The organism is Achromobacter sp. UMC71 (genome assembly GCF_014170305.1).
Lineage (GTDB): Bacteria > Pseudomonadota > Gammaproteobacteria > Burkholderiales > Burkholderiaceae_B > Achromobacter.
In genome coordinates this window covers 56,834-112,168 of sequence record NZ_LZZT01000034.1, presented here as the reverse complement: position 1 = coordinate 112,168, position 55,335 = coordinate 56,834, and the positions used below count along the sequence as shown (strand labels likewise).

At 66.0% G+C, this 55,335-nt stretch carries 54 protein-coding genes (1 of these 54 running past the window's edge); 23 read left to right on the top strand and 31 right to left on the bottom strand.

Going from position 1 to position 55,335, the window contains the following annotated elements; translation table 11 throughout:
- Positions 1-1,016: the 3' portion of a penicillin-binding protein 2 gene (gene mrdA / locus A9974_RS17055; protein WP_183005353.1), read on the top strand. It extends 913 nt beyond the left edge of the window; the window shows 1,016 of its 1,929 coding nt (coding positions 914-1,929); its start codon lies beyond the left edge, outside the window; it ends in the stop codon at positions 1,014-1,016.
- Positions 1,013-2,149, top strand: a complete 1,137-nt coding sequence (gene rodA, locus A9974_RS17050; protein WP_183005352.1) for a rod shape-determining protein RodA — start codon at positions 1,013-1,015, stop codon at positions 2,147-2,149. The genes mrdA and rodA overlap by 4 nt, the downstream gene beginning before the upstream one ends.
- A gap of 811 nt (positions 2,150-2,960) precedes the next feature.
- On the opposite strand, the gene A9974_RS17045 is transcribed toward rodA, so the two are convergent.
- From A9974_RS17045 to argB, 5 genes are all read right to left on the bottom strand, one after another.
- A complete protein-coding gene (locus A9974_RS17045; protein WP_183005351.1) occupies positions 2,961-4,010 on the bottom strand; it encodes an Ldh family oxidoreductase in 1,050 nt (349 codons plus the stop codon).
- 12 nt (positions 4,011-4,022) lie between these two features.
- Entirely contained in the window at positions 4,023-5,516 is a 1,494-nt protein-coding gene (locus A9974_RS17040; protein WP_183005350.1) for a DASS family sodium-coupled anion symporter, read from the bottom strand.
- 286 nt (positions 5,517-5,802) lie between these two features.
- Positions 5,803-6,378 (bottom strand): nucleoid occlusion factor SlmA, encoded by a 576-nt coding sequence (gene slmA / locus A9974_RS17035; protein ID WP_183005349.1) that lies wholly within the window; start codon positions 6,376-6,378, stop codon positions 5,803-5,805.
- A 42-nt stretch (positions 6,379-6,420) separates the two neighbouring features.
- The gene (locus A9974_RS17030; RefSeq protein WP_183005348.1) at positions 6,421-7,167 is read right to left on the bottom strand and encodes a pyrimidine 5'-nucleotidase; all 747 of its coding nucleotides are present in this window, start codon (positions 7,165-7,167) and stop codon (positions 6,421-6,423) included.
- Positions 7,167-8,069, bottom strand: coding sequence for an acetylglutamate kinase (gene argB, locus A9974_RS17025; RefSeq protein WP_006391819.1), 903 nt, complete (start codon positions 8,067-8,069; stop codon positions 7,167-7,169). Before argB ends, A9974_RS17030 begins: the two co-directional genes overlap by 1 nt.
- Positions 8,070-8,405: 336 nt before the next feature.
- On the opposite strand from argB, the gene A9974_RS17020 reads away from it, so the two are divergent.
- Positions 8,406-9,194 carry a MetQ/NlpA family ABC transporter substrate-binding protein gene (locus A9974_RS17020; protein ID WP_183005347.1) on the top strand — a complete coding sequence of 263 codons (789 nt, stop codon included), beginning with the start codon at positions 8,406-8,408 and terminating at the stop codon, positions 9,192-9,194.
- 169 nt (positions 9,195-9,363) lie between these two features.
- On the opposite strand, the gene A9974_RS17015 is transcribed toward A9974_RS17020, so the two are convergent.
- Genes A9974_RS17015 through A9974_RS17000 form a run of 4 tightly spaced genes read right to left on the bottom strand, consistent with a single transcriptional unit; the run spans position 9,364 to position 11,698 of the window.
- Positions 9,364-9,858, bottom strand: a complete 495-nt coding sequence (locus A9974_RS17015) for a peroxiredoxin (protein ID WP_183005346.1) — start codon at positions 9,856-9,858, stop codon at positions 9,364-9,366.
- The gene (locus A9974_RS17010) at positions 9,855-10,601 is read right to left on the bottom strand and encodes a BON domain-containing protein (protein WP_183005345.1); all 747 of its coding nucleotides are present in this window, start codon (positions 10,599-10,601) and stop codon (positions 9,855-9,857) included. Before A9974_RS17010 ends, A9974_RS17015 begins: the two co-directional genes overlap by 4 nt.
- Positions 10,598-11,191, bottom strand: a complete 594-nt coding sequence (locus A9974_RS17005; protein WP_183005344.1) for a phosphoheptose isomerase — start codon at positions 11,189-11,191, stop codon at positions 10,598-10,600. The genes A9974_RS17010 and A9974_RS17005 overlap by 4 nt, the downstream gene beginning before the upstream one ends.
- Before the next feature lie 30 nt (positions 11,192-11,221).
- The gene (locus A9974_RS17000) at positions 11,222-11,698 is read right to left on the bottom strand and encodes a YraN family protein (RefSeq protein ID WP_183005343.1); all 477 of its coding nucleotides are present in this window, start codon (positions 11,696-11,698) and stop codon (positions 11,222-11,224) included.
- 67 nt (positions 11,699-11,765) lie between these two features.
- Here A9974_RS17000 and rsmI point away from each other — a divergent pair, with 67 nt between their 5' ends.
- Together rsmI and A9974_RS16990 are read left to right on the top strand one after the other, a co-directional pair.
- Entirely contained in the window at positions 11,766-12,695 is a 930-nt protein-coding gene (gene rsmI / locus A9974_RS16995; protein ID WP_183005342.1) for a 16S rRNA (cytidine(1402)-2'-O)-methyltransferase, read from the top strand.
- A gap of 3 nt (positions 12,696-12,698) precedes the next feature.
- Positions 12,699-13,316, top strand: coding sequence for a methylated-DNA--[protein]-cysteine S-methyltransferase (locus A9974_RS16990; RefSeq protein WP_183005341.1), 618 nt, complete (start codon positions 12,699-12,701; stop codon positions 13,314-13,316).
- An 18-nt stretch (positions 13,317-13,334) separates the two neighbouring features.
- On the opposite strand, the gene A9974_RS16985 is transcribed toward A9974_RS16990, so the two are convergent.
- A complete protein-coding gene (locus A9974_RS16985; RefSeq protein WP_183005340.1) occupies positions 13,335-14,297 on the bottom strand; it encodes a septal ring lytic transglycosylase RlpA family protein in 963 nt (320 codons plus the stop codon).
- Positions 14,294-15,166 (bottom strand): RNase adapter RapZ, encoded by an 873-nt coding sequence (gene rapZ, locus A9974_RS16980; protein WP_183005383.1) that lies wholly within the window; start codon positions 15,164-15,166, stop codon positions 14,294-14,296. Before rapZ ends, A9974_RS16985 begins: the two co-directional genes overlap by 4 nt.
- A gap of 198 nt (positions 15,167-15,364) precedes the next feature.
- Here rapZ and A9974_RS16975 point away from each other — a divergent pair, with 198 nt between their 5' ends.
- Both A9974_RS16975 and A9974_RS16970 read left to right on the top strand, forming a co-directional pair.
- Positions 15,365-16,120 (top strand): c-type cytochrome, encoded by a 756-nt coding sequence (locus A9974_RS16975; RefSeq protein WP_183005339.1) that lies wholly within the window; start codon positions 15,365-15,367, stop codon positions 16,118-16,120.
- A gap of 12 nt (positions 16,121-16,132) precedes the next feature.
- Positions 16,133-17,416 (top strand): cytochrome c, encoded by a 1,284-nt coding sequence (locus A9974_RS16970; protein ID WP_183005338.1) that lies wholly within the window; start codon positions 16,133-16,135, stop codon positions 17,414-17,416.
- Here A9974_RS16970 and A9974_RS16965 read toward each other — a convergent pair whose 3' ends face one another.
- The 9 genes from A9974_RS16965 to A9974_RS16925 all read right to left on the bottom strand — a co-directional run bounded on the left by A9974_RS16965 (position 17,417) and on the right by A9974_RS16925 (position 24,970).
- On the bottom strand, positions 17,417-18,850 hold the full coding sequence (locus A9974_RS16965; RefSeq protein WP_183005337.1) for a PLP-dependent aminotransferase family protein: 1,434 nt from the start codon (positions 18,848-18,850) through the stop codon (positions 17,417-17,419). It lies immediately after the preceding gene.
- A 22-nt stretch (positions 18,851-18,872) separates the two neighbouring features.
- Entirely contained in the window at positions 18,873-19,799 is a 927-nt protein-coding gene (hprK, locus tag A9974_RS16960; RefSeq protein WP_006216298.1) for an HPr(Ser) kinase/phosphatase, read from the bottom strand.
- Positions 19,800-19,819: 20 nt separating this feature from the next.
- The gene (locus tag A9974_RS16955) at positions 19,820-20,275 is read right to left on the bottom strand and encodes a PTS sugar transporter subunit IIA (RefSeq protein ID WP_183005336.1); all 456 of its coding nucleotides are present in this window, start codon (positions 20,273-20,275) and stop codon (positions 19,820-19,822) included.
- A gap of 397 nt (positions 20,276-20,672) precedes the next feature.
- Positions 20,673-21,011: a ribosome hibernation-promoting factor, HPF/YfiA family gene (gene hpf, locus A9974_RS16950; protein ID WP_025141030.1), complete on the bottom strand. Its 339-nt coding sequence runs from the start codon at positions 21,009-21,011 to the stop codon at positions 20,673-20,675.
- A 232-nt stretch (positions 21,012-21,243) separates the two neighbouring features.
- Entirely contained in the window at positions 21,244-22,038 is a 795-nt protein-coding gene (gene lptB, locus A9974_RS16945) for an LPS export ABC transporter ATP-binding protein (protein ID WP_183005335.1), read from the bottom strand.
- Positions 22,039-22,071: 33 nt separating this feature from the next.
- On the bottom strand, positions 22,072-22,713 hold the full coding sequence (gene lptA / locus A9974_RS16940; RefSeq protein WP_183005334.1) for a lipopolysaccharide transport periplasmic protein LptA: 642 nt from the start codon (positions 22,711-22,713) through the stop codon (positions 22,072-22,074).
- Positions 22,710-23,342 (bottom strand): LPS export ABC transporter periplasmic protein LptC, encoded by a 633-nt coding sequence (gene lptC / locus A9974_RS16935; protein WP_183005333.1) that lies wholly within the window; start codon positions 23,340-23,342, stop codon positions 22,710-22,712. Before lptC ends, lptA begins: the two co-directional genes overlap by 4 nt.
- A 33-nt stretch (positions 23,343-23,375) precedes the next feature.
- Complete coding sequence (locus tag A9974_RS16930; protein ID WP_183005332.1) at positions 23,376-23,984, bottom strand: HAD family hydrolase; 609 nt, start codon at positions 23,982-23,984, stop codon at positions 23,376-23,378.
- Positions 23,981-24,970 carry an SIS domain-containing protein gene (locus tag A9974_RS16925; RefSeq protein WP_183005331.1) on the bottom strand — a complete coding sequence of 330 codons (990 nt, stop codon included), beginning with the start codon at positions 24,968-24,970 and terminating at the stop codon, positions 23,981-23,983. Before A9974_RS16925 ends, A9974_RS16930 begins: the two co-directional genes overlap by 4 nt.
- A gap of 105 nt (positions 24,971-25,075) precedes the next feature.
- Here A9974_RS16925 and purT point away from each other — a divergent pair, with 105 nt between their 5' ends.
- The 8 genes from purT (at position 25,076) to A9974_RS16885 (ending at position 34,195) form a co-directional block, all read left to right on the top strand.
- Positions 25,076-26,293, top strand: coding sequence for a formate-dependent phosphoribosylglycinamide formyltransferase (gene purT / locus A9974_RS16920; RefSeq protein WP_183005330.1), 1,218 nt, complete (start codon positions 25,076-25,078; stop codon positions 26,291-26,293).
- Between the two features lie 302 nt (positions 26,294-26,595).
- Positions 26,596-27,141, top strand: a complete 546-nt coding sequence (locus A9974_RS16915; protein ID WP_025141037.1) for a GbsR/MarR family transcriptional regulator — start codon at positions 26,596-26,598, stop codon at positions 27,139-27,141.
- 127 nt (positions 27,142-27,268) lie between these two features.
- Positions 27,269-28,843, top strand: coding sequence for a cytochrome ubiquinol oxidase subunit I (locus A9974_RS16910; protein ID WP_183005329.1), 1,575 nt, complete (start codon positions 27,269-27,271; stop codon positions 28,841-28,843).
- A 13-nt stretch (positions 28,844-28,856) separates the two neighbouring features.
- The gene (cydB, locus tag A9974_RS16905) at positions 28,857-30,011 is read left to right on the top strand and encodes a cytochrome d ubiquinol oxidase subunit II (protein WP_183005328.1); all 1,155 of its coding nucleotides are present in this window, start codon (positions 28,857-28,859) and stop codon (positions 30,009-30,011) included.
- 15 nt (positions 30,012-30,026) lie between these two features.
- Positions 30,027-30,152, top strand: coding sequence for a cytochrome bd-I oxidase subunit CydX (gene cydX / locus A9974_RS16900; RefSeq protein WP_183005327.1), 126 nt, complete (start codon positions 30,027-30,029; stop codon positions 30,150-30,152).
- A 77-nt stretch (positions 30,153-30,229) separates the two neighbouring features.
- Complete coding sequence (cydD, locus tag A9974_RS16895) at positions 30,230-31,894, top strand: thiol reductant ABC exporter subunit CydD (protein WP_255468207.1); 1,665 nt, start codon at positions 30,230-30,232, stop codon at positions 31,892-31,894.
- Positions 31,891-33,588 carry a thiol reductant ABC exporter subunit CydC gene (gene cydC, locus A9974_RS16890; protein ID WP_183005325.1) on the top strand — a complete coding sequence of 566 codons (1,698 nt, stop codon included), beginning with the start codon at positions 31,891-31,893 and terminating at the stop codon, positions 33,586-33,588. Before cydD ends, cydC begins: the two co-directional genes overlap by 4 nt.
- A gap of 55 nt (positions 33,589-33,643) precedes the next feature.
- Positions 33,644-34,195, top strand: a complete 552-nt coding sequence (locus A9974_RS16885) for an adenine phosphoribosyltransferase (RefSeq protein WP_025141043.1) — start codon at positions 33,644-33,646, stop codon at positions 34,193-34,195.
- 35 nt (positions 34,196-34,230) lie between these two features.
- Here the strand turns inward: A9974_RS16885 and A9974_RS16880 are convergent, their stop codons facing one another.
- Positions 34,231-35,121, bottom strand: a complete 891-nt coding sequence (locus A9974_RS16880) for a LysR family transcriptional regulator (protein WP_183005324.1) — start codon at positions 35,119-35,121, stop codon at positions 34,231-34,233.
- Between the two features lie 384 nt (positions 35,122-35,505).
- Between A9974_RS16880 and A9974_RS16875 the strand changes: the two genes are divergently transcribed.
- Positions 35,506-35,889 carry a DUF4148 domain-containing protein gene (locus A9974_RS16875; protein WP_183005323.1) on the top strand — a complete coding sequence of 128 codons (384 nt, stop codon included), beginning with the start codon at positions 35,506-35,508 and terminating at the stop codon, positions 35,887-35,889.
- 434 nt (positions 35,890-36,323) lie between these two features.
- Positions 36,324-37,436 (top strand): porin, encoded by a 1,113-nt coding sequence (locus tag A9974_RS16870; RefSeq protein ID WP_183005322.1) that lies wholly within the window; start codon positions 36,324-36,326, stop codon positions 37,434-37,436.
- Positions 37,437-37,598: 162 nt separating this feature from the next.
- Here the strand turns inward: A9974_RS16870 and ilvA are convergent, their stop codons facing one another.
- A complete protein-coding gene (ilvA, locus tag A9974_RS16865) occupies positions 37,599-39,107 on the bottom strand; it encodes a threonine ammonia-lyase, biosynthetic (RefSeq protein ID WP_183005321.1) in 1,509 nt (502 codons plus the stop codon).
- A gap of 167 nt (positions 39,108-39,274) precedes the next feature.
- On the opposite strand from ilvA, the gene A9974_RS16860 reads away from it, so the two are divergent.
- Both A9974_RS16860 and A9974_RS16855 read left to right on the top strand, forming a co-directional pair.
- Positions 39,275-39,835, top strand: a complete 561-nt coding sequence (locus A9974_RS16860; protein WP_183005320.1) for a YqaA family protein — start codon at positions 39,275-39,277, stop codon at positions 39,833-39,835.
- A 132-nt stretch (positions 39,836-39,967) separates the two neighbouring features.
- Complete coding sequence (locus A9974_RS16855) at positions 39,968-43,930, top strand: FAD/FMN-binding oxidoreductase (RefSeq protein ID WP_183005319.1); 3,963 nt, start codon at positions 39,968-39,970, stop codon at positions 43,928-43,930.
- 85 nt (positions 43,931-44,015) lie between these two features.
- Here A9974_RS16855 and A9974_RS16850 read toward each other — a convergent pair whose 3' ends face one another.
- Both A9974_RS16850 and A9974_RS16845 read right to left on the bottom strand, forming a co-directional pair.
- Positions 44,016-44,984, bottom strand: a complete 969-nt coding sequence (locus A9974_RS16850) for a tripartite tricarboxylate transporter substrate binding protein (protein WP_183005318.1) — start codon at positions 44,982-44,984, stop codon at positions 44,016-44,018.
- Positions 44,985-45,069: 85 nt separating this feature from the next.
- Positions 45,070-45,789 (bottom strand): YggS family pyridoxal phosphate-dependent enzyme, encoded by a 720-nt coding sequence (locus tag A9974_RS16845; RefSeq protein WP_183005317.1) that lies wholly within the window; start codon positions 45,787-45,789, stop codon positions 45,070-45,072.
- A gap of 211 nt (positions 45,790-46,000) precedes the next feature.
- Here A9974_RS16845 and A9974_RS16840 point away from each other — a divergent pair, with 211 nt between their 5' ends.
- Both A9974_RS16840 and A9974_RS16835 read left to right on the top strand, forming a co-directional pair.
- Positions 46,001-47,242 carry a PLP-dependent aminotransferase family protein gene (locus tag A9974_RS16840; RefSeq protein ID WP_183005316.1) on the top strand — a complete coding sequence of 414 codons (1,242 nt, stop codon included), beginning with the start codon at positions 46,001-46,003 and terminating at the stop codon, positions 47,240-47,242.
- A 101-nt stretch (positions 47,243-47,343) separates the two neighbouring features.
- Positions 47,344-48,360 (top strand): amino acid ABC transporter substrate-binding protein, encoded by a 1,017-nt coding sequence (locus tag A9974_RS16835; RefSeq protein WP_183005315.1) that lies wholly within the window; start codon positions 47,344-47,346, stop codon positions 48,358-48,360.
- Positions 48,361-48,450: 90 nt separating this feature from the next.
- On the opposite strand, the gene A9974_RS16830 is transcribed toward A9974_RS16835, so the two are convergent.
- From A9974_RS16830 to dprA, 3 genes are all read right to left on the bottom strand, one after another.
- Positions 48,451-48,912, bottom strand: a complete 462-nt coding sequence (locus A9974_RS16830; RefSeq protein ID WP_183005314.1) for a hypothetical protein — start codon at positions 48,910-48,912, stop codon at positions 48,451-48,453.
- Between the two features lie 16 nt (positions 48,913-48,928).
- Positions 48,929-49,837 (bottom strand): hydroxymethylglutaryl-CoA lyase, encoded by a 909-nt coding sequence (locus A9974_RS16825; protein ID WP_183005313.1) that lies wholly within the window; start codon positions 49,835-49,837, stop codon positions 48,929-48,931.
- 74 nt (positions 49,838-49,911) lie between these two features.
- Positions 49,912-51,027, bottom strand: coding sequence for a DNA-processing protein DprA (dprA, locus tag A9974_RS16820; RefSeq protein ID WP_183005312.1), 1,116 nt, complete (start codon positions 51,025-51,027; stop codon positions 49,912-49,914).
- A gap of 251 nt (positions 51,028-51,278) precedes the next feature.
- Here dprA and def point away from each other — a divergent pair, with 251 nt between their 5' ends.
- Positions 51,279-51,791: a peptide deformylase gene (gene def, locus A9974_RS16815; protein WP_183005311.1), complete on the top strand. Its 513-nt coding sequence runs from the start codon at positions 51,279-51,281 to the stop codon at positions 51,789-51,791.
- 31 nt (positions 51,792-51,822) lie between these two features.
- Entirely contained in the window at positions 51,823-52,764 is a 942-nt protein-coding gene (gene fmt, locus A9974_RS16810; RefSeq protein WP_183005310.1) for a methionyl-tRNA formyltransferase, read from the top strand.
- A 74-nt stretch (positions 52,765-52,838) separates the two neighbouring features.
- Here fmt and A9974_RS16805 read toward each other — a convergent pair whose 3' ends face one another.
- From A9974_RS16805 to A9974_RS16790, 4 genes are read right to left on the bottom strand one after another with little or no spacing between them, the layout of a single operon-like run.
- Positions 52,839-53,354 carry a class IV adenylate cyclase gene (locus A9974_RS16805; RefSeq protein WP_183005309.1) on the bottom strand — a complete coding sequence of 172 codons (516 nt, stop codon included), beginning with the start codon at positions 53,352-53,354 and terminating at the stop codon, positions 52,839-52,841.
- Between the two features lie 26 nt (positions 53,355-53,380).
- Positions 53,381-54,007 carry an HAD hydrolase-like protein gene (locus tag A9974_RS16800; RefSeq protein WP_183005308.1) on the bottom strand — a complete coding sequence of 209 codons (627 nt, stop codon included), beginning with the start codon at positions 54,005-54,007 and terminating at the stop codon, positions 53,381-53,383.
- 20 nt (positions 54,008-54,027) lie between these two features.
- On the bottom strand, positions 54,028-54,588 hold the full coding sequence (locus A9974_RS16795; protein WP_183005307.1) for a hypothetical protein: 561 nt from the start codon (positions 54,586-54,588) through the stop codon (positions 54,028-54,030).
- A 33-nt stretch (positions 54,589-54,621) separates the two neighbouring features.
- On the bottom strand, positions 54,622-55,212 hold the full coding sequence (locus tag A9974_RS16790; protein WP_183005306.1) for a TIGR00730 family Rossman fold protein: 591 nt from the start codon (positions 55,210-55,212) through the stop codon (positions 54,622-54,624).
- Between the last annotated feature and the right edge of the window lie 123 nt (positions 55,213-55,335).

Here is a 55,335-nt window from a genome sequence, read left to right as displayed (position 1 = left end):
GCATGCTGAACGAATCGCCCGACCATCCGCTGATCAACCGGCCGCTGTACGGTACCTATCCCATCGGCTCCACCTACAAGCCGTTCGTGGGCCTGGCCGCGCTGGAACTGGGCAAGCGCCGCGCCACCGACCGGATCTCCGATCCCGGCTACTACGAGTTCGGCGGCCAGAAGTTTCGCAACGCTGGCGGCGCCGCCTACGGCATGACCGACATGCACAAGGCGATCGTGGTGTCGTCGGATACCTATTTCTATTCGCTCGGCCCCGAGATCGGCGTGAACGCGCTGCACGACTTCACCAAGCAGTTCGGCTTCGGCCAGATCACCGGCATCGACCTCGAAGGCGAAAAGCGCGGCGTGCTGCCGTCCACCGACTGGAAGCGTTCCGCCTATAAGGAAAAGGACCGCCAGCGCTGGTACGCTGGTGAGACCATTTCGGTGGCGGTGGGCCAGGGCTACAACGCGTTCACGCTGCTGCAACTGGCGCAGGGGACGTCCACCCTGGCCAACAACGGTCTGTACCGCCGTCCGCACCTGGTGCACGCGGTCCGCGACCCGCGCACTGGCGTAGCCAAACCCACCGAGTCCGCGCCCGATTACCGCATTCCGCTCAAGCAGGCCAACGTCGACGTCATCAAGAACGCGATGGCCGACGTGGTCCGCGCCGGCACGGCCCGCCGCGCGTTCGCCAACGCCCCTTACCAGGCCGCCGGCAAGACTGGCACGGCCCAGGTGTTCAGCCTGCGCGGCGGCCATTACCGCGCCAGCGCCATTGACGAACGCCTGCGCGACCACGCGTTGTTCATGGGCTTCGCGCCGCTCGAACATCCGCGCATCGCCGTCTCGCTGATCGTCGAGAATGCCGGCTGGGGTGCCAGCGTGGCCGCCCCGGTGGCACGCAAGGTGTTCGACTACTGGCTGGCCAAGGATCGGCAGGACAAGATCGTGCGGCCAGACCGCAACCCGCCGCTGGCCACGGTTGAAACCATTACTTCCGACGTGGTGCGCCGGCAATGAAGCGTCTCGGCCTGATCCTGTTGCGCGTCTTCACGGCTTTCGATTGGCCGCTGTTGGCCATCCTGATGATGTTCGCCGCGCTTGGCCTGACCGTCATGCATTCGGCGGTGGGTGGCACGGACTGGCGCTTCGCCGAGCAATCGCGCAATTTCATCATCGCGTTCTTCGCCATGTGGGTCATGGCCCTGATCCCGCCCAAATGGCTGATGAAACTGGCGCTGCCGTTCTATGTCACGGGCGTGGTGCTGCTGCTGGGCGTCGAGTTTTTCGGTGAAACCAGCAAGGGTGCGACCCGCTGGCTGAACCTGGGCGTCACCCGCATCCAGCCGTCTGAAATGATGAAGATCGGCGTGCCCATGATGCTGGCCTGGTACTTCCAGCGCCACGAGGGCGCCGTGCGCATCCGCGACTTCCTGGCCGCCGCTGCCATGCTGGCCGCGCCGTTCGGCCTGATCGTGCTGCAACCCGACCTGGGCACCGCGCTGCTGGTGTTCGGCGCCGGCTTTTTCGTCATCTATTTCGCCGGCCTGTCGTTCAAGCTGCTGGTCCCGGTCATGCTGGCCGGCATCATTGGCATCGGCACGCTGGTCTACTACGAAGACCAGCTCTGCGAACCCGACGTCAACTGGGTGGTGCTGCACGACTACCAGAAGCACCGCGTCTGCACGCTGCTCAACCCCAGCTCCGACCCTCTGGGCAAGGGCTTCCACACGATCCAATCGATGATCGCGGTGGGCTCGGGCGGCGTCTACGGCAAGGGCTACATGAAGGGCACCCAGACGCACCTGGACTTCATCCCCGAACGCACGACCGACTTCATCTTCGCCGTCTACGCCGAGGAATTCGGCCTGTACGGCGGCATCGCGATCCTGGTCCTGTACGGCCTGATGATGGCCCGCGGCCTGACGATCGCTTCCCGCGCCTCCTCCCAATTCGGCCGATTGCTATCCGGCGCGCTGACGATGATGCTGTTCATCTACGTCTTCGTGAACGTCGGCATGGTGACAGGCATCCTGCCGGTGGTCGGCGTCCCGCTTCCCTTCATGAGCTACGGCGGCACAGCCCTGTTCACCATGGGCATCGCATTCGGGATCATGATGAGTATCAGTCGGCATAGGTCGGTTAAGACTTAAGGACTTTGGGTTCTTTTGTCGTTTTGATCTTCGTAGGCCGCCGAGGGCGAGGGGCTTCGTGGTGGCGGGCGCCCACGATTGCGGTCCGGAGCCTTCGCTCCGGACTGCCCCCTCGTCATCTTCGTCCAGGCCTTCGGCCTTCCCTTCAGATTCCCTCGGGCGCATCGAGGTTGCCCGCCACCACGAAGCCCCTCGCCCTCGGCTACGAGTGTGCAGAAATGGCATGCCGCTAGAGCGGGGTGGGGCGGTGGGGTTTGCGTCGCTCGCCCCAGGCCGGCCGCGCGGGCGGCCTTTTGGGGCTTTCGCACTGTGGGACGTCGTGAAGTTTGCGCTGCGCGCTTGCGGAGGGACTGTACTTTCAGCGTTACCGACGGGGCACGACCCACATCAGCAAATCACAGAGATACCACCATCGGCGCGCAGCGTCATTGGAGGCCGCAAGACACCGTGTAAGCCCCAAAAGGCCGCCCGCGCGGCCGGCCTGGGGCGAGCCCCGCAAGATCTCTCTCTTCCCCCCGCCGCTGGCAAAAACGCCAAGCACACCACCCGTCCCAGCACCCGGCAGGATTCAAATCCTGTGAGCCTGTTGCGTTGGTGGGCGGTGAGGGCGGGGCGTGTAGATGCGCCCGACGGAATCCGTAGGGAGCCGAAGGCGGACGAGGATGAGGAAGGGGGGGCCGCCGAGGCGAGTCCGGAGCGAAGGCTCCGGACCGCAATCGTAGCCCCGCCCTCACCGCCCACCAACGCAACAGGCGGCTCAAGAACCCCTGAGCCGCCTGTACACAACAACCATAAAACCAAAACCAAAACCCTACGGCAACGCATCCCCCACACCCAGATCCGACGCCAGCGTCTTCAACCCGTCCCAGATGCGGGAGTCGAATTCCAGGGAGTCTGCGTTCAGCGCACGGTTGCGTGCTTCGTATTCGCCTGGATATTGGACGCCGTCCACGCCTGGTTGCGGCGGGCAGGCGTGCAGGTAGTCGATGAACGCGCCCACTTCCATCGAGCGCCAGTCCGTATTGAAATCCACCTGCGGGTCCAGCAGCAGCGCGAACATATTGTTCGTCGCCACGCCATTGCGCGGATGTTCCGGCTGGATCGTGCCGCCGCCCGACAGCACGCCGGCCAGCAGTTCGGCCACCAACCCCATTGCATAACCCTTGTGGCCGCCGAACGGCAGCAGCGCGCCCGGCGGGTCCGTGAACAGCGCGCCCGGGTCCGTGGTCGGATTGCCCTGCGCGTCGATCAGCGAGCCCGGCGGTGCCTGCTCACCTTTGGCGGCGAGCACCCGCGCCTTGTTCACCGCGATCGAGCTTGTTGCCATATCGACGATGAACGGCGGGCGGCCGCCCGGCAGCGGGCCGGCGAAGCACAGCGGGTTGGTCGTCAGGCAAGCGCGTGCGCCGCCGAACGGGGCTACCGTTGGCGCGCGGTTGATCACATTGGTGAATGCCAGCAGGATCAGGCCCTTGGCCGCCACCATTTCGCCGTAATGACCCATGCGCCCCAGATGGTGGCTGTGGCGTAGCGTCAGAATGCACTGGCCGTGTTCCTGCGTGCGCTCGATGGCCTTCTCGATCACTACCTTGCCCACATACTGGCCCAGTCCATGGTGGCCGTCGTACGCCAGCATGGCGCCGCGGTCATTGAGCAATTCCGGGCGGCCGTCGGCTTGCGCCAGGCCTTCGCTCAGCACGCGCCGGTAGTTCGTCAGGATCGACAGGCCATGGCTGGTGTAGCCGACCCGGTCGGACTCCACCAGATGCTCGGCCACGGCGAGTGCGATATCGTCGGGCACGCCTTGCGCCACCAGCGCGCGGCGTCCGAATTCAGTGGCTTGGGCGATAGAAATTTTCATGATGCGGCCTCCTTACAGCCAGCCCAGCCAGCGCCAGTACGTCATGCCCATCACGATCATCAGCGCATAGCCGATGATGGTGACCAGGATGCCGACCTTGGCGAACTGCTTGGCATTGAAGGTTTCGGTGCCCAGGCACACCATGTTCTGCGGCGCATTGATCGGCAGGATGAAGCCGTAGCTCACCACGAAGCCCAGCAGCATGGTCATGCCCAGGCGGCTGAAGTCGCCCGGCAGCGTGGCCAGCACCGAGATCAGGATTGGCAGCATCGCCGACGTCAGCGCGGTGGCGCTGGCGAAACCCAGGTGGATGATGATCAGGAACGCGGCCAGGATCGCGAAGATCGCCAGCGGCCCCAGGTGGTCCAGGCCCGTGTGCTGCACGACCTGGTTGCCCAGCCATTGGCCGGCCTGCGTGGTCAGCAACGCGGTGCCCAGGCTGATGCCCACGCCGAACACGATCACCGTGCCCCATGGAATGCGCGATTGCACGTCTTTCCAGGTCATCACGCCAAAGCGCGGCAGCATCAGCAGCACCAGGCCGAAGTAGGTGGTCGAGGTTGTATCGAAACTGTGCAGCTTGCCTTCGGTGGACCAGAACAGCAGCAGCATCACCGACACCGCCATCAAGCGCTTTTGCGCGCCCGTCATGGGGCCCAGTTCAAGCAGCGATTTTTCGACCGCTTCCTTGCCTCCCGCGATGCTGTCGCTTTCCGGCGGCAGCAGCTTGAGCACGATGATGATCAGCACGGCCGACATGATCAGCGACCAGGGGGCGCCAGCGATCAGCCAGTCCGACCAGGCCACGCGCTGGCCCAGCATCTTTTCCATGAAGCCGACCGTCAGCAGGTTCTGCGCCGCGGCGGTCTGGATGCCGACGTTCCAGATGCTGGTGGCCTGCGCCACGATGATCATGATGCCGGCGGCGATGTTCGAGCGCTTGTCCACGCCGAAGGCCGCGATGACGCCCATCATGATGGGCACCACGGCCGCGCTGCGGGCGGTGGCGCTGGGCACCACCAGGCTCAGCACGATCGTCACCGCGATACATCCGATCAGGATGCGGCGGGTGCTGGTGCCGACCTTGGACAGGGTCACCAGCGCGATGCGCCGGTCCAGCCCGGTGAATGTCATGGCCGCCGCGATGAACAGCGCGCCCGTCACCAGGGCCAGCGCCGAGTTGGCGAAGCCGGTCAGCGCCATGCTGATGGCGGCCGAGGTGCCGTACAGCACCCCCGGGTCCTTGATTGTCGGAGCCGTGCCCAGCAGGAAGGCCATCAGCGTCGTGATCATGATCGCGCTGGCTTCGTAGGACACGGCTTCGGTAATCCAGACCACCACCGCGAACGCGAGAATGGCGAGCATCCGGTGGCCGGCGACCGGCAGATCGGCCGGCAATGGCAACATCAGCACGCCGATCATTACGATGAAGCCGGCGATGAGTCCGATGGGAATTTTTGCTTTCTTTGGGGCTTGCGAGGCAGGGACAGCGGCTGGCGCAGTCATATCCATCTCCGGTTGAGGTCAAACTGACGGCACATCGCAACCAGGCCCGGGGCATGATCAAAGCGAAGTGCCGACGCTACAGAATGATCGTGACGGCATTGAGGAAAACCCGTATTGATATGGGTCAAGCCAGTGGAGATTGGCGCTTGTAAAAAACCCATCCCGGGCATTATGCTCGTCGCCCCATATCGGTCGCAACTTTAGATTGTTGCGTAGACGCAAACAAATAGCCCATGACCGAGCGGTCATAAGCGGCTAATTCGTACGTGTTATGGCGCGAATGCGGTCAGCCCAAGGCCAGGCGCAGTTGCTCGTCCAGGTGCAGCGTGGGCGCCACGCGCCAGCCGCTCTGGGCATAGCGCAGCCAGCGGCCCAGCACCAGATGCGTCAGCAGGCTGGCATGGGCGGCCACGTTGGCTTCGGGGGGCAGGCCGCCGTCGGTGACGGCGATGCGCAGCGATTGTTTCAGCGACGCTTCGATGCGGTCGTTGATGTGGTTGATGCGTTCCTGCAGGCGGTTGTCTTCGGTGACCAATGCATCGCCGGTCAGAACCCGGGTCATGCCTTTGTTGCGTTCCGAGAAGGTCAGCAGCATCGACACGGTCTTGTGGGCTTGCGACAGGCCGTAGGGTTCCGCCAGGGCGATCTGGTTCACCAGCGTGAAGATGCTGGTCTCGATGAATTCGATCAGGCCCTCGAACATCTGCGCCTTGCTGGCGAAATGCCGGTACAGCGCGGCTTCCGAGACGGCCAGGCGAGCCGCCAGCGCGGCGGTGGTGATGCGCGCGGCGTGCGGTTGCTCCAGCATCTCGGCCAGGGTCTGCAGGATCTGGGTCTTGCGCTCGCCGGGTTTGCTCGCCATGGACGGGTCTGCTGACGGTGGATGAGAAGAAGGCGCCGGCCGTTATCCCCGCAAGGGACGCCGGCGCAACAGCAAATCACTGACGGAGTTTACCCGCAAGTCGACGTAGGCCGGCCGTTGCGAACGGCCGCGCGAGAACGGGGTGCCAGGGTGGAATACGTGCACCGTGCGCAACCCCGCCTGGCGGGCGCCGCGCAGGTTGGCCAGCGTGTCTTCCACCAGCACGGCCCGGCGCGCCGGCACGCCTTCGCGGGCCAGCACATAGCGCAGCAGGGCGGGCGACGGCTTGGGGCGGAATTCGCCGTGCAGCCGCATGTGCTCGATGGCCCACAGGCTGTCGAACTGGCGCAGGATGCCCAGGCGTTGCAGCACCGCGCGCGCATAGTGCAGCGGCGCGTTGGTCAGCAGCACCTTGCGGCCGGGCAGCTGGCGCAACTTGTAGGCCAGCCCCTTTTCGGCGCGCACCAGCGGATTGACGTCGAAGTCGTGGCTGCGGTGCAGGAAGGCGTGGGGATCCACGCCATGGTTGCGCACCATGCCGATCATGGTGGCCCCGTAGCGTTTCCAGTATTGCTTGCGCACCTGGTTGGCCGTGTCGACATCGACGCCCAGCGCCTCGACCACCGCCATGGTCATGCCATGGTCGATGCGCGGAAAGATGGCGTGGGAGGTGTCGTGGAGCGTGTTGTCCAGATCGAACAACCACAGGCGCCCGGAGGCGCCTGTGGCCATGCGGCGCGAGCGGCGCTGGCGCACCGCCGGCCGCAGCAGGGTGCGCTGCGCCCGCATCAATGCGAGCTGATCATCGTGCCAACGCCTTGGTCGGTCAGGATTTCCAGCAGCAGGCAGTGCGGCACGCGGCCGTCGACGATGTGCACCGAGTTGACGCCGTTCTTGGCGGCGTCCAGGGCGGACGAGATCTTGGGCAGCATGCCGCCCGAGATCGTGCCGTCGGCGAACAACTCGTCGATGGTCTGGGCCGACAGGCTGCGCAAGAGCTTGCCCGCCTTGTCCAGCACGCCCGGGGTGTTGGTCAGCATCAGCAGTTTTTCGGCGCCCAGCACTTCGGCCATCTTGCCGGCGACGACGTCGGCATTGATGTTGTAGGCCGTGCCGTCTTCGCCATAGCCGATGGGCGAGATGACGGGGATGAACTGGTCGTCCTGCAAGGCCTTGACCACCGCCGGTTCGACCAGGGTGATGTCGCCCACGAAGCCGATGTCGATCGGTTCGGCGGGGTTTTCCTTGTTGGCCATCAGTTTCTTCTGGGCCTGGATCAGTCCGCCGTCCTTGCCGGTCAGGCCCACGGCCTTGCCGCCGACCTCGTTGATCATCATGACGATGTCTTGCTGGACCTGGCCGCCCAGCACCCATTCGACCACTTCCATGGTTTCGGCGTCGGTGACCCGCATGCCCTGGATGAAGGTGCCTTGCTTGCCGATGCGGCGCAGCGCGTCATCGATCTGCGGACCACCGCCGTGGACCACCACCGGATTCAGACCCACCAGCTTGAGCAGCACCACGTCGTGCGCGAAGCTGCGCTGCAAGCGTTCTTCCGTCATGGCGTTGCCGCCGTACTTGACCACGATGGTTTTGCCGTGGAATCGTCGGATATAAGGCAGCGCTTCGGAGAGCACGGCGGCTTTGACAGCGGGAGACGAGACGGCAGCAGGGTCGGGGGTGTCGGTCATGGCAGCGATGTGGGCAATGAGTAGAGTATGAAAGTTAGAGGTTGGAAGCCTGCGCGCCAATGATGACGCGATGGCGTTGCCCCCCGTGGGGGCATAGGGGTCCCGCAGTAAAAAATGCCTGCACAGGAACGCGTTGGCAACGCGGTAGCGCAAGCATACGACGGATTGTAGACCGCACAGGTTCCTTATGCTTTAAACCCATGTTCATATGGCCGACAAATAACCGGCATTGGGGTAAATTGGGGGCGTTTTCGCAACGGAGCACCCCTCATGAGGGGGCAGTTCCACACCGGCTGGGCATATGCCCCCAATTTCTACCAATAAAAGAGGCAACTCATGCGTTTGAATTTCGTCCGCTCTGCCCTGGTGGCGTCGGCTCTCCTGGTGTCGGCCACGGCCGCGCACGCTGAAAAGATCGTGGTGGGTGCCACCCAGGTTCCGCACGCCGAGATCCTGGAAGTGGTCAAGCCCCAGCTGGCCAAGGAAGGTGTGGAGCTCGACATCAAGGTCTTCAACGACTACGTGCAGCCCAACCTGCAACTGGTGGACAAGCAGCTGGACGCCAACTTCTTCCAGCACAAGCCCTACCTGGACAGCTTCAACAAGGACCGCAAGGCCACGCTGGTGCCGGTCGCCCTGGTGCACGTGGAGCCCTTCGGCGGCTACTCGAAGAAGATCAAGAGCCTGTCCGAGCTGAAGGACGGCGCCCTGGTCGCCATCCCGAACGATCCGTCCAACGGCGGCCGCGCGCTGGTGCTGCTGCAAAAGCAGGGCGTCATCAAGCTGAAGGATCCGTCCAACATCCTGGCGACCGCCGCCGATGTGGTCGAGAACCCCAAGAAGCTGAAATTCCGCGAACTCGAGGCCGCCATGCTGCCGCGCTCGCTGGACGACGTCGACCTGGCCCTGATCAACACCAACTACGCGCTGGAAGCCGGCCTGGTGCCGACCAAGGACGCGCTGTTCATCGAAGGCGCCGATTCTCCCTACGCCAACATCCTGGTGACGCGCACCGACAACAAGGACGCGCCGGGCATCAAGAAGCTGGTCAACGCGCTGCATTCGCCCGAGGTGAAGAAGTTCATCCTCGACAAGTACAAGGGTGCCGTGGTCCCGGCGTTCTGATACGACGCAGGGCACACCCTGTTGCTGAAACCGCCCGCTTGCCGGGCGGTTTTCTTTTGATCCGAGGCCGGGCGCAAGCGCCCCGCGCTACGCCGGTGAATCGGTGTAGCCGCCCGAAAAGAAAACCGCCCGGCGAGCGGGCGGCGTTCGGTAGCGGGCAGGGCCGGGGTCAGCCGGCGGCCAGTGCCTTTTCGACGGTGGCGTGGAACTCGGCCACGTCGTATTCCCCCAGGTATCGCTTGATAATGCGCCCCTTTTTGTCGATCAGGAACGCGGTCGGCGTCAGGCGGATGTCGCCGAAGGCGCGCGCGATGTCGCCCTTGGAGTCCAGCGCCACGGGGAAGGGCAGCTTGCGGCTGTCGGCGAAATTCAGCACGAAATTCGGTGGGTCGTAGTTCATGGCGACCGCGATGGCCTCGTAGCCCTTGCCAGCGTATTCGTTATAGGCCGAGATGGTCTCCGGCATCTGCTTGACGCAGGTGACGCAGCTGGTGGCCCAGAATTTCACCAGCACCACCTTGCCGCGCAGATCCTGCATCGAGAAGGTCTTGCCTTCCAGCGTGGTGAAGGTGACGTCGGGCGCGGTCTGCGCCGGCCGCATGACGAACCAGGCGCCGATGCCGACCGCCACCAGGACGGCCAGGGCTACGATGGCTTTTTTCATTTGATGGGCATGGCTTCTACGGCGCTGCCACCGCTGGGTGCGTTGCTGTCGCCGCTGTTGCTGGCTGCGCCTGCGCCGCTTTCGATGGGGGCCTTGGTTTCAGAAGAACTCGACTTGTTGCTGTTCGACAGGCGAATGGCTTCTTCGCGGCTGATGGTTTCGAACAGTTTTACCACCTTTGCCACGCCGCCGACATCGGCCGTCGCATTGGCGGCGTAGTCGCCTTCGGCCTGTGTCACCTTGCCCATCAGGTACACGACGCTGTGGTCGGTGGTCAGGGCGATGGTGCCGGACGGCACGTACTTGGTGTTGATCAGCGTGGTCTTGACCTTGGAGGTCAGCCAGGTGTCGTTGGAGCGCACGCCGAACGAGGCGATCGGGCCGACATTGAGCTGGTTGATCACCTGCTTGACGTTTTCGACGCCCTGCGCGATGGCGGTGGCCTGGGACTTGGCTTCCTCGGTGGGAACGTCGCCCGTCAGCAGCAAGTGGCCGCCGTAGGCCATGGCGTTGACGCGCGCCGTGTCACCCAGCTTTTGCGAGATCTGGCTCTGGGCCTTGAACGCCATGTTCTGGTCTTCGAGCTGGATGCCCGAGGTACGCCGGTCGGTCACGACCACCGCGGTGGTGGCGGCCGCGCCGCCCACGATCAGGGGGGCGCAGGCGGACAGCGACAGCGTGGCAGCGGACAGGGCCGCGGCAAGCAGCAGGGGGCGGGCGGCGGTTCTGGCGTCAGGAATCATTCGGTGTCTCCAAGCAGAAGAGCGTCAATGCCGTCGCAAAGCGCGTGCAGCAGCAGTATATGGACTTCCTGGATGCGCATCGTGCGATCACTGGGAACACATAGATGGACGTCCATCGGCGTGATGAGTTCCCCCATGACGCCGCCGCCCTTGCCTGTCAGGGCCAGCACATGCATTTCGCGGCTGGCCGCGGCTTCCATGGCGCGGACCACGTTGGGCGAGTTGCCGCTGGTGGAAATGGCCACCAGCACGTCGCCTGCCTGGCCAAAGGCGTTCACCTGGCGTTCGTAGACTTCGTCAAAGCCGTAGTCGTTGCCCACCGCGGTCAGGATGGAGGTGTCGGTATTGAGGGCGATGCCGGCCAGGGGCAGGCGTTCGCGTTCGAAGCGGCCCACCAGTTCGGCGATGAAATGCTGCGCGTCGGCGGCCGAGCCGCCGTTGCCGCACGCCAGAATCTTGCCGTTATTGGCCAGCGAGCCGAATAGCACGTCCACCGCCACTGCCAGCGGTTCGGCCAGGACGTTCATACTTTGTTCGCATGCAGCCATGGCGTCGCGAAAATGCGACGTCATACGAGAGGTCATATCCATGGGCGCGATTATCTCACGCGCCGAGGGAAATCAATCCAGCGCGAACGCGGCGCGCAGCCATTGGACCCGGCCGCCGTCGAAGACCACGGCGTCGAAGCGGGCCGCGGGCGCGGCGCCCCGCCAATGGCGCCGCGCCAGTTCCGGCAGCCAATGGGCCGCGGCGCGCGCCAGGCGGGACTGCTTGGCGCGGTCGATGCTGGCGGCGGCGCCGCCGTAGGCGTCGGCCTGGCGCGACCGGACCTCGACGAACACCAGGATGTCGCCGTCGCGCATGGCCAGGTCGATTTCGCCGGCGCGGCAGTGCAGGTTGCGGGCCAGCAGTACCAGGCCGTTGGCCTGCAGCAGCCGCAGCGCGGTGTCCTCGTGGCCGTCGCCGGTGCGTTGGCGGGGCGAGCGCCGCGGGGGCGGACGGTCCGGTGGCGGGCGCCGGGCCGCGCGGCGGCGGCGCTTGTCGGCGCGGCGGCGCGCGGCCAGGGCCAGTTCAAAGGCAAGGATGTCATCCGTCATGCGGGCTCCGGAAGCGGGCGGGCGATGGCGGCTACACTGGCATGGTTTTCCGCGTAAGTAGGCCGTAATGAATCAAAATGTCTCATCCCCGGTGGCCGGCGACGCCTGGACCCGCGTTGCAGAACGCGTGGCCGGCCAGCACTGGCCCGCGCAGGCGCTGTATGTGGTGGCCACACCGATCGGCAATCTGGGCGACCTGGGGCTGCGCGCCTGGCACGCCTTGCAGGGCGCCGACGTGATCGCGGCCGAAGACACCCGCGCCAGCCGCACGCTGCTGGACGCCTGGGGCGTGACGACACCGCTCATGGCGGCTCACCGCCACAATGAAGCCGCCGCCGCCCAGGCCATCTGTGAACGCCTGGCCCAGGGTCAGCGCGTGGCGCTGGTGTCCGATGCCGGCGCGCCCGCGGTCAGCGACCCCGGCGCGCGCGTGGTGCGGGCCGTGCGCGAGGCCGGCTTCGCGGTCGTGCCGATTCCTGGTCCCAGCGCCGTGATTACCGCCCTGATGGGCAGCGGCGTCACGACCGACGAGAACCCCGCCTATGCCTTCGCCGGCTTTCCGCCGTCCAAGGCCGTGGCGCGCCAACGCTGGCTGCGCAGCTGGTGCGCGCTGCCCGCGCCGGTCGTGATGTTCGAATCGCCGCACCGCCTGGCCGCCACGATGGCCGACCTGCTCGAGGTCTGCGGGCCCGATCGCCTATTGACCGTGGCGCGCGAGCTGACCAAGCGCTTCGAGGAAATCGCCACTTTCCCGCTGGGCGAGGCCGCCGCGTGGCTGGCGGCGGACGCGCATCGCGAACAAGGCGAATTCGTGCTGATCGCGCATGCCCGGCCCGGCCAGGAGGCCGACGACGAAGCCGATCCGCGCACTGACGCGCTGCTGGACGCCTTGCTTGAAACGCTGTCCCTGCGCGATGCTTCCAAGGTGGCGGCCAAGGTCACCGGGCTGCCGCGTGATGTGTTGTACAACCGGGCGCTGGCCCGCAAGAATTCGTAAGACATGGTTTACACAGCAGTCGCTCCCAAGCGTCCCGGCGAGCCCGAGGCACGCATTGTCTACCGTGACATTCCCACCCCGCTGGGCGAGATGCGCCTGGTGGCCAGCGCCAAGGGCCTGCGTGGCGCCTGGTTCACCGACCAGACGCTGTTGCCGTCGGCCGAGGGCTGGACGCGCCAGGACGCCGATCCCATCCTGGAACAGGCGCGGCGCGAACTGAACGAATGGTTCGCCGGCCAGCGCCGTGATTTCGAGGTGGCGCTGGACCCGGTGGGCACGCCCTTCCAGCACGAGGTCTGGCGCGCCCTGTGCGACCTGGACTTCGGCAAGCTCGCCAGCTACGGCGAGCTGGCGCGCACGGTGGGCCGCCCCAAGGGCGCCCAGGCCATCGGCGGGGCGGTGGGGCGCAATCCCATCATCATCATCATTCCGTGCCACCGCGTGATCGGCGCCGATACGTCATTGACGGGCTTTGGCGGCGGCTTGCCGCGCAAGCAGGCGTTGCTGGAGCACGAAGGCAGCCGCTACCTGAGCCGCAATCCACGCGCGCGCCGGGTCTGCGACGGCCAGGTCGAACTGCCGTTCGAGCCGCCGTCCTTCGACTGGCCGCCGGCCAGGTAGGCCAGGGCCGCGGTCTTCTTATTGGGCGGCGATGCTGGGCGTGATGCCGATGCGGTCGGCCACGCGCTGCACGGCGTTCATGGCGCTCTGGCGGTCGGGGTAGGGGCCGATCTTGACCCGGTACAGGTTGTTGGATTGCTCCACGCTGGCGGGCGGCGCGCCCTCGGCGCCCAATTGCGTATTGATGCGGCTGACCAGCGACTGCGCGTTGGCGGGTTGGCTGAACGCGCCCACCTGCAGGTAGACGCTGCCCGCGCCGCCGGCCACAGGTTGGCGCACCGGCGCGCTGCCCGGTGCCGGCGCGGGTTGCTGCGCCAGCGGTTGGGCGTCCAGCGCCACCGGCACGGCGGCCACGGGCGCCACCACCGGCGTGGAACCGATGGCCGATGCGGGTTCGGGGGCCGGAGCGCCCGACGACGCCCAGCGCCGGATCTCGTCCTGCTGGATGCTTTCCACCACCACCTGGCCGCTGCCTGGTCCGATGATGCCCAGCTTGTAGGCGGCCACGTAGGACAAGTCCATGATGCGGTCGCTATGGAACGGGCCGCGGTCGTTGACGCGCACGATGACGGTCTTGCCATTGACCAGGCTGGTGACCCGGGCGTAGCTGGGGATCGGCAGCGTGGTGTGCGCGGCCGTCATGGCATACATGTCGTAGGGCTCGCCGATGGACGTCGAGTTGCCATGGAATTTCTTGCCGTACCAGGACGCGATGCCCTGCCGCTTGTAGGGCTGGCCGGTGGTGTCGGGCACATAGCGCTGGCCAAACACCACATACGGGCGGTTGGCGCCGCTGGCGTAGGGCTCGATGCGCGGCACCGCGTCCGGCACCTGGTCCAGGTTGGACGGCGGATTGGCATCCGGGCCGTCGTCCTTGTAGTACCCGCCGCCCTTTTTGCGTCCTCCGGTGGAAGAGCAGCCGGCCACGGCAATGGCCAGCAACAGCATCATCAGGATTTGGAGCGGGCGGGACAGGGTCATGCGGATTCGTCGGGCAGTTGGGTGCGATGGCGCACCAGTAGCGGATCGTGGTCGGCAAAGCGCTTGGCGAGCTGTTCGACCACATAGACCGAACGGTGTTGCCCGCCGGTGCAGCCGATGGCCACCGTCAGGTAATTGCGGGTGTCTTGCGTGTACTGCGGCAGCCAGCGGTTCAGGAAGCCGGTGATGTCGTCGATCATCAGGCCCACCTGTTCGTAACCGGCAAGCCAGGCGGCGACGGGCTCGTCGCGGCCGGTCAGCGGGCGCAGGTTGCGGTCGTAATAGGGGTTGGGCAGGCAGCGCACGTCGAACACCAGGTCGGCGTCGCGCGGCACGCCGCGCTTGTAGGCGAACGATTCGAAGGTCAGTACCAGCGGCGCACGGTCGGCCTGGATCAGGTCGCGGATCCAGGCGCGCAATTGGCCGGGCGTGAGCTCGGAGGTATCGATGACGTGCTCTTGCTCGCGCAGCGGCGCCAGCAGTTCGCGTTCCAGGGCGATGCAATCGGTCAGCGACGGCGTGGCGCCGCCGCGTTGCAGCCGGTCGGTCAGCGGGTGGCGCCGGCGCGATTCGGAGTAGCGCTGCACCAGGGTGTCGGTGCTGGCGTCCAGGAAGACCACCCGCAGGCTGGTGCCCATGGCGCGCAACGCGGTGACCACGTCGGGCAGTTCGGCCAGCTCGCCGGGCGAGCGCACGTCGATGGCGACCGCCACGCGTTCCATGCCGTCGTCGCGGGCGTTGGCGATGAATTCGGTCAAGAACCGCACGGGCAGGTTGTCGACGCAGGTATAGCTGGCATCCTCGAGCATGCGCAGGGCAACGGACTTGCCGGAGCCTGAGATGCCGGTTACGAGGACGACTTTCAACATGGACATGATTGTGGCACGCTTTTCCAGGACGATGCCGGCGGGTTGGCATCTGATATGGCCGTAAACTGCGAATCTGCGCCTGTACCGGTCAGTATCCCCTCGCGTAAGCTTGGGTACCCGCACACGATAGATTCACCTACGCGCCCCGCCGTCATGCGTTTGGGGGTTGGAATTCGACTTAGTGTTAACTGGCCCTAGATGTTAGCCCTCATTTCCTTTCGTAGTGTTTCACTGCCGCGGTTTTGGGCCAAATCCTGCCTGCTGGCCGCCGCTTTTGTCGCCTTTTCGGCAGCCCCCGCGTTCGCGCAGGAGGCGCCGCAAACCTTGCAGCCGGGCACCATGGCGGCCCGCGTGGCGGCCTGTACGGCCTGTCACGGCGAGCAGGGCCGCGCCGGCGCCGACGGTTACTATCCGCGCCTGGCGGGCAAGCCCCAGGAATACCTCTATCACCAGTTGCTGAATTTCCGCGACGACCGGCGCCAGTACCGGCCCATGTCGCATCTGCTGGCGGGCTTGCCGGACGCCTATCTGCACGAGATGGCGGCCTACTTCTCGGCGCAGCACGCGCCGTATCCGCCCCCGGCGCGCGCCGACGTGTCCAGCGCCACGCTGGAGGCCGGGCGCAAGCTGGCCCTGTCCGGCGACGCCGCGCGCGGCCTGCCGGCCTGTGCGTCCTGTCATGGCGCGTCGCTGGGCGGGCTGCTGCCCGCCATCCCCGGCCTGCTGGGCCTGCCGCGCGACTACATCGGCTCGCAGATCGGCAGCTGGAAGAACCACCTGCGCCGTGCCGCCGCGCCCGACTGCATGGGCGACATCGCCAACAAGCTCACCCCCGAAGACATCGGCGCCCTGGCCGCCTGGCTGTCGTCTCAACCGGTTGCCGACAACTATGGGCCCGAGCCCGCCGGTTCCTTGCGCCTGCCCGCTGAATGCGGCAGCCAGGCACAACGGTAACGGGGGCGGACGATGAAGCTGATGAAGAAAATCCTGGGATGCCTGCTGGTGCTGATCGTGGCGGTGGCGGGCGGCACGTATTGGCTGGGCACGCGCGACGACGCCAGCACCGGGCCGGCCGCGGCGCCCGCGGACCCGCAGCAGCGGATCGAGCGCGGCCGCTACCTGGCGCTGGCCGGCAATTGCATGGCATGCCATACCGCGCGAGGCGGCCAGGCCTATGCGGGCGGCACGCCCATTCCGACGCCGTTCGGCACGCTCTACGGGCCCAACATCACGCCCGACGAAAAGACCGGCATCGGCACCTGGAGCGCCGATGATTTCTGGCAGGCCCTGCACAACGGCAAGTCGCGCGACGGCACCCTGCTGTATCCCGCCTTTCCGTACACCGAGTACACACGCGTGAGCCGCGCGGATGCCGATGCGCTGTTCGCCTATCTGCGCACCATGACACCGGTCAGCCAGCCCAGCCGGCCGCCCGAGCTCGATTTTCCGTACGACGAGCGCGTGCTGCTGGCGGCCTGGCGCGCCTTATATTTCAAGCCGGGCGTGCAGGAACCCGACCCCGGCCAATCGGCCCAATGGAACCGCGGACGCTATTTGGTCGAAGGCCTGGGCCACTGCGCCGCCTGCCACGCGCCGCGCAACAGCCTGGGCGCCACCCGCCCGGCCGATGGCCTGACGGGCGGCATCATTCCGGGGCTGGACTGGTATGCGCCCCCCCTGACCAACGATCCGCGCACGGGGCTGGGACGCTGGTCGGCGCAGGATATTGCCGACCTGTTGCAGACCGGCATTGCAGCGCATTCCAGCGCCAGCGGCCCGATGGCCGAAGTGGTGCTGGGCAGCACCCAGCACCTGACCGGCGAAGACGCGCTGGCAATGGGCGTGTATCTCAAGTCGTTGCCGGATACGCCGGCTTCGACCCGGCGTCCGGCGGCCGCGGTGTCGCCCGCGGCGATGGACCTGGGCGGCAAGATCTACCGCCAGCAGTGCGTGCAATGCCACCAGGCGGCGGGCGAGGGCAGCCCGGGCGCATGGCCCGCGCTGGCCGGCAATCCGACCGTGACCGCGCCGTCACCGGTCAATGCCATCCGCATGGTGCTGGACGGCGGCTTCGCGCCGGCTACCGCGGCCAATCCGCGGCCTCACGGCATGCCGCCCTTTGGCCAGCTGCTCAACGACAACGACGTCGCGATGCTGGTGTCCTACATCCGCAATAGCTGGGGCAACGAGGCCGGGGGCGTGACGGCGCTGGAGGTCAAGCGCGCGCGCGCTGCCTCGACGCGCAACTGATCAGCGCTGCTGCGCGGCCTGGTTGCAGGCCGCGCGCGCCATCTCGCCCAATGCGCGGATGGCGTCGGCCTGCGCCGCGTCCCACGGATGGCCGTAGTTCAGGCGCAGCGCATTGCCGAATTGGCCGCTGGCCGAGAAGATCGGGCCCGGCGCCACACTGATGCCGCGCGCCAGCGCCTGCTTGTGCAAGGCCAGCGCATCCACTGCCGCAGGCATTTCAATCCACAGGAAGAAGCCGCCCTGAGGGCGCGTGACGCGCGTCCCGGCGGGGAACGCGCGGGCGATCGCATTGGCCATCAGGTCCTGCTGCGCCTGCAGCGTTTCGCGCAGGCGGCGCAGGTGGCGGTCGTAGCCGCCTTGCTCCAGGTATTCGGCGATGGCGCCCTGCGCCGGACTGGATGCCGACAGCGTGGACGACAGCTTCAGGCGCTGCACGCGCTGCGTGTAGCGGCCGGCGGTGGCCCAGCCGATGCGGTAGCCCGGCGCCAGGCATTTTGAAAACGACGCGCAATGCAGCACCAGACCCTGCTGATCGAAGGCCTTGGCAGGCACGGGCCGGACGGCGCCGAAGTACAGCTCGCCGTAGACGTCGTCCTCGATCAGCGGAATCCCGTGGCGCGCCAGCAGTTCGACCAGCTGGCGCTTTTTTTCCTCGGGCATCAGGCTGCCCAGCGGATTCTGGAATTGCGTCATCAGCCAGCAGGCCTTGGGCGCATGGCGCTTGATTGCGGCCTCCATGGCGCCCAGATCCACGCCGGTGCGCGGGTGGGTGGGCACTTCCAGCGCTTTCAGGCCCTGCCGTTCCAGCGCCTGCAGGGCGCCGTAGAACGTGGGTGCTTCGACGATGACCGTATCGCCCGGCTGGGCCACGGCCTGCAGGCACAGGTTCAGCGCTTCCAGTGCGCCATTGGTGATGACGATGTCGCTGGCGGGCACGTTGATGCCCGCGATCAGGTAGCGCAGCGCGATCTGCCGGCGCAGGCCCGGATTGCCGGGCGACAGGTCTTCCATCGTGGCCAGCGGATCCTGGCGCTTCAGGTGCGCCGACATGGCCTGTGCCAGCCGCGGCAGGGGAAACAGCAGCGGCGACGGAAAGGCGGAACCCAGCGGCGTGACGTCGCGGTTGCGGACCGAATCCAGGATGTCGAAGATGCGCTCGCTGATCGCCAGTTCCGTCGACTCGCCGTCGGGACAGGACGTGTCCGGTTCAGGCGGCAGGCTTTCGCTGCGGGTGTTGACGTAGTAGCCGGAGCGGGGACGGGCGCGGATCAAGCCGCGCGCTTCAAGCAGGTAGTAGGCCTGGAACACCGTCGATGGGCTCACGCCGCGGCTAGCGCAGGCGTCGCGCACCGACGGCAGCTTGTCGCCCACGCGCAGCACGCCGTCGCGGATCGACTTGGCGATCTCGTTGGCGAGTTTTTCGTACAGGCTCACGGTGTCGCGGGGCGACGCGCGTTCACTTGCTGCTTTGCAGGATCGCCATGGCCTGGCGTTCCATGAACTCGCCCAGGGTGTCGATGCCGCGCAACTTCAGAATGGTGTTGCGCACGGCGGCTTCGACCAGCACGGCCAGGTTGCGGCCGGCGGCCACTTGCAGCATGACCTTGCGCACGGGCAGGCCCAGCATGTCCTGGGTGATGTCTTGCAGCGGCAGGCGTTCGAACTTGTCCTGCGCGGTGGCGCGCACCAGGTGAACGATCAGTTTCAGGCGCATCTTGCGGCGCACCGAGGTCTCGCCGAAGATGGTACGGATATCGAGCAGGCCCAGGCCGCGCACTTCCAGCAGGTTCTGCAGCAGCTGCGGGCAATGGCCTTCGATCATGTTGGGCGCGGTGCGCGAGAATTCCACGGCGTCGTCGGCCACCAGGCCGTGGCCGCGGGAAATCAGTTCCAGCGCCAGTTCGCTCTTGCCCAGGCCGGATTCGCCGGTGATCAGCACGCCCAGGCCCAGCACGTCGAGAAACACGCCGTGCACCGTGGTGGTGGGCGCGAGCTTCTTGCCCAGGTAGATGCGCAGCAGGTCGATCAGTTGCGCGGCTGCCACCGGGGTGGAAAGCAGCGGCACCTGGTGCTGGTCGCATTGGTCGACGAGGTCTTGCGGCGGCGTCAGGCCGTCGGCCAGCAAAATGGCCGGCACGCCGCCGATCAGCAACTCGTCCATGTGGTGCATGCGGCGGCGCAGGTCGAAGCGGGTGTAGTACGCCAGCTCTTCCTGGCCGAACACCTGGATGCGCGACGGGTGGATCAGGTTCAAGTGACCGACCAGGTCCGCGGCGGCCATGCCGTCATCGGGAATCGCGCGGTCTGCGGCGCCTTGGCCCGAAATCCAGTTGAAGGGGATTTTGTCGGCGTTGTCGTCGACGAGTTCCTGCACCGTGAGCATGGCAGCGTTTCCGCGAGGGGTCAGAGTTGGCCGGTGGTCAGCATCTTGTGGACGACGGCCGGATCGGCCTCCGTGGCCAGGGCTTCGCGCAATGCCTTGTTCGACATGAGTTGCGCCAATTCGGCCAGGATATCCAGATGTTGTTGCGTGGCGGTTTCCGGCACCAGCAGACACAGCAGCATCGAGACGGGCTGGCCGTCCGGTGCGTCGAACGTGATGGGTTGCGCCAGGCGGATGAAGGCGGCCAGCGCCTGCTCCAGGCCCTTCACGCGTCCGTGCGGCACTGCCACGCCCTGGCCCAGAGCGGTCGAGCCCAGGCGTTCGCGAGCGAAAAGGCTGTCGAACACGAGCGCGCGCGCCAAACCGTGGTTGTTTTCAAAAAGAAGGCCAGCCTGTTCGAACGCGCGCTTCTTGCTCGTAGCGAGCATATCGAGGACGACGTTGCCGGCGGGAAGGATGCGCGACAAATGATTCATCGGACCATTATAGGGTTATATGACGCACTGCAAAAAACTCCGGTCGGAGGCGCGCGCCCGGCGGGCTTCGCGCATCCGGACCAGGCCCTTGGCTGGACGCTGGCCCCCGGTGCGAGAGCGACAGCATAGACCGATCGTGGCGCGTTGTGGGCATTCTCGTGCGCGGATGGCGTTCCCGGGCAACGATGTCTGGGCATTTCCAGGACCGGGCAACGGGCAATGCGAATTCACCGGCAAGTGGCCGGCAATCGGGGACAAAGAGGGGGAGGGGTACTGCGGGAGGGGAGTTTGCCGATGCCCCAGCTGGACGATACGTCTAGCGGGACACCGGGACTTAGGCAGGATTCAAGAATCGCTGTTTAGCTTGGCTCGCACGGCGAGCGGGTCATGAAGCGCGTTACTGCTGGGGTGGCGAGAGGCTCGCCGCTTGCCGCTTCACGGACTCTGCCGTGTGACTTCGTACCTTGTCCTTGTGCTTGATGACCTGACGGTCGACTTTGTCAGCAAGAAGGTCTATGGCTGCGTACAGATTTTCATCGGTTGCTTCACAATGAATGTCCTTACCGCTAAGACGCATGGTGATTTCGGCTCTGTGCCGCAGGGGCTCTACTGAGAGCATGACCTGGGTATCGATGACGTGATCGAAATGCCGCAGCACTCGCGCCAGTTTGTTCATGACATATTCCCGGATTGCCGGGGTGACGTCGAGGTGACGACCGCAGATGCTCAGGTTCATAGTGTGCTCTCCTTCTAAAAGAGGAAAAATTGGTGCGCAAAATGCGCGGTGGGGTCGTTAGGCGTTCTCCTTGTTTGAGGGGTTCGTTTAGTACTAGTGTATAGACTCGGGCCGATAAAACAAGCTGACCTAGCGCAAGTTCATGGCATTTTTATGGCGGATTCCCAGAGGGGGCTCCCAGGGGCCGCCGAAGGCCCTAGGGGCTTTCCCCAGGGGCCTTACCGGCGCCTTGTTACATGCGGAAGTGCTCGCCCAGATAGACGCGGCGCACGGCCGGATCGCCGACGATTTCGTCGGGGTGGCCGTCGGTCAGGACCTTGCCTTCGCTGATGATGTAGGCGCGGTCGCAAATACCCAGCGTTTCGCGCACGTTGTGGTCGGTGATCAGCACGCCGATGCCACGGCCCTTCAGGAAGCGCACGATGCGCTGAATTTCGATAACCGCGATGGGATCCACGCCGGCGAAGGGTTCATCCAGAAGGATGAAGCGCGGACTGGTGGCCAGCGCGCGGGCGATTTCCACCCGGCGGCGTTCACCGCCCGACAGCGAAATGGCGGCATTGCTGCGGATATGGCCGATCTGCAGCTCTTCCAGCAGCAGTTCCATCTGCTCGTTGATCTTGGGCGTGGTCAGCGGACGGCCGTCAGGCCCCAATTGCAGTTCCAGCACCGCGCGGATGTTCTGCTCGACCGTCAGGCGCCGGAACACCGAGGCGTCCTGGGGCAGGTACGACAGCCCCATGCGGGCGCGCTTGTGGATCGGCATCGAGGTGATGATCGAGCCGTCGATCTCGATGCGGCCAGCATCGGCCGGCACCAGGCCCACGATCATGTAGAAGCTGGTGGTCTTGCCGGCCCCGTTGGGGCCGAGCAGGCCGACGACTTCGCCGCTGACGACGGACAGGGACACGTCCTGCACCACGGTGCGGCCGTTGTAGGTCTTGCGCAAGCCAGTTGCGCGCAGGCTGCCCTGCTTGACGCCCGAAGGGGCGGAGGTCACGGGAGTCTGCACAGAGGGTTGGTTCATCGTGGCTGCGTATGGTGTTGCGGGAGGCGCGCTTTAACGCGCTTTCTTTGATTCTTGCTGCTTGCGGCATTCAGCCACCGCGGCATCCGACTTGGCGCGCGGTTCGGCCACCGAACGGACTCGTCCGCCCGCCGCGGCGGAATTCGGGCCGCCTTGGGCTTCGTAGGTGCCGCTCTTTTCGTTGTAGCGTACCCGGTCTCCGCGGATCGTGTCGAAAGGCTTGCCACAGACGTAGCGGATGACCACGGCCTGGCCGATCAGGTCGAACGTGCTCTTGGTGCCGTCGTATTCGGCGCGCAGGCCCTTGCCTTCGATCAGTTCGTAGGTCTCGGGACGTTCCTGGCGGATGGTCACGACCTTGCCTTTGCTGGCCGTGGCGGTGCCGTACTGGTTGCCTGCGGCGTCTTCGCGCATTTCCAGCACGTCGGACGTCAGCGTCATCAGGCCGCGCGTCATGTTGACGTTGCCGGTGAAGACGCTTTGCTTCTTGACGTCGTCGTAGTGCAGGGTGTCCGACAGGATCGTGGTGGTGGGTTCCTCGGCGGGCGCGGTCTTGGCCGCCCCGGCGGCCGGCTTGGGGTCGGCCGCGAGCGCCGGCGCAACCGCCGATGCCATCAGCAGCACCGCGCCCAGCAGGCGCGTGGTGGGGGCAATGCGAATCCGAAGGTCGGTCATGGTGTCTTCTGGTCAGAGGTGTTGGCAGGGGTCTCGGCCGGGCGGCGTGATTTGTTTTCTCCGCCGGCGATTTCCACGTCGGTGGAGGCCGATACCTGCAGTTGGCGTGTCTTGTTGTTGTAGTGCATGCCCTTGCCGTTCATGCGCGAGCGTCCCTTGATGACTTCCGCCGGCAGATCGGTAAAGACCACGTCATCGTCGGGCAGCAGAATCAACTGCTGGCTGCGTACGTCCAGGACATCATTGTTGGCGTCGGGCTGGCGATGCACGTGCGCGTCGCCATTCATGACGATGCGCTTGCCGCCCTGTTCCATGATGGCGGTCTTGGACACGCCCACGGTGATCGGATTGGCCTCGCGCTGGCCGATGGCTCGCGGCGCGGTGATGTGGTACGAGTCGTCGTCCGGGAAGTGCTCGGCGTACTCGCCTTCCAGGCGGTTGATCGGCCGGCCGGTGGGGTCGGTGCGCAGCATCACGAAATTGCGCGACCAGGCGTCCATTTCGTGCGTGACGCGACGCGGCGGATCCGACTGGATGGCGCGCTGCGCGTAGTCGGCGGCCCAATACGTGCTGGCGACAAGCACCAGCAGCAGGAACAGCGCGATCAGGGAAGGAAAACGGTCTTTCATCGGGTCTGCCGGTCAGGGCGTGGTTAGGGGCGCTTACTGGATGGCGCCCGGGCCGAGCAGGCCCGGCGCCGCCAGGAATCCGCCCAGGCGGCCCTGGGAGGCCAGCAGCAGGTCGCAGCATTCGCGCACCGCGCCGCCGCCGCCGGGCTGTGTGGCGATCCAGTGGGCCGCTTGGCTGACATAGCCGGGCGCGTTCGGCACGCTGGCCGCGAAGCCGGCGCGTTGCATGGCCGGCAGGTCAATGATGTCATCGCCCATGTAGCCGGTCTGGTTCAGTTGGACCGCGCTGCGCTGCGCAAGTTCGGCCAGCGCCGAGCCTTTGTCCCGCACGCCCTGCATGACCTCGGAAATGCCCAGCTCGGCGGCGCGGCGCGCCACGATGGGGCCGGAGCGGCCGGTCATCAGCGCGACCTTCAGGCCGCCTTCCATCAAGAGGCGCAGCCCATGGCCGTCGAGCGCGTGGAAACGCTTGAGCGCTTCGCCGGTTTCGCTGTAATAGAGGCTGCCGTCGGTCAGGACGCCGTCCACGTCGAACACCATCAGGCGCACCGCGGCGGCGCGTTCGCGCACGGCGGGGGCAATGCGGGCCAGGACCAGCGCTTCGGCCGGGTGGGTGATCGAAGTAGGAAGAGTCATAGTCATACCACTTTTGCAGCCATCAGGTCGTGCATGTGCAGGGCGCCGAGCAGGGCGCCGTCGGCGTCCAGCACCAGCATGTGATTGAGTCGTTGGTCATCCATCTGGCGCGCGGCTTCGACGGCCAGCGCGTCCGGATTGACGCTGCGCGGCGAGCGGGTCATGCCCTCGTCGACCGTCAGGCTGCGGATGTCGCCGTAGCGCGCGATCAGGCGGCGCAGGTCGCCGTCGGTGAAGATGCCCAGGGGGCGGTGTTGCGGGTCGGTGACCACCGTCATGCCCATGCCCTTGGCGGACATGACTTCGAGCGCTTGCGACACCGGCGTGCCGGCCGCCACGATGGGCAGGGCGTCGCCCTGGCGCATGACGTCGCGCACGTGGGTCAGCAGACGGCGGCCCAGCGCGCCGCCGGGATGCGAGCGCGCGAAATCCTGAGGGCCGAAGCCGCGGGCTTCCAGGCAGGCCACGGCCAGGGCATCGCCCAGGGCCAGGGCCGCGGTAGTGCTGGCGGTGGGCGCCAGGTTCAGCGGGCAGGCTTCCTGGGCCACGCTGGCGTCCAGGTGGACGTCGGCCAGGCTGGCCAGTTCGGATTGCGGGTTGCCGGTGATGGCGACCAGGCCGGCGCCCATGCGGCGGGCCACCGGCAGGATGGTCAGCAATTCCTGGCCGGAGCCCGAATAGGAAATGGCGATCAGCACGTCGTCGCGGGTGATCATGCCCAGGTCGCCGTGCACGGCTTCGGCGGCGTGCACGAAGAAGGCGGGCGTGCCGGTGGATGCCAGGGTCGCGGCGATCTTGCGGGCGACGTGGCCGGTCTTGCCGATGCCGCTGACGACCACGCGGCCACGGCATGCCAGCAGCATGGCGACAACCTGCGTGAAACTGTCGTCCAGGCGGGCGGACAGGTCCAAGATGCCCTGGCTTTCGATTTGCAGCGTCCGGCGGGCAGATGCCAGCGCGGTGTCGGACGATGTGGTGGGATGGTCGGTCATCAGGGGATTTTAATATCAGGTTGCGGGTTTGCCCCGGGCAGGGGGGTATGGCATCCTGGCGGCTCTTTTATCCGGCTATCAATCTTTCCTTTCCAGGCCCGCTCCATGTCCAGCATTCCCAGCCCCGTCCTTGGCACGCCCCTGTCCCCCCTGGCCACCCGAGTCATGCTGCTCGGATCGGGCGAATTGGGCAAAGAGGTCATCATCGCCCTGCAAAGGCTGGGCGTGGAAGTCATTGCGGTGGATCGGTATGCCGACGCGCCGGGCCATCAGGTGGCGCACCGCGCGCATGTGGTGTCGATGACGGACCCGGAAGCCCTGAAACGGGTCATCCAGCAAGAGCAGCCGCACGTTATTGTCCCCGAAATCGAGGCCATTGCCACCAGTTTGCTGGTAGAACTGGAATCGGCGGGCGTGGCGCGGGTCACCCCGACCGCCCGGGCGGCCCAGTTGACCATGAACCGGGAGGGCATCCGCCGCCTGGCCGCCGAGACCCTGGGCCTGCCCACCTCGCCCTACCGTTTTGTCGACACCGAAGACGAATTGCGCCAGGCCATCGATGGCGGCATCGGTTATCCCTGCGTCATCAAGCCGGTCATGTCCTCCTCGGGCAAAGGCCAGTCCGTGATCAAGAGCGCCGACGACGTGGCGTCCGCCTGGCGTTACGCCCAGGAAGGCGGCCGGGTGGGCGGCGGCCGCGCCATCGTCGAGGGCTTTATCCGTTTCGACTACGAAATCACCCTGCTGACCGTCCGGGCGCGCGGCGCCGACGGCCAGGTCGAGACCCGCTACTGCGAGCCGATCGGCCACAAGCAGGTCGACGGCGACTACGTCGAAAGCTGGCAGCCGCATCCCATGTCGCCGGCCGCCCTGCAGCGCTCGCGCGATATCGCGCTGGCGGTCACGTCCGAATTGGGCGGCCTGGGGATCTTCGGCGTCGAGCTGTTCGTGGCCGGCGACCAGGTCTGGTTCTCGGAAGTCAGTCCGCGTCCGCATGACACCGGCATGGTCACCATGATCACGCAGGCCCAGAACGAATTCGAGCTGCACGCCCGCGCCCTGCTGGGCCTGCCGGTGGACACCTCGCTGCGCCAGCCCGGCGCCAGCAGCGTCATCTACGGCGGCGTCGATGCACAGGCCGTGTCGTTCCATAACGTGGCGCAGGCCCTGGCTGAACCCGGCACCGATATCCGCCTGTTCGGCAAGCCCGAATCCTTCGTCCGCCGCCGCATGGGCGTGGGCCTGGCCGTGGCCGAGGATGTCGCCGCCGCGCGCGCCAAGGCCAAGCGCGTGTCCGCCGCCGTGACCGTCAAGGCCGGCTGACCCCGCCTTCGGGCGTTGCCGCCAGCGCCTAGACCGCCCGGTCTTCCTCGGGCCTGTGCCACCCAGCCTTGCTGGCCGGTGGCTTTTTTTCGTCGTTCGCCTGCAACAAAAGCGGCTTGTTTCCAGGGGCCGGGCCCCATACCGCCTCGCGCTTGCGGGGATACCCCTTCCAGTAGTGTGGTTTGCGCTTTCGCACAGTTTATTCGATAATTTCAGGAATTACTGAAATCGGCGTAACCATTTATATCCGACCATTCAGGTCGGGAAATGCCGCCGTTGTTGCCGACTGGCCTGGATTGCTCATGGTGCTTACTCCTCAAAACGAACGTTTCGTCCTGCACTTCGGCGAAATGGGCAGCCGTTGGGGCGTGAACCGCACCGTCGGCCAGATCTACGCCTTGCTGTTCCTGTCGCCCGAGCCCCTGCACGCCGACGACATCGCCGAAACGCTGGGTTTTTCCCGTTCCAACGTCAGCCTGGGGCTCAAAGAGCTGCAGTCCTGGCGCCTGGTCAAGCTGGTGCACCAGGTCGGCGACCGCCGCGACTACTTCGAAACGCCCAAGGACGTGTGGGAGATCTTCCGCATCCTCATGGAAGAGAAGCGCAAGCGCGAAATCGATCCCACCCTGACCCTGTTGCGCGACACGCTGCTCGAGCCGCCCTCCGGCCCGAACGAGGCCTATGCGCAGCAGCGCATGACCGAAATGCTGGAGCTCATCGAACTATCCACCGGGTGGTTCGATGAGGTTCAACGCCTGCCGCCCGAGACGCTGCAGAACCTGATGAAGCTGGGTTCAAAAGTGCAGAAGGTGCTTGGATTCGCCGGCAAATTGCGGGGCAAGAGCTGATTTCGATCTGCCCCGATTTTTCAGGAAACCTCTATGAAGTTGTATACATCGCCCGTATCATGGCGCGAGAGACGGCCTGGGAACCATGCCGGTTGCTGTGGCTACTCACCTGCATGGGAGCGCCCCAATGATTGATCTCGACGTCGTGAACCTGTCGCGATTCCAGTTTGCCGCGACCGCGCTTTACCACTTCCTTTTCGTCCCCCTCACGCTCGGCCTGTCGTTCATCCTGGCCATCATGGAAAGCGTGTACGTCATGACCGGCCGCCCCATCTGGAAGCGGATGACCATGTTCTGGGGCACCTTGTTCGGCATCAACTTCGCGCTGGGCGTGGCCACGGGCGTGGTCATGGAGTTCCAGTTCGGTATGAACTGGTCCTACTACAGTCACTACGTCGGCGACATCTTCGGCGCGCCGCTGGCGCTCGAAGGGCTGATGGCTTTCTTCCTGGAAGCCACCTTCGTCGGCCTGTTCTTCTTCGGCTGGAACCGCATGTCCAAGGTCAGTCACCTGGTGGTGACCTGGCTGGTGGCGTTCGGCACCAACTTCTCGGCGCTGTGGATCCTGATCGCCAACGGCTGGATGCAGAACCCGGTCGGTTCCGTGTTCAATCCGGACACGATGCGCATGGAAATGACCGACTTCGCCGCGGTGATCTTCAACCCGGTGGCCCAGGCCAAGTTCGTGCACACGGTCAGCGCGGGCTACGTGGCCGGCGCCATGTTCGTGATGTCGATCAGCGCCTGGTACCTGCTCAAGGGCCGTCACACCGACCTGGCCAAGCGCTCGATGGCGGTAGCCGCCAGCTTTGGCCTGGCATCCGCCTTGTCGGTGGTCGTGCTGGGCGACGAAAGCGGCTATCTCACCACTGAACACCAGAAGATGAAGATCGCGGCCATGGAGTCCATGTGGCACACCGAGCCGGCGCCCGCGTCCTTCAACCTGATCGCGATTCCCAACCAGGCCGAGCGCAAGAACGACTTCGCCATCGAGATCCCGTACGTCATGGGCATCATCGGCACGCGTTCATTGACCACGCCGCTGCTGGGCATCGACGACCTGATCCTGCGCGCCGAAAACCGCATCCGCGATGGCATGGTGGCGTATGACGCCTTGCAGAAGATCCGCGCCAATCCCAAGGATACCGACGCGCGCATGGTGTTCGACCGCACCTGGCCGGACCTGGGCTACGCGCTGTTGGTCAAGCGGCACCAGCCCGACATGAGCAAGGTCACCGAAGACGACATCAAGAAGGCGGCCGTGGACACCGTGCCGAACGTGGCGCCGCTGTTCTGGGCGTTCCGCGTCATGGTGGCCGTGGGCATGTACCTGATCCTGTTCTTCGGCGTGGCGTTCTGGCTGGCCTCGCGTGGCCGTCTGGACAGCCGGCGCGGCCTGCTTAAGGTGGCGCTGTGGAGCCTGCCGTTGCCGTGGGTCGCCATTGAAAGCGGATGGTTCGTGGCCGAATACGGCCGCCAGCCGTGGGTGATCGAAGGTGTGCTGCCGACCTACTACGCGGCATCCGGCCTGACCATCGCCGACCTGGCCATCAGCCTGGCGATCTTCCTGGTGCTGTACACGGTGCTGCTCATCATCGGCGTGAAGGTGATGCTGCATGCCATCAAGGCCGGACCGAAATCCGACGCGCCCGCGCCTGCTGGCGCCGCCGCCGATCCTGTCCGCGCCGCCGTGCGCGCTTAAGGGGAGAGAAGCCATGGATACCCTTATTCCTTTTGACTACGCCACCCTGCGAGTGGTCTGGTGGGCGCTGCTGGGCGCGCTGCTGATCGGTTTTGCCGTCATGGACGGCTTCGACCTGGGCGTGGCCGCGCTGTTGCCCGTCGTGGCCAAGACGGACGCCGAGCGGCGCGTGGTGATCAACGTGGTCGGCCCCGTGTGGGAAGGCAACCAGGTGTGGCTGATCACCGCGGGCGGCGCCATCTTCGCCGCCTGGCCGCTGCTCTACGCGGCCTCGTTCTCGGGCTTCTACCTGGCGATGATGCTGGCGTTGATCGCGCTGATCCTGCGTCCCGTGGGGTTCAAGTACCGCAGCAAGATGGAAGGCACCCGCTGGCGCAACACCTGGGACGGCGTGCTGTGCTTCTCGGGCGTGGTGGCCTCGCTGGTATTCGGTGTGGCGGTGGGCAACATCATCCTGGGCGTGCCGTTCACGTTCGACGGCAATGCGCTGCGCATGATCTACGAAGGCCATTTCTACCAGCTGTTCACGCCCTTCGCGCTGCTGTGCGGTGTGTTGAGCGTGGTGATGCTGGCCATGCACGGCGCCGTGCTGCTGGCGTGGCGCACCGAAGACCCGATCTCGTCGCGGGCCCGCAATTGGGGGCGCCTGGGCGCGTTGCTGACGCTGGCGCTGTTCATCGCGGGCGGTTTTTGGGTGGCCGGCGGCATTGGCGGCCATACCATCACCAGCGCGGTCGACATGCAGGGGCCGTCGGATCCGATGCTCAAGACGGTGGCGGTCCAGACAGGCGCCTGGATGACCAACTATGCTACCTGGCCGCTGATGTGGATCGCGCCCGCGCTGGGCGTGGCCGGCGCCGTGCTGGTGCTGCTGTTCCTGACGCTGCGCGCCAACGTGCTGTCGTTCCTGGCGTCGGCGGTGTCGATCGCCGGCGTGATCCTGACGGTCGGCTTTTCGCTGTTCCCGTTCCTGATGCCGTCGTCGACCAACCCCAAGGCCGGCCTGACGGTCTGGGACGCGTCGTCCAGCCACATGACGCTGTGGATCATGGTGATCGCCGTTGTCATCTTCCTGCCCATCGTGACGATCTACACCGCCTGGGTGTACCGCGTCATGCGCGGCAAGGTGACCCACGAATCCGTGGGCGACACGCCCAATTCATACTGACAAGGAGCCTGCCCCATGTGGTATTTCTCGTGGATACTCGGCCTGGGATTGGCGTGTGCGTTCGCCATCCTCAACGCCATGTGGTTCGAGCTGCGCGAAGGTCACTCGCATGACCCGCGCGCCAGCCGTGCAGACGAGTGAGCGGCGGCGCTAGCAGCCTCGAGCACGACCCGTCGGCAAGCCTGCGCAAACCGCCGCGCGAACAGTCGCGCTGGTTGATGTCGCTGGCGAAAGCGGCCCGGTTCCCGCTGATGCTGGCGGGCGCCGCGCCGCTGGTGTCGGGCGGCCTGCTGGTGGTGCAGGCCTGGCTGCTGGCCAATGTGCTGGATGCCGCAATCGTCAAGCAGGCGCCGCGCCAGGAATTGCTGGGCGGCATCCTGACCATCGCGGCGCTGATGGCACTGCGCGCCTGTATCACCTGGGCCGGCGAACGCGCGGGGGCGGACGCTTCCGAGCGCATCAAGCGCCATGTGCGCCAGGCGCTGTTCGTGCGCCTCTTGCACAAAGGCCCCGACTGGAGCCGCAAGCGGGCCTCGGGCGAAATCGCCAGTGCGCTGGTGGACCAGGTCGAGGCGCTTGATGGCTTTTTTGCCAAGTACCTGCCAGCCATGGCCGCCGCGGCGCTGCTGCCGGTGGCGTTTGCTGTCGTGCTGTTGCCCGTGGATGTGGTGGCGGGCTTGGTGCTCCTGATCACCGCGCCGCTGATACCGCTGTTCATGGCGCTGGTGGGGTGGGGCGCGCAGGGCGCCAGCCGGCGCCATTTGCGGGCCTTTGCCCGCCTGTCGGGCTTTTTCGCCGACCGGCTGCGAGGCCTGTCCACCCTGAAGCTCTATGGCCGCGCCGAGGCCGAGGCGGCCTCGGTCGTCGCGGCCAGCGATGCGCTGCGCCAACGCACCATGTCGGTGTTGCGCATCGCCTTCCTGTCCTCGGCGGTGCTGGAATTCTTCGCGGCCCTGGGCGTGGCCGGCGTGGCCGTGTATATCGGCTTGACCTATCTGGGTTTTCTGGATGTGCGCTGGTCGCCGCTGACGCTGCAGGCCGGGCTGTTCTGCCTGCTGATGGCGCCCGAGGTCTATGCGCCGCTGCGCCAGTTCGCGGCGCACTATCACGACCGCGCCGCGGCGCTGGCCGCGGTGACGCAGATATCCACCTTGTTCGACGGCTTGCCGCAAGACGAGTCGGCGGCGGCCGAGTCCGCGGTGCCCGTGGCATTCGCGCCGGGCGGCGCGGCCCTGGCGGTTGCGGGCTTGACCATGGCCGCTACCGGGCGCCCGCAGCCCGTGTTGTCCGAGGCCGCGTTGTCGTTGGCGCCGGGCGAACATGCGGCGCTGATGGGGCCCAGCGGTATCGGTAAATCAACGCTGATCGAAGCCATCGCGCGGCTGCGGCCCAGCGTGGGTGACGTCAGTATCGACGCCACGCCGCTAAGCCAGTGGTGTGAAGCCGACCTGCGCGCGCGCGTGGCCTTGATCGGCCAGCAGCCGCAATTGCTGGCGGGGTCCATCGCCGACAACATCCGCCTGGGCCGGCCAGCCGCGTCCGATGCCGACGTGCTCGAAGCCGCGCGCCGCGCCTGCGTGCTGGAATTTGCATCCAGCCTGCCGCAAGGGCTGGATACGCCGCTAGGCAGTCGCGGGCATGGTCTGTCGGGCGGCCAGGCGCAACGCGTGGCATTGGCGCGGCTGTTCCTGCGCGATCCTGGCCTGATCCTGCTGGACGAGCCCACGGCCCATCTGGACGACGCGACGCAGACTCGCGTGCTCGATGAAATCCTGAAGTTTGCCGCCGGCCGCACGTTGCTGCTGGCCACGCACTCGCCGGCGGTCGCGGCGCGCCTGCCGCGGGTGTTGCGCATTGCCGACGCGAAAGTGAAAGACGTATGAAGAACCTGCTGTTGCTGCTGCCTTTGTACGTGCGCCGAAAGAGCGGCCTCCTGCTCGCCTTGTTCTGCGCCTTGGCCACGGTGGCAGCGGGCGTCGGCCTGCTGGGCGTGTCGGGCTGGTTCTTGACCGGCGCGGCGCTGGCCGGCGCGGGCGGCGCCTTCAACCTGTTCGCGCCGTCGGCGCTGGTTCGAGGGCTATCGTTCCTGCGCATCGTGTCGCGCTACGCGGACCGCGTGGTGGGCCATTCGGCCACGCTGCGTTTGCTGGCGGATTTGCGTGCCACGGTGTTCAACGCCTTGATACGGCTGACACCGCGTCAATTGGCGCGTTACCGCAGCGGCGACCTGGTGGCGCGCATGACGGGCGACGTCGATGCGCTCGATACCGTGTTCCTGTTCGTGCTGGCGCCGCTGGCCACGGCTATCCTGGCCGGTGCGGTGCTGACCGCGGTGCTGGGCTACTGGGTGCCGGCCGCCGCGCTGGCATTTGCCCTGGCGCTGTTCACCGCCTGCGTGCTGGTGCCGCTGTGGCTGGTGCGCGCCGCGCGCAAGCCCGGCGTGGCCGCGCAGGAAAGCGCGGCGGGGCTGCGCGCCGCGACGCTGGATGCAGTGGACGGCCACGCCGATATGGTGGCGCTGCATGCGCAAGCGCAGACCTGTGCGCATTTCGAGCAGTTGTGCGAGGCTAGCGCGCGGGCGCGGGCCAGCCAGGCGCGCGTTGCCGCGCGCGGCCAATGGTTTCTGCAGGCCGCAGCGGGCGTATCGGTGCTGGCGCTGCTGTGGTTTGGCCTGGATACCTATCAGGCAGGCACGTTGGAAGGCCCGCTGTTGGTCGGCCTGCTGTTGGCGGTCATCGGCATCTTCGAGGTGGCGGGGCCCATCATGCGCGGCGCCTCGCGCATGGGGTCGGCGCTGTCGGCCGCCGCGCGCATCCGCGACGTGGCCCAGCGCGAACCAGATATGTCCGACCCCGCCGTGCCCAGCCCGCTGCCGCAACGCGGCGCGCTGGAGCTGGATGCCGTGGATTTCTCCTATCCCGCGCGGACGCAAGGCGAACCGCCCGCGGTGCTGCGCAATCTGGAGTTGCGCGTGGAACTGGGCGAGCGTGTCGCAATCATCGGCGAAAGTGGCGCGGGCAAATCCACACTGTTGCATCTGCTGCTGCGCCTGGAAGATCCGCAAGCGGGTCATGTGCGCTATGGCGGCGTGGATGCGCGCGCCTGCGCCCAGGCCGACTGGCACCGGCGCATCGCGCTGCTGTCGCAGGATGCGCCGGTATTCCTGGGCACCCTGCGCACCAATCTGCTGATCGGCGATCCCCTGGCCGACGATGCCGCGCTGTGGCGGGCGCTGGATGCCGCGCGTCTGGGAGAATTTGTGCGCGGCCTGCCCGACGGGCTGGATACCTGGGCCGGAGAAACCGGCTCGCAGCTGTCCGCCGGACAGGCCCGGCGCCTGTGCCTGGCGCGGGCGTTGCTGTCGCCGGCGGCGGTCATCGTGCTCGATGAACCCACGGCGGGGCTGGATGTGACAACCGAGGCCGAATTCTTCCGCGACCTGGGGCCGGCGACGCAGGGACGCAGCGTGGTGCTGGCCACGCATGCCGTGTTGCCGCCCGGCGCGGTCGACCGTTGCTGCGCGCTGCGCGACGGCCGGCTTTATGAATTGTCATCTCGGGCGGCAATCCTGGCTTAAGCGCGGTGGCGAGGTTATAGTTCGCCTTGCTTCAATTCTTCAGGGCCGTCTTACCATGCAGACCGACAACGCCGAGTACATCCGGCGCACTATCCGCAGCGTTCCAGACTGGCCCCAACCTGGTGTCATTTTTCGCGACATCACGCCCGTGCTGCAGGATCCCCGTGCGTTCCGGGTCCTGATCGATCTCTTCGTCTACCGTTACATGCGCCAGCGCCTGGACCTGGTGGCCGGCGTGGATGCGCGCGGCTTCATCATCGGCAGCGTGCTCGCCTACGAACTGAACCTGGGTTTCGTGCCGGTACGCAAAAAGGGCAAGCTGCCCTATCGCACCGTGGCCGAGGAGTATTCGCTGGAATACGGCAACGCGTCGGTCGAAATGCACACCGATTCCGTGCGTACCGGCCAACGTGTCCTGCTGGTGGACGACCTGATCGCCACCGGCGGCACCATGCTGGCGGCCATCAAGCTGCTGCAGCGCCTGGGCGCCAATGTGGTCGAGGCCGCCGCGATCATCGACCTGCCTGACCTGGGCGGTTCGGCCAAGGTCGCGGCGACAGGCACGCCGCTCTATACGGTCTGTAAATACGATAGCGAGACCGCCTAGGCCGAATCCCGGCCCGAACCCTGGGCAGGCGTTGCTCAGGTGTCGGACAGGCGCGGCTGGATGAAGTCCAGGAACGCCTTGGTCTTGGCAGGCAGCATGCGCGAAGGCAGCAGGGCGAACAAGGGCAGCGGCGTGAGGCTCCAGTCGGGCAGCACGCGCACCAGGCCGGTTTCCTTGATCGCGCGTTCCATCGCATCGAACACCAGCAGCGGCGTAATGCCCAGGCCTTGTCCGGCCAGGCGTCCCAGCATGCCGACGTTATTGGCCGACAGACGGCCTGACACCTGCACGCGTTCAGCCTTCTCGCCCGAATGCAGCATCCAGAAGGATGACTCCTCGCGCATCGTGGGGCGCAGGCATTCGTGATGGCTCAAGTCGGCCGGCACGCGCGGTTCGCCATGGCGGGCCAGGTAGTCGGGCGACGCATACAGCTGGTGGGCCATCAGCACGATCTTGCGCGAGATCAGGCTGGAGTCGGGCTGTTGGCCGAAGCGCAGGATCAGGTCGAACGGATTGCTGATGGGATCGATCGGCCGCATGCTCAGATCGAAATCGCATTCGATATCGGGATGCTGTTCGCGGAATTCACGGATTACGGCGGGCAGGAACAGCTGCGCCAGGCTGGTGGGCAGGGAAATGCGCAGGCGCCCCTTGGGTTGCACCGCCATGTCCAGCAACTGGTCGTGCGCGATGCGGGCTTCTTCGACGATGTGGCGGCAGCGCTCGAAGTAGATGGCGCCGGCCTCGGTCAGGTCGATCTTGCGGGTGCTGCGATTGAGCAGGCGCATGCCTACGCTGCGTTCCAGCTCGCTGACGCGGCGCGACAGCGTGGAGGTCGGAATATTCAAGGCCTCGGCGGCATGGCTGAAGTTCTTGCGCTTGGCGACTTCGACAAACAACGCGATGTCGTTAAGCTGGATATCCATGAGGCCCTCGAAAGTCAAAATTCCATTTCTGGTAGGTTTGTATCATAAATGGAATTATTGTCCCGGCAGTGGAAATGTCTATTTAGCCACACCGAACGAACCGTGTGCCACGCGGCGGATTCATCTTCCGTTACCTAACTGGCTTGCCGCTGAACGCCTGCCACCCATGGCGCCATGGGTGCACGCAAGACGATTGCGCAATTGATGAGCAGGTTGTGCCGGATACACCCTGCAATTGTTCCATCAGTGCAAATATGTTCCCCAAATTAAGGGTTTTTACTAGGGCCTAATAACCAGATACTTCGTCCCAGCAATCAAATTGTCATATCGCAGTTGCCGCCCTGGCAGCCGACGGTATGCAAGGTTTAGGATGGAGTCATCACAATGAAAGCCCTAGCTACCGCCCTCATGGTTACCGCAACGCTGGTGGGCATGTCCGCCGCTCACGCCGACGGCAAGACCCGCGAACAGGTTCAGCAGGAATTGCAGGCCGCCAAGGCCGCCGGCCAAGTCACGTTCGGCGAACAGGATTACCCGCCCGCTCTTCCCCAGCAGACCAGCCTGTCGCGCGACCAGGTCCAGCAAGAACTGCAAAGCGCCAAGGTTGCCGGCCAGGTGACCAGCGGTGAACTGGATTACCCGCCCCGCGCGGCAGCGTCGCAGTCGGTCGGCAAGACCCGCGAGCAAGTGCGCGAAGAGCTGGCCCAGGCCAAGGCCCGCGGCGAATACACCTTTGGTGAGCTGGACTACCCGCCCAAGGGCCGTTGAGCCGGCACGCCTGCCGTGATCCGGACAGAGCCCCTGGCGCGACCAGGGGTTTTTTGTCTCGGGATGGCAGGCCGGGGCGGCGCCGCTTGTCGTGTTTATGCCGCAAAAACTGTGCGGCCGGCGCAACAGGTGATGTCGTGGCATCGACGTATCGGCAGGCGCGCCAGCCTCGCGGTAGCGCAATTGCGAGCAAGACTTCACATTTGATATCAAGGCGTTAACGCGGCTTTTTACCCGCTTTGACGCGTCCCGCGGCGGGCATTATCCCACCCATGGAAAGTAGTTCGTCGAAATCCGGGTTACTTCAAATTGTTCCAAGATCGACACTAGATCCAGTGCACAGGCCGCTCGCTTTTTCGTAGCGGCACGCAGACAGCGGCGGCTTCGCCGCGTGGGTGCGTATTGCCTTTTATCTTGCCATTTTGGGGACTTTTATGAAGAAGACGCTATTGGCTGCTGCGTTGCTGGCGGCCTCCGCCGGCGCGGCGCAAGCCGCCGACTCCGTGACCTTGTACGGCTTGATCGACGCCGGTGTCGGTTACGAGCAGGTGAAGTTCGACGGCGCCAAGCAAAGCCGCTTTGGCGGTGTGCAGGGCGTGAGCAGCGGCTCGCGTTTCGGCCTGCGTGGCACCGAGGACCTGGGCGACGGCCTGCGCGCCGTGTTCAACCTGGAAGCCGGCTTTGGCCCGATGAATGGCCAATCGCTGCAAGGCGGCCGCCTGTGGGGGCGCCAAGCCACCGTCGGCCTGGACAGCGACAGCTGGGGCCGTCTGGAATTCGGCCGTCAGACCAACCTGGCCTCGAAGTACTTCGGTTCGATCGACCCGTTCTCGATCAGCTACAACACCGCCAACCTGGGTACCACGTTCGGTAGCGCCAACACGATGCGTCTGGACAACATGGTCCTGTACCAAACTCCCAGCATGGGTGGTTTCAAGGCAGGCGTGGGCTATTCGTTCAGCGCCGATGATACGGTCAATGATGCCAAGCAGACGGGTTTTGCCACGGGCAACAACAACCGCGTCATCACTGCGGGCGTGCAATACGTGAATGGCCCGTTGAACCTGGCGGCCGCCTATGACCGCTTCGATCCGTCCAACGACCGCGCCGGCGGCCAATCGGATGCGCGCATCCAGGAATACATCATCGGCGGTTCGTACGACTTCGAAGTGGTGAAGCTGGCCGCGGCCTTTGGCCAGACCCGCGACGGCTGGTTCATCGGCCAGAACATGGGCACCACGCCTGACGGCATGCAGAAGCTGGGCTCGTTCAAGCTGGCTGACGGCTTCCGCGCCAACTCGTACATGATCGGCGCTACCGTGCCGCTGGGCCGCCACGCGATCTTCGGTTCGTGGCAGCGCGCCACGGCGAGCAACGACAAGCTGACCGGCGATGACGCAACGTTCAACGTCTACAGCCTGGGCTACACCTACGACTTCACCAAGCGCACCAACCTGTACGCGTACGCCTCGTACGGCGACAACTACGCATTCCAGAAGGATGCGCGCGACACCGCTTTCGCCGTGGGTGTGCGTCACCGTTTCTAAGCCAAAGCCAGTCCGGCTGCACCTTGCTGAATGCGCGGCACATTCTCCGTGAGCCGCCGAGTGACAGCGAACCCCCCCTTCAGGTTGCAGCCGGGCGGGTCTTGAGCAAAGAAGGGAAGGGCCTCCATCTGGAGGCCCTCTCGTTTTTTGGCGGCGGCGGATTTACAGGAACAGCTTGTAGGCCGGGTTCTCGGTCTCGTTCCAGTGCGGATAACCCAGTTCGGCGACGAAATTGCGGAATTGCTTCTTGTCGGCCGCGGGCACCTGGATGCCGATCAGGATGCGGCCGTAGTCGGCGCCCTGGTTGCGGTAGTGGAACAGGCTGATGTTCCAGTCCGGGTTCATCGCGTTCAGGAAGCGCATCAGCGCGCCCGGCCGTTCCGGGAACTCGAAGCGGTACAGCAGTTCGTCGCGCGCTTGCGCGGAACGTCCGCCGACCATGTGGCGCAAGTGGGTCTTGGCCATTTCGTCGTGCGTCAGGTCCAGCGTATCGAAGCCATGGCGGCGGAAGTGGCTGGCGATCTTGTCGGGTTCCGCGGGCGACGAGACCTGCAGGCCCACGAACACGTGGGCGCGGTCGGAATCGGAGATGCGGTAGTTGAACTCGGTGACGCTGCGCTCGCCCACCAATTCGCAGAAGCGGCGGAAGCTGCCGCGCTGCTCGGGCATGGTGACGGCGAACACGGCTTCGCGCATTTCACCGACTTCGGCGCGCTCGGCCACGAAGCGCAGGCGGTCGAAATTCATGTTGGCGCCGCAGGCAATCGCCACCAGGGTCTTGCCCTTCAGATTGTGCTCGGCGGCGTATTGTTTGGCGCCGGCCACGGCCATGGCGCCGGCGGGTTCCAGCACGCTGCGGGTGTCCTGGAACACGTCTTTGATGGCGGCGCAGATGGAATCGGTGTCCACCACCACGAAGTCGTCGACGTACTTGCGCGTGAGCTTGAAGGTTTCGGCGCCCACCATCTTGACGGCGGTGCCGTCCGAGAACAGGCCCACGTCATTCAATTGCACCCGGCGGCCAGCGCGCACGCTGCGCAACATGGCGTCGGAATCTTCGGTCTGCACGCCGATGATCTTGATGTCCGGCCGTAACTGCTTGATGTAGGTGGCCACGCCGGCGATCAGCCCGCCGCCGCCGATGGCCACGAAGATGGCGTCGATGGGGCCGGGGTGCTGGCGCAGGATTTCCATGCCCACCGTGCCCTGGCCGGCGATCACGTCGGGATCGTCGAATGGGTGCACGAAGGTCAGTTTTTCTTTCTTTTCAAGCACCTGCGCATGGGCGTAGGCATCGGAGAAGCTCTCGCCGGCCAGCACCACTTCGCCGCCCAGGCGGCGCACCGCGTCAACCTTGACCTGCGGGCTGGTGGTGGGCATGACGATGACGGCGCGGCAGCCCAGGCGGCTGGCGGCCAGCGCCACGCCTTGCGCATGGTTGCCCGCCGACGCGGCGATGACGCCGCGATTGCGCGCGGCGGGCGTCAGGTTGGCCATCTTGTTGTAGGCCCCGCGCAGCTTGAAGCTGAATACCGCCTGGGTATCTTCGCGCTTGAGCAGAATCGTGTTCGACAGGCGCTGCGACAGCAGCGGCGCGGCTTCGAGCGGCGATTCGACCGCGACGTCGTAGACCTTCGAGGTCAGGATGCGTTTCAGATAATCAGTGGACATGGACTGCGCTTGGGGTAGGGGCCAGGAAGAAGGGCCGCGAGGGCGTGGGGCTGATTATTGCAGGGAAAACCGCGCAGCCCTGCCGTTTTTCGGCGGTTTCGGCATGGGCCGGACGCATGGCACGAGGCAGCGGGCCAAGTCGTCACACGGCTACACTCGCCAGCACTATGGAAGAAAGTCTCCTCTTTGCCGTTCATTGGCTGCTGGACCTGCTGGCCTTGCCGTCGGTAGGCCTGTCAGCCATCTTCACCGTCTCGCTGATCTCGGCCACCTTGCTGCCGCTCGGGTCCGAGCCAGCGGTGTTCGGCTATATCAAGCTGTCTCCCGACATGTTCTGGCCGGCGATCCTGGTCGCCACGGCGGGCAACACCATCGGCGGGGCGATCAGCTACGCGATGGGGGTAGGCGCGGAAAAAGCCGTCCATCGCTGGAAAGCGGAGCGGGCCGCCACGCCGCACCCGGCCGTCGCGCAAACGCATCCCGGCACCACCCCCGATGGCCGCATGCGCGGCCGCTGGAACGAGCGGGCCCACGCCTGGATTCACCGCATGGGGCCACCGGCCTTGTTGCTGTCGTGGCTGCCGGTAGTGGGCGATCCGCTGTGCGCGGTGGCAGGCTGGCTGCGGCTGCCGTTCTGGCCCTCCGTGGCGTACATGGCCATCGGCAAATTCCTGCGCTATCTCGCCATGACCGCCAGTCTGCTGTGGTTTTTCCCGGGGCAGGTCTGAATCTGACGAAAAGCTTAATAAGGGACGTATTAAGTCGGAATCTTCCTGTTTTCGAGCGTTTCCCTGGGGGTATTCGGGGGCAGGTCCGGACAATGGCATAAAATAATTTTTTAAGGGCCCCCTCTTGCCGCCATGAACGCCCCACTCGCTAGCCACATCTTGAACGGGGCGATGCCGCCCGCCGCTCCCGCGCGACTGCGCGAAATCCCCTACAACTACACGTCGTTTTCCGACCGCGAGATTGTCGGCCGGCTGCTGGGCGATGACGCCTGGAGCCTCCTGGGCGACCTGCGCGGCGAACGCCGCACGGGGCGTTCCGCGCGGATGCTGTACGAAGTGCTGGGCGACATCTGGGTGGTGCGCCGCAATCCCTATCTGCAGGACGACCTGCTCGACAACCCCAAGCGCCGCAAGCAGCTGATCGATGCGCTGCACCATCGCCTGGGTGAAATCGACCGCCGCCGCGAACCCGGCGCGCCGGCCGAGGCGGGCCACGATCCGCACCGCGACGAAAAAGTGGTCGGGTTGCTGGCCCGGGCCCGTTCGGCCATCGCCGCGTTCGAGGGCGAGTTCGACCAGACCGCCATGCTGCGCAAGCAGGCGCAAAAGGTGCTGGGCCGCATCACGGCGCGCGACAACATCAAGTTCGACGGCCTGTCGCGCGTGTCCCACGTCACCGACGCCACCGACTGGCGCGTCGAGTATCCATTCGTGGTGCTGACGCCGGACAGCGAAGACGAGATCGCCGCACTGGTGACGGCCTGTATCGAACTGGGCCTGACCATCGTGCCGCGTGGCGGCGGCACCGGCTACACCGGCGGCGCCATTCCGCTGACCTGGAAGTCCGCCGTCATCAACACCGAAAAATTCGACAAGCTCGGCAAGGTCGAGTCCTGTATCTTGCCCGGGCTGACCGAACCCGTGGCGGTCATCCATGCCGGCGCCGGCGTGGTGACCAAGCGCGTTTCCGAAGCCGCCGAGGCGGCCGGTTTCGTGTTCGCGGTGGATCCGACCTCGGCCGAAGCCTCGTGCGTGGGCGGCAACATCGCCATGAACGCCGGCGGCAAGAAGGCCGTGCTGTGGGGCACCGCGCTGGATAACCTGGCCTGGTGGCGCATGGTGGATCCGGACGGCAACTGGCTCGAAGTCACCCGCCTGGCGCACAACATGGGCAAGATCCACGACGTGGACATGGCCCGCTTCGAACTCAAGTGGTTCGACGGCCGCGCCAAGCCGGGCGAGCGCCTGCTCAAGACCGAGACGCTGGAAATCGCCGGCCGCGTCTTCCGCAAGGAAGGCCTGGGCAAGGACGTCACCGACAAGTTCCTGGCCGGCCTGCCGGGCATCCAGAAAGAAGGCTGCGACGGCCTCATCACGTCGGCGCGCTGGGTGCTGCATCGCATGCCCAAGCACACCCGCACGGTCTGCATGGAATTCTTCGGCCAGGCGCGCGACGCCATCCCGTCGATCGTCGAGGTCAAGGGCTACCTGGACGGCGAAGGCCGCGCCCGCGGCGCCATCCTGGCCGGCCTTGAGCACCTGGACGAACGCTATCTGCGCGCGGTGGGCTACGCCACCAAGAGCAAGCGCGGCTCGCTGCCCAAGATGGTCCTGATCGGCGACATCGTCGGCGACGACGACGACGCCGTGGCCGCGGCCGCCAGCGAAGTCGTGCGGCTGGCCAACACCCGCCACGGCGAAGGTTTCGTGGCGGTCAGCGCCGAAGCCCGCAAGAAATTCTGGCTGGACCGCTCGCGCACCGCCGCCATCGCCCGCCACACCAACGCCTTCAAGATCAACGAAGACGTCGTGATCCCGTTGCCCCGCATGGGCGAATACACGGATCACATCGAGCGCATCAATATCGAACTGTCGACCCGCAACAAGCTGCGGTTGCTGGACGCGCTGGACGACTACCTCTGTACGCCGCTGCCGTTGGGCAAGGCGGAAGACGCGGCCGACGACGACGAAACCCGCGCCCAGGTGCTGGCCGAGCGCACGCGCCAGGCCATCGACCTGCTGGCGGGCGCGCGCCAACGCTGGCAATGGCTGCTGGACAACCTGGACCTGCCGCTGGCGCAAGCCATGCCGCAGCTGGACGGCCTGGGCCTGACGCCCGTGGCCGCCGCGCTGGCCGAGCGCCTGGCGGCCCAGCCGCAGGCGCGCGTGTTCGACGTGGTGCAGGACCGCACGATCCGCGTGTCCTGGAAAACCGAAGTCCTGGCCGGCCTGCAGGCCGCGTTCTCGGGCGCGGCGCGCAAGCCCATCCTGGATGAGCTGGTGGCCATCCATGGCCGGGTGCTCAAGAGCCGCGTGTTCGTGGCCCTGCACATGCACGCCGGCGACGGCAACGTGCACACCAACATCCCGGTCAACTCCGACGATTACGGCATGCTGCAAGAGGCCCACCAGGCCGTCGAACGCATCATGCAGATCGCGCGCGACCTGGACGGCGTGATCTCGGGCGAGCATGGCATCGGCCTGACCAAGTACGAATTCCTGACCGAGGCCGAACTGGCCCCGTTCCAGGACTACAAGCGCCGCGTCGATCCCAACGGCCACTTCAACGCCGGCAAGCTGATGCCCGGCGCCGACCTGCGCCACGCCTGGACGCCCAGCTTCAACCTGATGGGCCACGAGTCGCTGATCATGCAGCAAAGCGACATCGGCGCCATTTCGGATTCGATCAAGGACTGCCTGCGTTGCGGCAAGTGCAAGCCGGTGTGCGCCACCCACGTGCCGCGCGCCAACCTGCTGTATTCGCCCCGCAACAAGATCCTGGCGACCTCGCTACTGGTCGAAGCCTTTCTGTACGAAGAGCAGACCCGCCGCGGCGTCAGCTTGAAGCACTGGGAAGAATTCGAAGACGTGGCCGACCATTGCACGGTCTGCCACAAGTGCTACAACCCCTGTCCGGTCGACATCGACTTTGGCGACGTGTCGATGAACATGCGCGCCGTGCTGCGCCGCATGGGCCGCAAGTCGTTCAACCCGGGCACGGCCAGCGCCATGTTCTTCCTGAACGCCAAGGACCCGGCCACCATCAACGCCACCCGCAAGGCGATGGTGGGCGTGGGCTACAAGGTGCAGCGCGCCGCGCACGACCTGCTGTCGGGCCTGGTCAAGAAGCAGACCGCCGCGCCGCCCGCCACGGTGGGCAAGCCGCCGCTGCGCGAGCAGGTGGTGCACTTCGTCAACAAGAAGATGCCGGGCGGGCTGCCCAAGCAGGCCGCGCGCAAGCTGCTGGACATCGAAGACGCCAACTACGTGCCGATCATCCGCGACCCCAAGGCCACCACGGCCGACACGGAGGCGGTGTTCTACTTCCCGGGCTGCGGTTCCGAGCGCCTGTTTTCGCAGGTCGGCCTGGCCACCCAGGCCATGCTGTGGCATGCCGGCGTGCAGACCGTGCTGCCGCCGGGCTACCTGTGTTGCGGCTATCCCCAGCGCGGCAACGGCATGACCGACAAGGCCGAGCAGATCATCACCGACAACCGGGTGCTGTTCCACCGCGTCGCCAACACGCTGAACTACCTGGACATCAAGACCGTGGTGGTCAGCTGCGGCACGTGCTACGACCAGCTCTCGGGTTACGAGTTCGACAAGATCTTCCCGGGCTGCCGCCTGATCGACATCCACGAGTACCTGCTCGAAAAGGGCATCAAGCTCGAGGGCGCGAAGGGCGTGCGCTACATGTACCACGACCCCTGCCACACGCCCATGAAGCTGCAGGACCCGATGAAGACCGTGCGTTCGCTGGTGGGCGACGACGCCGTCAAGAGCGATCGTTGCTGCGGCGAATCGGGCACCCTGGCGGTCAGCCGGCCCGACATCTCCACGCAGGTGCGCTTTCGCAAGCAGGAAGAGCTGCTCAAGGGCGATGCCGCGCTGCGCAGCGACGGCTTCACCGGCGACATCAAGGTCCTGACCTCGTGCCCGTCGTGCCTGCAAGGCCTGTCGCGCTATGAAGGCGACACCGGCATGGACGCCGACTACATCGTGGTCGAGATGGCGCGCCATATCCTGGGCGAAGGCTGGATGGAAGACTACGTGCGCCGCGCCAACGCGGGCGGCATCGAGCGCGTGCTGGTCTAGCGGCGGCAGGCCACGCGTTCACCAAAGGCAAACGCGGCCCTCGGGCCGCGTTTGTTCGTGTTCAGGCAGCGCGTGCCGGCGTGGCCTATTCCAGCTTGATATTCGCCTTCTTGATGACGTCCGCCCAGGTGGTGCGCTCTTGTTCGGCGTAGGCCTTGAAGTCCTGCGCCGATAGCGGCATGGGGATGACGCCCATGTCCATCATCTTTTGCGACACGGCGGGCGACTTCAGCGCGGCGTCCAGTTCGGCCGACAGCTTCTTGACCACGGGCTCGGGCAGATTGCCCGGAGCGACCAGGCCTTGCCAGGCGTAGGCGGTGAAATTGGGCACACCCTGTTCGGCCATGGTGGGGGCGTCCGGCAGCACGGCGACGCGCTCGGGCGTGGCCGAGGCCAGCACGCGCAGCTTGCCGGCCTTGACGTTGGGCAGGCCCGCGGCCAGGTCGATGAACATCACGTCCACTTGTCCGCCCAGCAGGTCCTGGATGGCCGGGGCGGCGCCCTTGTACGGCACGTGCAGCAGGTTGGCGCCCGTGCGCTGCTTGAAGAGTTCCAGCGCCAGGTGGTGCGGCGAGCCGGCGCCGGCGGATGCGGCGGTCAGCTTGCCCGGTTCTTTCTTGGCGGCCTGGATCACGTCGTCCACCGTCTTGTAGGGCGAATTGACGTTCACGGCCAGCAGCAGCGGGAACTTGGCGATGCCGCCGATATAGGTGAACTTGGACGGATCGTAGGACAGCTTGGCGTACAGCGACGGGTTGAACGCCAGCGTGCCCGAGTCGGCCGTGCCGATCACGTAGCCGGTGGGCTCGGCTTGCGAGATGGCGGTGGCGCCGATGATGGTGGCCGCGCCGGGGCGGTTTTCGACCACGATGGTCTGGCCCAGCGGCTTTTCAATGCCGCTGGCGACGGTGCGCGCGACTACGTCGGCGCCGCCGCCGGCCGGGTAGGGCACAATCCAGCGGACGGGCTGGGTGGGCCAGGATTGGGCGCAAGCCGCGGTGGCGGCAAGGGATAGGGCGGCCAGCGCCAGCAGGCGCCGTGCGGGTTTGTGCATGGGGTGTCTCCTCGTTTTTTTGCGACGTTATTATGCCCCGCGCCGTGGGCAATATGCGTCTGTTTCGAGCCCCGGATTCAGCGGCTTATTGCGGATCGGGGTAGCTGCGGGCGCCGAAGATGGCGGTGCCGATGCGGACTTCCGTGGAGCCTTCTTCGATCGCCAGCTCGAAGTCGCCGCTCATGCCCATCGAGAGGCGCTCCAGCGACACGCCGGCGATGGCTTGCTGGCGCAACTGGTCGCGCAGTTCGCGCAGCGCCCGGAAGCAGGCCCGCACTTCGGCCGGATCCGGCGAGTTGGCCGCCATGGTCATCAGGCCTTGCACGCGCAGGGTGGGGAATTCGGTTGCGATGCGGCGCAGGAATGCCGGCACGTCGACGGGGTCCATGCCGAACTTGCTGGGCTCGGACGAGGTCTTGACCTGTACCAGCACGTCCAGGGTCCGGCCCTCATTGACCAGGCGGCGGTGCAAGGCCTCGGCCAGGTCGGGCCGGTCCAGCGATTGCAGCTCGGTGGCGTCGCGCGCGGCGTCCTTGGCCTTGTTGGTCTGCAAATGGCCGATCAGTACCCATTGCAGCCCCTGGCCCGCCAGCGCGGCGGCCTTCTGGCGCAGTTCCTGGGTCTTGTTCTCGCCGAAGCGGGTCAGGCCCAGCGCCATGGCTTCGCGGACGGCGTCCACCTCGAACGTCTTGCTCACGGGCAGCAGCGTCACGCTGTCCGGCGCGCGGCCGGCGCGTGCGCAGGCCTGGGCAATGCGTTGCTGGATCTGGGCGAGGCGCCCGGCCATGCTGTCTACAGCGGTCATGCAGCTCTCTTGGGGTCGGAATGTCCCATAGTGTAGGACGTGGTCGGCGAGTTTCGCCACACTCTGCCGTATCGGACCTTATCTCCGTTGACCCTGTTCGATGCGCAGGCTTAGAATTTGTAGATATTTGTTTAGATTTCAATGTTTTAAACCCCCGGCGCCGTCCCCGCGGACAGCGCGGCCTATCCCTTTTCCCTCGTCCCTCTTCGCCATGTCCAGTGTCGCGCCCGAGTACGCCTTCGCCACGCCTTTCCTGAATCCCCCCGCTTCCCCGATCCGCTCGCTGATGCCCTACGCGATGCGTCCGGGCACCATTTCGCTGGCGGGCGGCTATCCGGCCCAGGAACTGTTCGACGTGGACGGCCTGTCGATCGCCTCCACCCAGGTCATGGCGCGCCTGGGCGCGTGCCTGCAGTATTCCAACATCGACGGCCAGGCCAGTCTGCGCAACGAGCTGGCGCGACTGTCCGCCGTGCGCGGCCTGCACTGCAATCCGGATACCGAGCTGGCCGTCACCGGCGGCTCGCAGCAGGCCATGGCGCTGCTGACCCGCGTCATGCTGCAGCCCGGCGACCACGCCATCATCGAATCCCCGGCCTTCCCCAATTCCGTGCAGGCGCTGCGTTATACCGGCGCCACGGTGCACACCGTGCCGTCGGGTCCCGATGGCATCGACATCGACGCGCTCGACGAACTGGCCGCGCGCATCAAGCCCAAGATGGTCTGCGTGGTGGCCTCGTTCTCGAACCCCTGCGGCGCCACCATTTCGCGCCAGCGCCGCCTGCGCCTCCTGGAACTGGCGGTCAAGCACCGCTTCCTGATCGTCGAAGACGATCCCTACAGCGAACTGCGCTTTGCCGGGCAAGCCGTGCCGCCCATCATGGCCCTGGCCGAAGGCGAGGCCCGCCACTGGGCCGTGTACCTGGCCAGCATGTCCAAGACCATGGCGCCGGCTCTGCGCATCGGCTGGCTGGTCGCGCCGCCCGAAATCCGCCGCCGCTGCGTCGGCGCCAAGGCCGCCGACGACATGGCCTCATCCGCCTGGATCCAGGAAGTCGTGGCCCAGTACCTGGCCAACGGCCGCTACGAAGAGCACGTGCCCCGCATTCGCGCCGCCTACGGCCAGCGCTGCGACGCCATGGCCGATGCCCTGACGCGCGAATTGAACGGCCGCATCGTGTTCCGCAAGCCCGAAGGCGGCATGTTCTTCTGGGCGCGCCTGACCGGCGAGGTCGACGCTACGCGCCTGTTGCCCTACGCCATCGAACACGAGGTGGTCTACGTACCGGGCAAGGCGTTCTACGCCGACGCGTCGCAGGCTGACGTGCATGCCATGCGCATGTCGTTCGCCACCATGAACGAAAGCCAGATCGCGCTCGGCATGCAGCGGTTGAGCCGCGCGCTGGACGCGTGCGAGGCCAACCAGCCTGTGTCGATCTCGCTGGCGGCCTGATATACCTAAATAAGCGCTTGTTATTTGGCGCGGGCGCTTCATGTCTATAAGCTTCACGCCTTGGCGCGCTTGCGCGCCCCGGTACAACAGGGAACCAGGTCATGAATATTGCTAAAGGGTTGGCGGGCGCGGCGCTGTTGCTCGCCGCGGCGCAAGGCGCACAGGCTGCAACACTCGACGTCGTGCGTCAGCGCGGCGCGGTGGCTTGTGGCACGACCACGGGCTTTGCGGGCTTTTCCGCGCCTGACGCACAAGGCAAATGGCAGGGGCTGGACGTGGACCTGTGCCGCGCCATCGCCGCGGCCGTGTTCGGCGATGCCGACAAGATCAAGGTGGTCCCGCTCAATTCGCAGCAGCGCTTCACCGCGCTGCAGTCCGGCGAAGTCGACGTCCTGACGCGCAACACCACCGTGACGCAACAGCGCGACACCGCCCTGGGCATCATCCACGCGGGCATCAATTTCTACGACGGCCAGGGCTTCCTGGTGCCCAAGTCGCTGGGCGTCAAGAGCGCCAAGGAAATCAACGGCGCCACGATCTGCCTGCAGACCGGCACGTCCAACGAAAACACGCTCGCCGACTGGGCGCGCGCCAATAACGTCACCTACAAGCCGGTGGTGATCGAGACCTTCAACGAAGTCGTCAACGCGTTCGCGGCCGGCCGCTGCGACGTGTTTTCCACCGACGCATCGGGCCTGGCCTCGATCCGCATCTCCAAGCTGCAAAACCCCGACGACTACGTCGTGTTGCCCGAGATCATCTCGAAAGAGCCGCTGGGCCCCTTCGTGCGCCAGGGCGACGACGCCTGGCTGAACATCGTGCGCTGGTCGTTGTCGGCCATGATCGAAGCCGAGGAATACGGCATCACGTCCAAGAACGTCGACGAACAAGCCAAGAGCGCCAATCCCAACATCAAGCGCATCCTGGGCGTCACGCCTGGCGGCGGCGCCAATCTGGGGCTGGACGAAAAGTGGGCCTACAACATCGTCAAGCAGGTGGGCAACTACGGCGAAAGCTTCGAGCGCAACGTCGGCCAGGGCAGCCCGCTCAAGATCAAGCGCGGCCTGAATGCGCAATGGACGCAAGGTGGCCTGATGTACGCGCTGCCGATTCGCTGATTGATCCGTGAATGGCCCGGGCCGCGCAGGCCCGGCCACAATAAAAAACCGATGCCGCGGCATCGGTTTTTTATTGGGCTGGCGCGGGCTTCAACCGCGCCGGTACAGCTCCGCGATCTTGACGAATGCCGCCTGCAGTTCGCGCGTGCCGCCCTGGAAGATCACGGGCCGTCCCCGGTGCGTGAACACCACCAGCCGTTTGGAAAACAGCATCGGCACGAAGCGCGCCCCGCGCACGTCTTCCCATGCCACCTCGCGACGCGCGAACCAGGTCTGGCGCAGGCCACGTTCGTCGATGGTGGTGATGGACGTCTGCATGTGCCAGGACACGAACAACAGGCCGATGAAGCACAGGCACACCACCACGGCCAGCGCGGTATCGAAGGGCTGGGCGGGCGCGCGGATTGCAGTGGTGACAACCTGCACGCCCAGCACGGCCAGGATGACCCAGGTCAGGATGCGGACCCAGTCCGGCCACGCCTGCCCCGACAGCGGCAGCGGGCCGATGGCGCGCAGCAGGGCGGCGTGGTCCTCGGGGGGAGGGGCGGACATTCTGCGAGCGTTCGCGTCAGGCGGCCCGCTTGGCGGCAATGGCATTGCCGGCGCGGCTGGAGCCTTTGCGGTTCAGGTTGGCCGACATCCATTGGCCGATGTCGACCACCGCGTCGAAGTCCACGCCGGTGTCGATATCCAGGCCGCGCAGCATGTACAGCACATCTTCCGTGGCGACGTTACCCGTGGCGCCCTTGGCGTAGGGGCAGCCGCCCAGGCCGGCGACCGACGCGTGGAAGATGGAGATGCCGGTTTCCAGCGACGCCAGGATGTTGGCCAGCGCCTGGCCGTAGGTGTCGTGGAAGTGGCCCGAGACGCGCGCTGGATCCACCACGCGGGTGACCGCGGCCATCACGTCGCGCACGCGCTGCGGGGTGCCCACGCCGATAGTGTCGGCCACGTCGATTTCGTCGACCTGCATGGCCAGGTAGCGCTGGGCCACGTCGACCACCGCCTCGACCGGGACGTCGCCTTGGTAGGGACAGCCTAGCGCGCAGCTGATGCTGCCGCGCACGCGGATGCCGGCTTCGCGCGCGGCCTGTACCACGGGCTCGAAGCGCGCGATCGATTCGGCGATGGAGCAATTGATGTTCTTTTGCGAAAACGCTTCGCTGGCCGCGCCAAAAATGACGATCTCGTCCGCGCCGGCCGCCAGCGCGCCCTCGAAGCCCTTCATGTTGGGCGTCAGGACCGAGTAGATCGTGCCCGGGCGGCGCTCGATGCGCGCCATGACGTCGGCGCCGTCGGCCATTTGCGGCACCCACTTGGGCGAGACGAACGAGGCCGCCTCGACATTGGGAAAGCCGGCGGCTGCCAGGCGGTTGACCAGTTCCACCTTGATGTCGGTGGATACGAATTCTTTTTCATTCTGCAGGCCGTCGCGGGGGGAAACCTCGACGATCTTGACGCGGGAGGGCAAAGCCATGTCTCTTCCTGTATCGGTATCGGGCGGCGGCCGCGGCAACTCGACGGCGCCATCGTCAATAGTAGCGCTATCGCCTAGCTCAGGCGTTGGAAGCGGCCGTCGTCCAGGCGCGCCACGCGCGCCGCCAATTCCAGCTCCAGCAATTGCGCCTGCAGGTCCGCTGTGGGGATGCCGCAACGCGCCTGGAGGGCATCCAGGTGCAGGGGGTCGAACCCCAGTGCATCGAGCACGGGATGGCCGGGCAGGGTGGCAGGCGCTTGCGCCTTGCCGCGGGCCGCGCCCGGCAGGGGGCCGCCGCCGAGTTCGTCGGTGATGTCGGCGGCGGTTTCCACCAGCTTGGCGCCCTGGCGGATCAGCGCGTGGCAGCCGCGCGATAGCGGCGAATGGATGGACCCCGGAATGGCGAAGACCTCGCGCCCGCTTTCACCGGCCAGCCGCGCGGTGATGAGGGATCCGCTTTGCTTGGCCGCTTCCACCACCAGCACGCCGCGGGCCAGCCCCGCCACGATGCGGTTGCGCTTGGGAAAGTGCTGCGGCAAAGCGCCCGTGCCCAGGGGCAATTCGGACACCAGCGCGCCGTGCGCCGCAATGCGGTGCGCCAGGTCGCGGTGCTTGGCCGGATAGATGCGGTCGATGCCGGTGCCCATCACCGCCACCGTGCCGGCGCCGCCGGGGCCGGCGTCCAGCGCGCCTTCGTGAGCGGCGGCATCGATGCCCAGGGCTAGCCCGCTGACGACGCGCCAGCCGTTGCCGGCCAGGTGGCGGGCGAAGGCGCGGGCGTTTTCCTGGCCGCCCGGCGTGGCGTTGCGCGCGCCGACCACGGCCAGCGCCGGTCCTTGCAGATAGGCCGGGTCGCCGTTGACGTACAACAGGATGGGCGGATCCGCGATGGTGAGCAGGTTTTGGGGATAGGCGGGGTCGGCCAGCGTCAGGATGTGGCGGCCAGGCGCGTCCACCCACTGCAAGGCGCTGTCGACCAGGGCGGCCATGTCGGCCGGCATGGGGGCGGCCAGCTGCCGCGCCAGCGCGTCGGGCACCTGGCGCATCAGCGCGGTGGCGCGTTGCGCGTAGATCTGTTCCGGTAGCCCCAGCGCGCTCATCAGCGTACAGGCGGTGGCGGACCCGACCCCGGGCTCCAGGGACAGGCGCAGCCAGGCGGACAATTCGGAAACAGTATGGGTAAGCGGCATGGCAACGGGCACCGGCAAGCCGGCGCGTACGGTAGGCGGATGGCGGGGCGCGGGGGAGCGCCGGTCGTTCGAGAGTGTCGCACGGCGGCGGGGCCGGCCCGGTCAGGGGGGACCGAATCATCCCTTCCCTGGTGTTTAAAACGGGGGCAGGTTGATCGGCGCAATCTCCCATTTAGCCGAAAACTATTAGAAATCAAGACTCTAATGAATTAAACTCTTATCCAGGCACTTATCACTGACGACCCCTTTCAATGGCTTTACTTCCTATTCTTCGCTACCCGGATCCGCGCTTGCACAAAGTGGCCAAGCCGGTCGCCGAGGTCGATGACCGCATCCGCCAACTGGTGCGCGACATGGCCGACACCATGTACGACGCGCCGGGCGTGGGCCTGGCCGCCACGCAGGTCGACGTGCACGAGCGCGTGGTCGTCATCGACGTCTCCGAAGAAGGCAACCAGCTGCTGGTGCTGATCAATCCGCAGATCACCTGGTATAGCGACGACCACAAGGTCTACGAAGAAGGCTGCCTGTCGGTGCCCGGCGTGTACGACGAAGTCGAGCGCGCCTCGCGCATCCGCTGCAAGGCCCTGGACATCGACGGCAAGCCGTTCGAGTTCGACGCCGACGGCCTGCTGGCGGTGTGCGTGCAGCACGAGCTGGACCACCTGGAAGGCAAGGTGTTCGTCGAATACCTGTCCGCCCTGAAGCAGAACCGCATCAAGACCAAGCTGAAAAAGGCCGAGCGCGAAGCGCTGCGCGCCTGATGTCCGTTTCCTTTCTTCTGGTCCGATCCCCATGCGTCTAGTTTTCGCCGGCACGCCGGAATTCGCCCGTATTGCCTTTGACGCCTTGCGGGCCGCGGGCCACGATATCCCCCTGGTCATGACCCAGCCCGACCGCCCTGCGGGGCGCGGGCTCAAGCTCACGCCCAGCCCGGTCAAGCAGGCCGCGCTGGACGCCGGTATTGAAGTCGCCCAGCCGCGCAGCCTGCGCCTGAACGGCCGTTATCCGGACGAGGCCGCGCAGGCCCGCGAGCTGCTTGAACGCGTGGCGCCCGATGTCATGGTGGTGGCGGCCTATGGCCTGATCCTGCCGCAATGGGTGCTGGACCTGCCGCGCCTGGGCTGCCTGAACATCCACGCCAGTCTCTTGCCGCGCTGGCGTGGCGCGGCGCCGATCCAACGCGCCATCGAGGCGGGCGACGTCCGCACCGGCGTGACCATCATGCAGATGGACGCGGGCCTGGATACCGGCGACATGCTGCTGGAACGGGGGGTGCCTATCGGCGAAGACACGACGGCCGCGCAATTGCACGATGCGCTGGCGCTGGCGGGCGGCGAAGCGATCGTCGCCACCTTGGCGGCGCTGGAGCAAGGCGGGCTGACGCCCGTGCCGCAACCGCAAGACGGCGTGACCTACGCCGCCAAGCTGGACAAGGCCGAGGCCGCGCTGGATTGCACCCAGCCGGCGGCCTTGCTGGCGCGCCGCGTGCGGGCCTTCAACCCCGTGCCCGGCGCCAGCATCCGGCTGGCCGGCCTGGACGATCCCGTGAAGGTATGGCGGGCCCAAGCGCTGGACCAGGCCGTAACGGCCGCGCCCGGCAGCGTGTTGCGCGCGGATGCGCAGGGCATCGATGTCGCAACCGGTGAGGGGGTGCTGCGTCTGCTCGAGCTGCAGAAGGCGGGCGGCAAGCGCCAGCCGGTGGACGTGTTCGTGCGGGGTTGGCAGCCGGCCTGACGCCGCCTGCGCCGGCCGCGTCCTGTGCGGCCGGTGGCATCGTCAAGGCGAGGCTCGCGGTATGTCCCCGCCTTTCAGCCCCGAGCTGCCAGCAGATCCAGATACGCGCCTGACAGCAACTGCTCGGGTTTGATGTGCAGGCTGGCCAACAGTTCGTGGGCTTCCGCCCTGCCGGTTTCGACGCTTTCACCGTCAAGCAGCACCACTTCCAATTCCAGGAAATCCCCCAGTCCTTCGACCCGGTCCAGATGGATGCGGGTGCGGCCGGCCAGGTGCAACAGACGCGTCTTGCGTACGCGGCCGATCATGCCGTAGGCCAGCGCTAGCGTCTCGCGCAGGGTATCCGGCGAACTGGCCGGTGAAATGACGTAGAAGCTCTCCTTCGGCCCGGTGTCTTCCGCGCGGCGGTAGAAGATCAGTTCGCCGGTGTGGTCGGCGAAGACGCGCAGCTTGAGCCGGCCATTGGGGCAGGCAAAGAAGGTGTCGTCCTGCACGATGGTGATCGGCGCCTTGCCGGACAAGGCCGCGGCCAGGGGTTCGACGGCCTCCACGCTGGTGATCCGCGCCTTGATTTCCACATTGCGTGCCATGCGCATTTTCCTTGGAAGGCGCAGCGTCAGTCCGCAAGGGCGGGCAGGTCGGCGACGCGCATGAACAATTCATCGGGGCCGCGTTCGCGCAGCGCGTCGACATGGTTGTAGCCCCAGGCTACCGACCCCACCCGCACCCCGGCCTTGCGCGCGGCGTCGATGTCGCGCATTTCGTCGCCCACCAGCAGGAAGCGTTCGGGCGCGGTGTCGTGGCGCTTGAGCAGCCGGTCGATTTTAGCCGGCTTGCCGAACAGATCGGTGCCGCATTCATAGTCGTCGAACAGGGCGACGGTATCGGGTCCCAGCACGCGTTGCACGTTCTCGAGCGAATTCGAACTGACCACCGCGAGCCGCAGGCCGCTTGCTTTCAGGCGGTTCAGGGCATTGGGGATGCCGTCGAACAGGTGGACGCTGGGGTCTATTTCCTGCATCAGCGTGCGCACGTGGGCCATGATCGCGGGCAGCTTCCACAGCGGGATGCCGAGGAACTTCAGGATCTCGGAGGCTTCGCGGTGGCGCAGCTGGTCGCGTTCGGCGGCATCGATCTTGCGAAAGCCGTACTTGTCGGCCACCGTGTTCAGAATGGAATTGAACCAGGGCATGGTGTCCGCCAAGGTTCCGTCAAAATCGAAAGCTGCAATGTCGTATTTCAAGTAAGCAATCCGTTGCCGGTCTACAAGGGGTGAAGCAGATACTGCACCACCGGGGCCAGGTCTTCAAGCGGCGGCGCGCTGGCGACCACGCGCTGCGCGTTGGTCCAGGGGTAATCCAGCGCCAGCAGCCAGCCGAACACCGCTTCCGTGTCGCCGGGCGGCAGCGTCACCATGGTCTCGATGGTGATGGTCAGGCGACTGGCGCGGTACGGGTCAGACTGGAACGTCCAGTCATACCGGCCACAGCCCACGCGCACGTTGCCGGTGGCCTTTTCCGTCATGCCGACGATCCAGTCGCAGCGGTATTCGGACAGGCATGCGCCCGGCTCGGGACGGGCCAGGTAGAACGTGTAGACGTTGTCGTAGGTCTGGCCGAACTTGCGCACCAGCGTATCGGTGATGGCGGCCAGGCCGTGGGATTCGGGCGGGAACGCGATGGCCTGCGTGCGCAGGGCCATCTTCAGCACCGCCTGCGGCGCGAACGCGCGCGCCATGTAGTGCGGGCGGTTTTCGTCCTTGGCGTGAAAGTAGTCGCGCAATACGGACTCGGTGCAGGCGGGAGACAACGGGCCGGTGGACATTGCGGGGGCTTTCCTTGGCGAGGTTGAGGGGCGTCAGGCCGCCTTCACCGGCTCGAACCACTTCGAGACGTTGGGCGGTTCGTACTGGGCGTAGCGGTCCAGCAGCATCGCGGGATCGCTTTCCACCACCAGCATGTCGCGGTGCTGGGGGCGCATGAAGGCTTCGTCGACCGCGTGGTCCACGAACTGAATCAGGGCATCGTAGTAGCCGGCGATGTTCAACAGGCCGCAGGGCTTCTGGTGCATGTTCAGCTGGGCCCAGGTCCAGACCTCGAAGAATTCTTCCAGCGTGCCGGCGCCGCCAGGCAATGCGACAAAGCCGTCGGCCTTGTCCATCATCATGGCCTTGCGCTCGTGCATGCTTTGCACCAGGTGCAATTCGGTCAGGCCGCGGTGGGCCTGTTCTTTCTTTTGCAGCAGCTCGGGAATCACGCCGATTACGCGGCCGCCGCCGGCCAGCACTTCGTTGGCGATCACGCCCATGATGCCGACCACCGAACCGCCGTAGACCAGCCCCAGGTCGCGTTTGACCAGCTCGCGGGCCAGCACGCGGGCCTGTTCCAGGTACTCGGGGCGGGCGCCGGGGTTGGAGCCGCAATACACGCAGATGTTCTTCAAAGTCATATGAAGCTACTTATAGCCTAGCCCGTTACAGATTGCGTCACGGGTCTGATGGGAAGCCGATAGTTTACGAGAAGCGCCGACAGCGCTTTTCGACGGGGGCGCGAAGGCCGGATCCGGGGGCAT

Coding starts and splice junctions, on each gene's coding strand:
- A9974_RS16795 (WP_183005307.1), bottom strand. CDS start 54,588: ATGTCCACCGGCCCGTTGTCTCCCGCCTGCACCGAGTCCGTATTGCGC.
- A9974_RS17015 (WP_183005346.1), bottom strand. CDS start 9,858: ATGAAAAAAGCCATCGTAGCCCTGGCCGTCCTGGTGGCGGTCGGCATC.
- fmt (WP_183005310.1), top strand. CDS start 51,823: ATGCGTCTAGTTTTCGCCGGCACGCCGGAATTCGCCCGTATTGCCTTT.
- A9974_RS17045 (WP_183005351.1), bottom strand. CDS start 4,010: ATGAAAATTTCTATCGCCCAAGCCACTGAATTCGGACGCCGCGCGCTG.
- purT (WP_183005330.1), top strand. CDS start 25,076: ATGTCCAGCATTCCCAGCCCCGTCCTTGGCACGCCCCTGTCCCCCCTG.
- cydB (WP_183005328.1), top strand. CDS start 28,857: ATGGATACCCTTATTCCTTTTGACTACGCCACCCTGCGAGTGGTCTGG.
- A9974_RS16875 (WP_183005323.1), top strand. CDS start 35,506: ATGAAAGCCCTAGCTACCGCCCTCATGGTTACCGCAACGCTGGTGGGC.
- A9974_RS16925 (WP_183005331.1), bottom strand. CDS start 24,970: ATGACCGACCATCCCACCACATCGTCCGACACCGCGCTGGCATCTGCC.
- A9974_RS16830 (WP_183005314.1), bottom strand. CDS start 48,912: ATGTCCGCCCCTCCCCCCGAGGACCACGCCGCCCTGCTGCGCGCCATC.
- lptA (WP_183005334.1), bottom strand. CDS start 22,713: ATGACCGACCTTCGGATTCGCATTGCCCCCACCACGCGCCTGCTGGGC.
- def (WP_183005311.1), top strand. CDS start 51,279: ATGGCTTTACTTCCTATTCTTCGCTACCCGGATCCGCGCTTGCACAAA.
- hpf (WP_025141030.1), bottom strand. CDS start 21,011: ATGAACCTGAGCATCTGCGGTCGTCACCTCGACGTCACCCCGGCAATC.
- ilvA (WP_183005321.1), bottom strand. CDS start 39,107: ATGTCCACTGATTATCTGAAACGCATCCTGACCTCGAAGGTCTACGAC.
- A9974_RS16955 (WP_183005336.1), bottom strand. CDS start 20,275: ATGAATCATTTGTCGCGCATCCTTCCCGCCGGCAACGTCGTCCTCGAT.
- A9974_RS16970 (WP_183005338.1), top strand. CDS start 16,133: ATGAAGCTGATGAAGAAAATCCTGGGATGCCTGCTGGTGCTGATCGTG.
- A9974_RS17020 (WP_183005347.1), top strand. CDS start 8,406: ATGCGTTTGAATTTCGTCCGCTCTGCCCTGGTGGCGTCGGCTCTCCTG.
- A9974_RS16975 (WP_183005339.1), top strand. CDS start 15,365: ATGTTAGCCCTCATTTCCTTTCGTAGTGTTTCACTGCCGCGGTTTTGG.
- A9974_RS16835 (WP_183005315.1), top strand. CDS start 47,344: ATGAATATTGCTAAAGGGTTGGCGGGCGCGGCGCTGTTGCTCGCCGCG.
- A9974_RS16885 (WP_025141043.1), top strand. CDS start 33,644: ATGCAGACCGACAACGCCGAGTACATCCGGCGCACTATCCGCAGCGTT.
- A9974_RS16805 (WP_183005309.1), bottom strand. CDS start 53,354: ATGGCACGCAATGTGGAAATCAAGGCGCGGATCACCAGCGTGGAGGCC.
- hprK (WP_006216298.1), bottom strand. CDS start 19,799: ATGCTCACGGTGCAGGAACTCGTCGACGACAACGCCGACAAAATCCCC.
- A9974_RS17005 (WP_183005344.1), bottom strand. CDS start 11,191: ATGGATATGACCTCTCGTATGACGTCGCATTTTCGCGACGCCATGGCT.
- A9974_RS16825 (WP_183005313.1), bottom strand. CDS start 49,837: ATGGCTTTGCCCTCCCGCGTCAAGATCGTCGAGGTTTCCCCCCGCGAC.
- rodA (WP_183005352.1), top strand. CDS start 1,013: ATGAAGCGTCTCGGCCTGATCCTGTTGCGCGTCTTCACGGCTTTCGAT.
- argB (WP_006391819.1), bottom strand. CDS start 8,069: ATGACCGACACCCCCGACCCTGCTGCCGTCTCGTCTCCCGCTGTCAAA.
- dprA (WP_183005312.1), bottom strand. CDS start 51,027: ATGCCGCTTACCCATACTGTTTCCGAATTGTCCGCCTGGCTGCGCCTG.
- A9974_RS16990 (WP_183005341.1), top strand. CDS start 12,699: ATGGTTTACACAGCAGTCGCTCCCAAGCGTCCCGGCGAGCCCGAGGCA.
- rsmI (WP_183005342.1), top strand. CDS start 11,766: ATGAATCAAAATGTCTCATCCCCGGTGGCCGGCGACGCCTGGACCCGC.
- cydX (WP_183005327.1), top strand. CDS start 30,027: ATGTGGTATTTCTCGTGGATACTCGGCCTGGGATTGGCGTGTGCGTTC.
- A9974_RS16860 (WP_183005320.1), top strand. CDS start 39,275: ATGGAAGAAAGTCTCCTCTTTGCCGTTCATTGGCTGCTGGACCTGCTG.
- A9974_RS16870 (WP_183005322.1), top strand. CDS start 36,324: ATGAAGAAGACGCTATTGGCTGCTGCGTTGCTGGCGGCCTCCGCCGGC.
- A9974_RS16910 (WP_183005329.1), top strand. CDS start 27,269: ATGATTGATCTCGACGTCGTGAACCTGTCGCGATTCCAGTTTGCCGCG.
- A9974_RS16845 (WP_183005317.1), bottom strand. CDS start 45,789: ATGACCGCTGTAGACAGCATGGCCGGGCGCCTCGCCCAGATCCAGCAA.
- A9974_RS16985 (WP_183005340.1), bottom strand. CDS start 14,297: ATGACCCTGTCCCGCCCGCTCCAAATCCTGATGATGCTGTTGCTGGCC.
- A9974_RS16915 (WP_025141037.1), top strand. CDS start 26,596: ATGGTGCTTACTCCTCAAAACGAACGTTTCGTCCTGCACTTCGGCGAA.
- rapZ (WP_183005383.1), bottom strand. CDS start 15,166: ATGTTGAAAGTCGTCCTCGTAACCGGCATCTCAGGCTCCGGCAAGTCC.
- cydC (WP_183005325.1), top strand. CDS start 31,891: ATGAAGAACCTGCTGTTGCTGCTGCCTTTGTACGTGCGCCGAAAGAGC.
- cydD (WP_255468207.1), top strand. CDS start 30,230: ATGTCGCTGGCGAAAGCGGCCCGGTTCCCGCTGATGCTGGCGGGCGCC.
- A9974_RS16880 (WP_183005324.1), bottom strand. CDS start 35,121: ATGGATATCCAGCTTAACGACATCGCGTTGTTTGTCGAAGTCGCCAAG.
- slmA (WP_183005349.1), bottom strand. CDS start 6,378: ATGGCGAGCAAACCCGGCGAGCGCAAGACCCAGATCCTGCAGACCCTG.
- A9974_RS17000 (WP_183005343.1), bottom strand. CDS start 11,698: ATGACGGATGACATCCTTGCCTTTGAACTGGCCCTGGCCGCGCGCCGC.
- A9974_RS16855 (WP_183005319.1), top strand. CDS start 39,968: ATGAACGCCCCACTCGCTAGCCACATCTTGAACGGGGCGATGCCGCCC.
- A9974_RS16790 (WP_183005306.1), bottom strand. CDS start 55,212: ATGACTTTGAAGAACATCTGCGTGTATTGCGGCTCCAACCCCGGCGCC.
- A9974_RS16850 (WP_183005318.1), bottom strand. CDS start 44,984: ATGCACAAACCCGCACGGCGCCTGCTGGCGCTGGCCGCCCTATCCCTT.
- A9974_RS17010 (WP_183005345.1), bottom strand. CDS start 10,601: ATGATTCCTGACGCCAGAACCGCCGCCCGCCCCCTGCTGCTTGCCGCG.
- A9974_RS17040 (WP_183005350.1), bottom strand. CDS start 5,516: ATGACTGCGCCAGCCGCTGTCCCTGCCTCGCAAGCCCCAAAGAAAGCA.
- lptC (WP_183005333.1), bottom strand. CDS start 23,342: ATGAAAGACCGTTTTCCTTCCCTGATCGCGCTGTTCCTGCTGCTGGTG.
- lptB (WP_183005335.1), bottom strand. CDS start 22,038: ATGAACCAACCCTCTGTGCAGACTCCCGTGACCTCCGCCCCTTCGGGC.
- A9974_RS16840 (WP_183005316.1), top strand. CDS start 46,001: ATGTCCAGTGTCGCGCCCGAGTACGCCTTCGCCACGCCTTTCCTGAAT.
- A9974_RS16930 (WP_183005332.1), bottom strand. CDS start 23,984: ATGACTATGACTCTTCCTACTTCGATCACCCACCCGGCCGAAGCGCTG.
- A9974_RS17030 (WP_183005348.1), bottom strand. CDS start 7,167: ATGCGGGCGCAGCGCACCCTGCTGCGGCCGGCGGTGCGCCAGCGCCGC.